The 57671-nt window shown below is 43.4% G+C and carries 56 protein-coding genes and 1 tRNA gene (2 of these 57 running past the window's edge); 29 read left to right on the top strand and 28 right to left on the bottom strand.

Translation table 11 applies throughout. The annotated features are described in order from the left end of the window. Nucleotides 1-240, bottom strand: the 5' end (the start) of a protein-coding gene (locus AC0L13_RS19985) for a DUF4179 domain-containing protein (RefSeq protein WP_473642477.1). The gene continues 867 nt to the left of window position 1, outside the view; only the first 240 of its 1107 coding nucleotides appear in the window; it begins with the start codon at nucleotides 238-240; its stop codon lies beyond the left edge, outside the window. Next, on the bottom strand, nucleotides 237-785 hold the full coding sequence (locus tag AC0L13_RS19980; RefSeq protein WP_473642476.1) for a sigma-70 family RNA polymerase sigma factor: 549 nt from the start codon (nucleotides 783-785) through the stop codon (nucleotides 237-239). Before AC0L13_RS19980 ends, AC0L13_RS19985 begins: the two co-directional genes overlap by 4 nt. A gap of 215 nt (nucleotides 786-1000) precedes the next feature. On the opposite strand from AC0L13_RS19980, the gene AC0L13_RS19975 reads away from it, so the two are divergent. Beyond that, on the top strand, nucleotides 1001-1735 hold the full coding sequence (locus AC0L13_RS19975) for a DUF5694 domain-containing protein (RefSeq protein ID WP_473642475.1): 735 nt from the start codon (nucleotides 1001-1003) through the stop codon (nucleotides 1733-1735). Nucleotides 1736-1755: 20 nt separating this feature from the next. Here the strand turns inward: AC0L13_RS19975 and AC0L13_RS19970 are convergent, their stop codons facing one another. Continuing rightward, complete coding sequence (locus AC0L13_RS19970) at nucleotides 1756-2457, bottom strand: YjjG family noncanonical pyrimidine nucleotidase (protein WP_473642474.1); 702 nt, start codon at nucleotides 2455-2457, stop codon at nucleotides 1756-1758. Nucleotides 2458-2802: 345 nt separating this feature from the next. Between AC0L13_RS19970 and AC0L13_RS19965 the strand changes: the two genes are divergently transcribed. After that, the gene (locus AC0L13_RS19965) at nucleotides 2803-3570 is read left to right on the top strand and encodes an ABC transporter ATP-binding protein (RefSeq protein WP_473642473.1); all 768 of its coding nucleotides are present in this window, start codon (nucleotides 2803-2805) and stop codon (nucleotides 3568-3570) included. Further along, complete coding sequence (locus AC0L13_RS19960; RefSeq protein WP_473642472.1) at nucleotides 3557-5518, top strand: ABC transporter permease; 1962 nt, start codon at nucleotides 3557-3559, stop codon at nucleotides 5516-5518. The genes AC0L13_RS19965 and AC0L13_RS19960 overlap by 14 nt, the downstream gene beginning before the upstream one ends. A 25-nt stretch (nucleotides 5519-5543) precedes the next feature. Here AC0L13_RS19960 and AC0L13_RS19955 read toward each other — a convergent pair whose 3' ends face one another. Next, on the bottom strand, nucleotides 5544-6569 hold the full coding sequence (locus AC0L13_RS19955; RefSeq protein WP_473642471.1) for a sensor histidine kinase: 1026 nt from the start codon (nucleotides 6567-6569) through the stop codon (nucleotides 5544-5546). Then, the gene (locus AC0L13_RS19950; protein ID WP_473642470.1) at nucleotides 6566-7240 is read right to left on the bottom strand and encodes a response regulator transcription factor; all 675 of its coding nucleotides are present in this window, start codon (nucleotides 7238-7240) and stop codon (nucleotides 6566-6568) included. Before AC0L13_RS19950 ends, AC0L13_RS19955 begins: the two co-directional genes overlap by 4 nt. 482 nt (nucleotides 7241-7722) lie before the next feature. On the opposite strand from AC0L13_RS19950, the gene AC0L13_RS19945 reads away from it, so the two are divergent. Then, nucleotides 7723-9369 (top strand): malate:quinone oxidoreductase, encoded by a 1647-nt coding sequence (locus AC0L13_RS19945; protein ID WP_473642469.1) that lies wholly within the window; start codon nucleotides 7723-7725, stop codon nucleotides 9367-9369. A 50-nt stretch (nucleotides 9370-9419) separates the two neighbouring features. On the opposite strand, the gene AC0L13_RS19940 is transcribed toward AC0L13_RS19945, so the two are convergent. Beyond that, complete coding sequence (locus AC0L13_RS19940; RefSeq protein ID WP_473642468.1) at nucleotides 9420-9863, bottom strand: GNAT family N-acetyltransferase; 444 nt, start codon at nucleotides 9861-9863, stop codon at nucleotides 9420-9422. Nucleotides 9864-10068: 205 nt separating this feature from the next. Here AC0L13_RS19940 and AC0L13_RS19935 point away from each other — a divergent pair, with 205 nt between their 5' ends. The 3 genes from AC0L13_RS19935 to AC0L13_RS19925 are packed head-to-tail and all read left to right on the top strand — an operon-like array spanning nucleotide 10069 to nucleotide 12315. After that, nucleotides 10069-10818 (top strand): methionine ABC transporter ATP-binding protein, encoded by a 750-nt coding sequence (locus AC0L13_RS19935; RefSeq protein WP_473642467.1) that lies wholly within the window; start codon nucleotides 10069-10071, stop codon nucleotides 10816-10818. Continuing rightward, nucleotides 10811-11473, top strand: a complete 663-nt coding sequence (locus AC0L13_RS19930) for a methionine ABC transporter permease (RefSeq protein WP_473642466.1) — start codon at nucleotides 10811-10813, stop codon at nucleotides 11471-11473. Before AC0L13_RS19935 ends, AC0L13_RS19930 begins: the two co-directional genes overlap by 8 nt. Before the next feature lie 14 nt (nucleotides 11474-11487). After that, nucleotides 11488-12315: a MetQ/NlpA family ABC transporter substrate-binding protein gene (locus tag AC0L13_RS19925; RefSeq protein ID WP_473642465.1), complete on the top strand. Its 828-nt coding sequence runs from the start codon at nucleotides 11488-11490 to the stop codon at nucleotides 12313-12315. Between the two features lie 100 nt (nucleotides 12316-12415). Here the strand turns inward: AC0L13_RS19925 and AC0L13_RS19920 are convergent, their stop codons facing one another. Next, entirely contained in the window at nucleotides 12416-13816 is a 1401-nt protein-coding gene (locus AC0L13_RS19920) for a purine-cytosine permease family protein (RefSeq protein WP_473647172.1), read from the bottom strand. A 217-nt stretch (nucleotides 13817-14033) separates the two neighbouring features. Further along, on the bottom strand, nucleotides 14034-14522 hold the full coding sequence (locus AC0L13_RS19915) for a DUF1648 domain-containing protein (RefSeq protein WP_473642464.1): 489 nt from the start codon (nucleotides 14520-14522) through the stop codon (nucleotides 14034-14036). A 153-nt stretch (nucleotides 14523-14675) separates the two neighbouring features. Between AC0L13_RS19915 and AC0L13_RS19910 the strand changes: the two genes are divergently transcribed. Then, nucleotides 14676-14987: a DUF378 domain-containing protein gene (locus tag AC0L13_RS19910; RefSeq protein WP_473642463.1), complete on the top strand. Its 312-nt coding sequence runs from the start codon at nucleotides 14676-14678 to the stop codon at nucleotides 14985-14987. Between the two features lie 36 nt (nucleotides 14988-15023). On the opposite strand, the gene AC0L13_RS19905 is transcribed toward AC0L13_RS19910, so the two are convergent. Continuing rightward, a complete protein-coding gene (locus AC0L13_RS19905; protein ID WP_473642462.1) occupies nucleotides 15024-15602 on the bottom strand; it encodes a hypothetical protein in 579 nt (192 codons plus the stop codon). Between the two features lie 176 nt (nucleotides 15603-15778). Here AC0L13_RS19905 and AC0L13_RS19900 point away from each other — a divergent pair, with 176 nt between their 5' ends. From AC0L13_RS19900 to AC0L13_RS19880, 5 genes are all read left to right on the top strand, one after another. Further along, nucleotides 15779-16108, top strand: a complete 330-nt coding sequence (locus AC0L13_RS19900; protein ID WP_473642461.1) for a sigma factor — start codon at nucleotides 15779-15781, stop codon at nucleotides 16106-16108. Further along, the gene (locus tag AC0L13_RS19895; protein ID WP_473642460.1) at nucleotides 16090-16185 is read left to right on the top strand and encodes a hypothetical protein; all 96 of its coding nucleotides are present in this window, start codon (nucleotides 16090-16092) and stop codon (nucleotides 16183-16185) included. The genes AC0L13_RS19900 and AC0L13_RS19895 overlap by 19 nt, the downstream gene beginning before the upstream one ends. Further along, the gene (locus AC0L13_RS19890) at nucleotides 16178-17338 is read left to right on the top strand and encodes a hypothetical protein (protein ID WP_473642459.1); all 1161 of its coding nucleotides are present in this window, start codon (nucleotides 16178-16180) and stop codon (nucleotides 17336-17338) included. The genes AC0L13_RS19895 and AC0L13_RS19890 overlap by 8 nt, the downstream gene beginning before the upstream one ends. A 123-nt stretch (nucleotides 17339-17461) precedes the next feature. After that, nucleotides 17462-18172 carry a GNAT family N-acetyltransferase gene (locus AC0L13_RS19885; protein WP_473642458.1) on the top strand — a complete coding sequence of 237 codons (711 nt, stop codon included), beginning with the start codon at nucleotides 17462-17464 and terminating at the stop codon, nucleotides 18170-18172. A gap of 121 nt (nucleotides 18173-18293) precedes the next feature. Continuing rightward, on the top strand, nucleotides 18294-19241 hold the full coding sequence (locus tag AC0L13_RS19880; RefSeq protein WP_473642457.1) for a Gfo/Idh/MocA family protein: 948 nt from the start codon (nucleotides 18294-18296) through the stop codon (nucleotides 19239-19241). Between the two features lie 124 nt (nucleotides 19242-19365). Here AC0L13_RS19880 and AC0L13_RS19875 read toward each other — a convergent pair whose 3' ends face one another. The 4 genes from AC0L13_RS19875 to AC0L13_RS19860 all read right to left on the bottom strand — a co-directional run bounded on the left by AC0L13_RS19875 (nucleotide 19366) and on the right by AC0L13_RS19860 (nucleotide 24016). Then, a complete protein-coding gene (locus tag AC0L13_RS19875; RefSeq protein WP_473642456.1) occupies nucleotides 19366-20808 on the bottom strand; it encodes an S-layer homology domain-containing protein in 1443 nt (480 codons plus the stop codon). Between the two features lie 197 nt (nucleotides 20809-21005). Beyond that, nucleotides 21006-22028 (bottom strand): DUF4179 domain-containing protein, encoded by a 1023-nt coding sequence (locus tag AC0L13_RS19870; RefSeq protein ID WP_473642455.1) that lies wholly within the window; start codon nucleotides 22026-22028, stop codon nucleotides 21006-21008. Beyond that, nucleotides 22003-22548, bottom strand: a complete 546-nt coding sequence (locus AC0L13_RS19865) for a sigma-70 family RNA polymerase sigma factor (RefSeq protein ID WP_473642454.1) — start codon at nucleotides 22546-22548, stop codon at nucleotides 22003-22005. The genes AC0L13_RS19870 and AC0L13_RS19865 overlap by 26 nt, the downstream gene beginning before the upstream one ends. Before the next feature lie 274 nt (nucleotides 22549-22822). After that, nucleotides 22823-24016 (bottom strand): coenzyme F420-0:L-glutamate ligase, encoded by a 1194-nt coding sequence (locus tag AC0L13_RS19860; protein WP_473642453.1) that lies wholly within the window; start codon nucleotides 24014-24016, stop codon nucleotides 22823-22825. 112 nt (nucleotides 24017-24128) lie between these two features. Between AC0L13_RS19860 and AC0L13_RS19855 the strand changes: the two genes are divergently transcribed. Continuing rightward, nucleotides 24129-25028 carry a LysR family transcriptional regulator gene (locus tag AC0L13_RS19855; protein WP_473642452.1) on the top strand — a complete coding sequence of 300 codons (900 nt, stop codon included), beginning with the start codon at nucleotides 24129-24131 and terminating at the stop codon, nucleotides 25026-25028. A 22-nt stretch (nucleotides 25029-25050) separates the two neighbouring features. Here the strand turns inward: AC0L13_RS19855 and AC0L13_RS19850 are convergent, their stop codons facing one another. Next, nucleotides 25051-26319, bottom strand: a complete 1269-nt coding sequence (locus AC0L13_RS19850; protein ID WP_473642451.1) for an OFA family MFS transporter — start codon at nucleotides 26317-26319, stop codon at nucleotides 25051-25053. Between the two features lie 262 nt (nucleotides 26320-26581). Between AC0L13_RS19850 and AC0L13_RS19845 the strand changes: the two genes are divergently transcribed. After that, nucleotides 26582-27115 carry a GNAT family N-acetyltransferase gene (locus tag AC0L13_RS19845; RefSeq protein ID WP_473642450.1) on the top strand — a complete coding sequence of 178 codons (534 nt, stop codon included), beginning with the start codon at nucleotides 26582-26584 and terminating at the stop codon, nucleotides 27113-27115. A gap of 36 nt (nucleotides 27116-27151) precedes the next feature. Here AC0L13_RS19845 and AC0L13_RS19840 read toward each other — a convergent pair whose 3' ends face one another. The 4 genes from AC0L13_RS19840 to AC0L13_RS19825 form a co-directional block, all read right to left on the bottom strand. Then, a complete protein-coding gene (locus AC0L13_RS19840; protein ID WP_473647170.1) occupies nucleotides 27152-28759 on the bottom strand; it encodes a ribonuclease J in 1608 nt (535 codons plus the stop codon). A 124-nt stretch (nucleotides 28760-28883) separates the two neighbouring features. After that, a tRNA-Asn gene (locus AC0L13_RS19835) sits at nucleotides 28884-28955 on the bottom strand. A gap of 258 nt (nucleotides 28956-29213) precedes the next feature. Continuing rightward, nucleotides 29214-29585 (bottom strand): cytochrome-c oxidase, encoded by a 372-nt coding sequence (locus tag AC0L13_RS19830; protein ID WP_473642449.1) that lies wholly within the window; start codon nucleotides 29583-29585, stop codon nucleotides 29214-29216. Nucleotides 29586-29679: 94 nt separating this feature from the next. Continuing rightward, nucleotides 29680-31350, bottom strand: coding sequence for an ABC1 kinase family protein (locus AC0L13_RS19825; RefSeq protein ID WP_473642448.1), 1671 nt, complete (start codon nucleotides 31348-31350; stop codon nucleotides 29680-29682). A gap of 133 nt (nucleotides 31351-31483) precedes the next feature. Between AC0L13_RS19825 and AC0L13_RS19820 the strand changes: the two genes are divergently transcribed. Next, nucleotides 31484-32194 carry a sulfite exporter TauE/SafE family protein gene (locus AC0L13_RS19820; protein ID WP_473642447.1) on the top strand — a complete coding sequence of 237 codons (711 nt, stop codon included), beginning with the start codon at nucleotides 31484-31486 and terminating at the stop codon, nucleotides 32192-32194. A gap of 68 nt (nucleotides 32195-32262) precedes the next feature. Here AC0L13_RS19820 and guaC read toward each other — a convergent pair whose 3' ends face one another. After that, nucleotides 32263-33246, bottom strand: a complete 984-nt coding sequence (guaC, locus tag AC0L13_RS19815) for a GMP reductase (RefSeq protein ID WP_473642446.1) — start codon at nucleotides 33244-33246, stop codon at nucleotides 32263-32265. Nucleotides 33247-33436: 190 nt separating this feature from the next. Between guaC and AC0L13_RS19810 the strand changes: the two genes are divergently transcribed. From AC0L13_RS19810 to AC0L13_RS19785, 6 genes are all read left to right on the top strand, one after another. Next, the gene (locus AC0L13_RS19810) at nucleotides 33437-34993 is read left to right on the top strand and encodes a sensor domain-containing diguanylate cyclase (protein WP_473642445.1); all 1557 of its coding nucleotides are present in this window, start codon (nucleotides 33437-33439) and stop codon (nucleotides 34991-34993) included. 12 nt (nucleotides 34994-35005) lie between these two features. Next, complete coding sequence (locus AC0L13_RS19805; RefSeq protein ID WP_473642444.1) at nucleotides 35006-35182, top strand: hypothetical protein; 177 nt, start codon at nucleotides 35006-35008, stop codon at nucleotides 35180-35182. Nucleotides 35183-35256: 74 nt separating this feature from the next. Further along, nucleotides 35257-36099: a class I SAM-dependent methyltransferase gene (locus AC0L13_RS19800; protein ID WP_473642443.1), complete on the top strand. Its 843-nt coding sequence runs from the start codon at nucleotides 35257-35259 to the stop codon at nucleotides 36097-36099. 217 nt (nucleotides 36100-36316) lie between these two features. After that, nucleotides 36317-36502, top strand: a complete 186-nt coding sequence (locus tag AC0L13_RS19795; RefSeq protein ID WP_473642442.1) for a hypothetical protein — start codon at nucleotides 36317-36319, stop codon at nucleotides 36500-36502. 141 nt (nucleotides 36503-36643) lie between these two features. Then, entirely contained in the window at nucleotides 36644-39796 is a 3153-nt protein-coding gene (locus AC0L13_RS19790; protein WP_473642441.1) for a DEAD/DEAH box helicase, read from the top strand. A gap of 51 nt (nucleotides 39797-39847) precedes the next feature. Beyond that, nucleotides 39848-40273: a hypothetical protein gene (locus AC0L13_RS19785; protein ID WP_473642440.1), complete on the top strand. Its 426-nt coding sequence runs from the start codon at nucleotides 39848-39850 to the stop codon at nucleotides 40271-40273. Nucleotides 40274-40437: 164 nt separating this feature from the next. Here the strand turns inward: AC0L13_RS19785 and AC0L13_RS19780 are convergent, their stop codons facing one another. Beyond that, nucleotides 40438-41427 carry a nuclease-related domain-containing protein gene (locus tag AC0L13_RS19780; protein WP_473647167.1) on the bottom strand — a complete coding sequence of 330 codons (990 nt, stop codon included), beginning with the start codon at nucleotides 41425-41427 and terminating at the stop codon, nucleotides 40438-40440. Between the two features lie 395 nt (nucleotides 41428-41822). Between AC0L13_RS19780 and AC0L13_RS19775 the strand changes: the two genes are divergently transcribed. Then, the gene (locus AC0L13_RS19775) at nucleotides 41823-43061 is read left to right on the top strand and encodes a stalk domain-containing protein (protein ID WP_473642439.1); all 1239 of its coding nucleotides are present in this window, start codon (nucleotides 41823-41825) and stop codon (nucleotides 43059-43061) included. A gap of 57 nt (nucleotides 43062-43118) precedes the next feature. On the opposite strand, the gene AC0L13_RS19770 is transcribed toward AC0L13_RS19775, so the two are convergent. Both AC0L13_RS19770 and AC0L13_RS19765 read right to left on the bottom strand, forming a co-directional pair. Further along, on the bottom strand, nucleotides 43119-43772 hold the full coding sequence (locus tag AC0L13_RS19770) for a hypothetical protein (RefSeq protein WP_473642438.1): 654 nt from the start codon (nucleotides 43770-43772) through the stop codon (nucleotides 43119-43121). A 401-nt stretch (nucleotides 43773-44173) separates the two neighbouring features. Then, the gene (locus AC0L13_RS19765) at nucleotides 44174-44434 is read right to left on the bottom strand and encodes a DUF2188 domain-containing protein (protein ID WP_473642437.1); all 261 of its coding nucleotides are present in this window, start codon (nucleotides 44432-44434) and stop codon (nucleotides 44174-44176) included. 142 nt (nucleotides 44435-44576) lie between these two features. Between AC0L13_RS19765 and AC0L13_RS19760 the strand changes: the two genes are divergently transcribed. From AC0L13_RS19760 to AC0L13_RS19745, 4 genes are all read left to right on the top strand, one after another. Continuing rightward, on the top strand, nucleotides 44577-45374 hold the full coding sequence (locus AC0L13_RS19760; protein WP_473642436.1) for an ABC transporter ATP-binding protein: 798 nt from the start codon (nucleotides 44577-44579) through the stop codon (nucleotides 45372-45374). After that, entirely contained in the window at nucleotides 45367-47007 is a 1641-nt protein-coding gene (locus AC0L13_RS19755) for a hypothetical protein (protein WP_473642435.1), read from the top strand. The genes AC0L13_RS19760 and AC0L13_RS19755 overlap by 8 nt, the downstream gene beginning before the upstream one ends. A 231-nt stretch (nucleotides 47008-47238) precedes the next feature. After that, on the top strand, nucleotides 47239-47607 hold the full coding sequence (locus tag AC0L13_RS19750; RefSeq protein WP_473642434.1) for a MarR family winged helix-turn-helix transcriptional regulator: 369 nt from the start codon (nucleotides 47239-47241) through the stop codon (nucleotides 47605-47607). 12 nt (nucleotides 47608-47619) lie between these two features. Then, nucleotides 47620-48804, top strand: coding sequence for an MFS transporter (locus AC0L13_RS19745; protein WP_473642433.1), 1185 nt, complete (start codon nucleotides 47620-47622; stop codon nucleotides 48802-48804). 42 nt (nucleotides 48805-48846) lie between these two features. Here the strand turns inward: AC0L13_RS19745 and AC0L13_RS19740 are convergent, their stop codons facing one another. From AC0L13_RS19740 to AC0L13_RS19715, 6 genes are all read right to left on the bottom strand, one after another. Further along, entirely contained in the window at nucleotides 48847-49221 is a 375-nt protein-coding gene (locus AC0L13_RS19740) for a VOC family protein (RefSeq protein ID WP_473642432.1), read from the bottom strand. Nucleotides 49222-49266: 45 nt separating this feature from the next. Continuing rightward, the gene (locus AC0L13_RS19735; RefSeq protein WP_473642431.1) at nucleotides 49267-50127 is read right to left on the bottom strand and encodes a helix-turn-helix domain-containing protein; all 861 of its coding nucleotides are present in this window, start codon (nucleotides 50125-50127) and stop codon (nucleotides 49267-49269) included. Nucleotides 50128-50267: 140 nt separating this feature from the next. Further along, nucleotides 50268-51143 (bottom strand): metal ABC transporter permease, encoded by an 876-nt coding sequence (locus tag AC0L13_RS19730; RefSeq protein ID WP_473642430.1) that lies wholly within the window; start codon nucleotides 51141-51143, stop codon nucleotides 50268-50270. 1 nt (nucleotide 51144) lies between these two features. Beyond that, a complete protein-coding gene (locus AC0L13_RS19725; RefSeq protein ID WP_473647165.1) occupies nucleotides 51145-52071 on the bottom strand; it encodes a metal ABC transporter permease in 927 nt (308 codons plus the stop codon). A gap of 2 nt (nucleotides 52072-52073) precedes the next feature. Further along, on the bottom strand, nucleotides 52074-52805 hold the full coding sequence (locus AC0L13_RS19720; protein WP_473642429.1) for a metal ABC transporter ATP-binding protein: 732 nt from the start codon (nucleotides 52803-52805) through the stop codon (nucleotides 52074-52076). Next, on the bottom strand, nucleotides 52806-53741 hold the full coding sequence (locus tag AC0L13_RS19715) for a metal ABC transporter solute-binding protein, Zn/Mn family (RefSeq protein ID WP_473647162.1): 936 nt from the start codon (nucleotides 53739-53741) through the stop codon (nucleotides 52806-52808). Nucleotides 53742-54097: 356 nt separating this feature from the next. Between AC0L13_RS19715 and AC0L13_RS19710 the strand changes: the two genes are divergently transcribed. Beyond that, complete coding sequence (locus tag AC0L13_RS19710; protein ID WP_473642428.1) at nucleotides 54098-57160, top strand: efflux RND transporter permease subunit; 3063 nt, start codon at nucleotides 54098-54100, stop codon at nucleotides 57158-57160. A 269-nt stretch (nucleotides 57161-57429) separates the two neighbouring features. After that, nucleotides 57430-57671 carry the beginning of a class I SAM-dependent methyltransferase gene (locus tag AC0L13_RS19705; protein WP_473642427.1) on the top strand. The gene runs 367 nt beyond the window's last position, so only the first 242 of its 609 coding nucleotides appear in the window; its start codon is at nucleotides 57430-57432; its stop codon lies off the right edge, out of view.

Below are 57671 nucleotides of genomic sequence, written 5' to 3'. Positions count from 1 at the left end.
ATTCCCGACAATCGGCAGTTTCGCAGCAAGAGCCGGAAAAGCAGCGCTGAACGTTATCCCTGAAGCGATGAAAAAGGCGGCCGCGACTGATAGATTCCTTGGTATATGATTTTTCTTCTTTCTACCTCTCATGACCGCCCGTTTAATGCGCGCCTTTTCAAGGTCAGTGACGTCCATGGGCTGAACGTCCGTATCGAAACTCACTTTATGCCTGTTAAATTGTCTATAAAGTCTTTTCAAGTCAAAGCCCCTCCTAATTCTTGCAATCTTTTTTTTCCGCGATACAGTCGATTGTCAACTGATGCTTTAGTTAGGCCGAGGTTGTCGGCGATTTCTTTGTTTCCCATGTTTAAAAAGTACTTCATTGTAAAAATATCCCGGTCGACTTGTCGCAATTTTGCCATCATGCGCAGCAGTTCCTCGGTCGATGCTCGTAGGAGAAATTCTTCTTCAGCGGACTGCACGATCATTATATCTGCCTCGAATTCCGCGGCAATTGGTTGATTACCTAACTTCCGTTGCGCATCAATCGCCTTGAATTTTGCAATGGTGCAAATCCATTTCCTAAAGTCCTCCTGCTCCCCTGAAAATTGTTTGGCATTTTCAAAGGCACCCAGGAATGTATCACTGATGCACTCTTCAATGACTTGGGAATCGTTGTAGGATTGCAATGAATTATAGATGATGGCTTTTACAATCCCGCTATATTCATCGATGACAAACTCCAAAGCAGCTTCTTTTCCCTTTTTGAAATGCTTTATAAAGTTTCCAGGTGTAATCTTCATACCAACAACTCCTTCGTGTCCCGTAAAGGCCTTTACACTAAATACATCGTATCAAACTGAGAATGTTCTCATATTATTAATTTACCTCTGTGGAAGTTGATTAATTGGAGGCAAGACAGTAATGGTCATGTGGAAATTTTAAAATTATTGGACAAGTAAAAATGCAAAGGGCACAATTAGAAGAGATACTAAGCATACAAAAGGGGGAAATACCGATGCAAAGCAAGCCGAAAATCATGATCCTAGGAACATTTCACATGGGCACCACTTTGGACATGATTGAAATAGAAAAGGACAGTATGCTTTCGAGACAAAGACAGAAAGAGATTGAAGAGGTAGTGGATCGACTAAAAGATTTCGAGCCTACAAAAATCGCTTTGGAAGTTGAGAAGAAGAAAAATGGTCCCATCAATGAGGAATTCACTGGCTTTTTAAAGGGAGAATATCAGTTGCAAGAGAACGAAATCGATCAGATCGGATACAGACTGGCAAAAGAGATGGGACATCAGGAAGTTTACGCGGTGGATTGGATGGAGCAAGGTGCTTGTCAGAGAGAAATCAATGAAGTTGCTGAATGGGCGAAAGAGCATCAGCCTGAATTATATGAAGAAATTTTTTGTCCATTTTACCAACTTGAGCTTACCATGGCCGGCAAAAGTGTCAAAGATCTACTCCTTTATCACAATCAGCCGGAAGTAGTCGATCAAACTCATCACAGCTATGTAAATATGGCGCGCATCAAAGACACTGAGCAATATGTCGGTATGGACTGGCTGATCTGGTGGTATCAACGAAATCTTATCCTCTTTTCAAACCTATCGGATTTGGCCACGTCCCCTGACGACCGAATTCTTTTCCTTGTCGGCGGCTCACATGTCAGGATTGTCGAGAACTTCGTGAAGGAGAGCGGATTTTTCGAAACCGTGCCCGTACAGTCTTATTTACAGTAATCAAAAAACAATCGCATCCGTCAATTGGATGCGATTGTTTGTGTTCCAATCATGTGAAACTCTTTCCAATCATGAATTTCATATGTAGGCTTAGCCAAGCCGTAATTCTCTTTTCGTTTCGGATTGTACCAGCACGTATCGATGCCAAAGTTGTTGCCGCCGCGAATGTCCGACGAAAGCGAGTCTCCGACCATCAGGACACGTGACTTGTCTTTGATTTTCAGCTGATTAAATACATGCTCAAAAATCTCGGGTTGAGGTTTCTGGAAACCAATCTCCTCGGATGTAAAAATCGCTTCGAATGTATCAGATAAACTGGAAGCAGCAATACGAGCCAATTGAACTTCTTTAAAGCCGTTCGTCAATACCGCAATCCTTGCGCCTTTCAGGGAATGAAGCATTGATGATACTCCGTCGATCAAGTGGACTTCCTTCCCTAAGTTATCAAGATACAATTGGCCGAATTGCTCTGCATCCATTTCAAGGCCATGTTCAAGGAATAACCGTCTGAAACGCTCAGTTTTCAACTCCGCAAGCGTTATTCGGCCTTGCTCCAAATCCTCCCAAAGTACCGTGCTAACTGCTCGGTACGTATCCCTAAAATCTGCTAATGCATTCGGTAATCCGTGTGTAGTGAACACATTCGTAAACGCATGTTTTTCTGTCTCCCCAAAATCCATTAACGTATCATCCAAATCGAATAAAAACACATCGTATTTCATTCTCACATCTCCTGACTTACATAAAGCTATGTCTCCAGTATAACACCTTGTTTTGGTGCCTGTGCAGCAAGCAATTCAGATTATGCACTATAATTGCATAAGAAAACTACAATACCCAATATCTAATGAGTTGGAAGGCTCCCTTTTAGTAAATTTATTCGCGGATTCAAATTTTCATAAATGCACTTTACACAGGCACCTAATCCAAGCCGGAGTGACAATTCCTCCAATCCGAACAAAATTGTAAGATTGGGCGACGTTTTTGTTCGTTACATCGATGGAGGGCAACCATGTTGCACGGTATGATGAAGACAAATGAAAACAGCTATATGGGGGAGGTATATGATGGATATCGTAGTCCAGGCAACAGGTATTCAAAAAATATATGGGACAAAGAAGAATTTGGTTTCTGTGCTTGAAGGGGTCGATGTGAGCATTCATGAAGGAGAGTTTGTCGGCATAATGGGGCCTTCTGGAGCGGGTAAAACGACGTTGCTTAATATTTTGGCTACAATCGATAAACCGACTTCGGGAAGTGTGCGCATTAACGATACAGAAATCACTACATTGCGCGATGAACCATTGTCTGAGTTTAGGCGTACTAACTTAGGTTTTGTTTTCCAAGATTATAATTTGCTTGATTCGTTGACGATTCGGGAAAATATTATGCTGCCATTAACGTTTTCGAACAAAATGGATTTGACGACAGATTTGAAAGTAGAAGAGATTGCAGGAAAATTAGGCATCCAATCAATTCTAAATCGTTATCCGTATGAAACGTCCGGCGGTCAAAAGCAACGGACTGCCGCGGCACGGGCGATCGTCCATAATCCGAAACTTGTATTGGCGGATGAACCGACCGGGGCTTTAGATTCAAAGTCATCAATGGATTTGTTGTCAGCATTTCAATTGATGAATCAAGAATATGAGACGACTATTTTATTGGTGACGCATGATGCTTTTGCAGCAAGTTATTGCGATCGCGTCCTCTTCATGAAAGACGGTAGGTTGTTTACCGAGATAGTGAAGGGAGATAAGGACCGAAAATGGTTTTTTGATCAACTGGTAACAACGTTGTCATCTTTAGGGGGCGGTCGTTATGACATTATATGATGTCGTCCTTAAGAATTTAAAATACAATATTCGCAAATACTTTCTTTATATTGCGTCTTTAATATTTAGTGTCCTCATTTATTTCACTTTCGTTTCATTGCAATACAATGAGCAAATTGGCGAAGCGTTTGGACGGGAAGATAAGATGGGTCCTCTATTGACAGGGGTATCCGTCATATTATCTTTGTTTATCATGATATTTGTATGGTATTCTAATACGTTTTTCATAACGAACCGGAAGCAAGAAATTGGGCTTTATTCATTAGTTGGCGGTACAAAAAAGGAAATCGGCCGAATGCTGTTCTATGAGAATATGTCATTAAGCCTTTTGGCGTTAGGGATAGGAATTGGGCTTGGGCAATTGTTCTCGACATTATTCAGTATGGTCTTGCTCAAAATAATGGGAATTTCCTTAATTGTCCAATTTTCAATGAATCCGGTCGCCATTGTCCAGACCGTAATCGTTTTTTTATTTATTATGATGATTGCTTCTCTTCAAGGATATTTTCTTGCATATCGCTTTGAACTAATCGAACTCTTTCAAGCAAAACATAAGATGCAAAAACAGTGGAAACCGTCTTATTTGCTTGCGTTGCTTGCAATTGCGCTTATCGGGTTTGGTGATTGGAGCCTTTTACATGCATACAAATCAACGAGCTGGTCAGAGCATTTTGGTAGAAACTTTACTACAGTTCTCATAGTTTTAGTAATAGGATCTTATTTATTATTCCATTCAGGCACTAGCTTCTTTGTCCACCTTTGGCAAAAAAGAAAAAAAGTCTACTACCATTGGAAGAACTTATTAACTTTGACCCAATTGAAAAGCCGTCTTCGTAGCAATGGGTTGCTGTTGACTGTTATCTCGATCTTGAATGGCATGACGCTCGTTGCGTTTGGATTTGCTTATACAATTTACTTTAATACATTGCAAACGTTGGAAGATCATGTGCCTTATAGTTACCAGTTTGACGTGCAGTCAAGCTCTGTCGATGAAGAAATGACAAAGATTTTATCTATAGACGAGAAGCATCCGGTCATTTTTGATGAGACATTTGAATATGCGATGGTTCCAGGAACGGCAGGCGGACTGGAATCAGTGCCAGGCGGCTATTTGTATTACGATGACTCCTTTGCAGTGCTGCCAGTCTCAACATACAATTTGCTTGCCGAAAAGCTTGGACGTCTACCGATTGCTTCTATCGAAGATGGCGAGGCAGTGATGGCAGGCCGGAATTTTATCGGTTCGCAACAGAAAGATGAAAATGTCGGCAGTACGTTGACACTTATGAGCGTAGAAGGTGAGATGCCAATTCGTGTAGTTGGTAATAAGGTGGAGTCTTTATTTTCGTATGATGTACAGCCTTCCGTATTAATCGTGAGCGATGGGGTGTATGAGCAGTTATATAGAGGGGCGCCAGTACATGGAACACGGGTTATAAAAATTGATGATCACAAGGAATCTGCCAGTTTGACTAAAGATTTGAAAGTCGTATATGAGCGGGAAGAGGAGCAAACAACAGGATTCGAGCCAAACAAAGGCTTTTACAGTTTCTCGGAAAGCTTTGAAGCTGCACAATCCATATATGGCCTGCTTATTTTTGTGTTCGGATTTATGGGACTCGTCTTTTTAGTAGCGACTGGCAGTGTCATCTATTTTAAAACATTAACAGAAGCGGCAGAGGATCGAAGACGGTATGAGATTTTACGTAAAATTGGGTTGAGCCGGAGGAAGGTGAAGAAGTTAATTGCAAGACAGACATTTCTTTTATTCCTTCTGCCTCTCATCGTCGGTATCGCACATAGTAGTATGATACTGACTGCATTATCAAACGTAATGGATATCAATTTCTTATATCCTGTTTCAATTAGTGTCGCTATATATACATGTTTGTACGGCCTTTATTATAAGTTGACAGTAGAGACTGCAAATAAACTTGTGAATTCGTAAACGGGAAAGGCTTGCCTTTCCCGTTTTACATGACAGTTGAATAATAACCATCGCTTTTACGGAAATGAATTGTTACAGCTGTATTTACACCTTCTGTAGAAGTAATTGTTACGTTATGGCCTATTTTGTCCATAATTTTTTTGGCAATATATAAACCGACTCCGGTTGATTTCCGGTTAACTCGTCCGTTTGTCCCCGTAAATCCTAATTGAAAGACTCGACTAATATCATGTTGCGGGATGCCGATGCCCTCGTCAAGGATTACTAATCTTATTTCTTCTATGTCTTCATCTGAATAGATTGTGATCTTGCCACCGTCATTGGAGTATTTCAATGCGTTTGAAATGAACTCCGAAAGACTGTATGCAAGCCATTTGGAATCCGTTTCCACAACTAATGGCTCCACACGAATGGAAATTTTTATCTTTCTTCGGATAAACTCCTTTGCGAATTGTTTCACGACAGAACGGATGACAGCATCGAGCCCCGTTTTGCTAATGACATAATCCCGTGCGAAATGATCAGTCCTTGTAAAATAAAGTGCCTGGTCGACACTTCGCTCAATGCGCGAAATTTCCTCCGAAATGCTTTCATTGTCCGGATTTTCCTTTGCTTGCTCTAAAATTAACTTACTGATCGCAATTGGTGTTTTAATGTCATGAAACCAAGTCGTCATGAATTCCATTGATTCCTTCTTATCACGGACGATTGAAGTCAATTGCTGCTGATGTGCATCATTTACAGATTGGAATAGTTCCCAATACAAGTGCTGCTCATATGTTTTTGGATCGTCAATGCCATCCCGTATGAATATTCCATTGCTCCAACGAGAAGAAAAAGCTTTATATTGCTTTGATATGAAATAAAAATCAATTAATAAAAATGAAATGAAGAAAAAAAGCGCGATTGCATGAATGTAAACAAGGTTGGAAAAATGGACAGACATTGTCGGCTCGATGTAGAGCATAATCGTTATGAATGACATAACTGCTATATACAACACTATTAATCGCTTTTGGAAGCCGATATATTGGCGAAAAGATGCGCTCATGAGAGTACGTATCCTTGGCCTTTTTTCGTTTGGATATATCCATCCATTCCATGCTCACTCAACTTTCGGCGCAGCCGATTAATATTGACGGTTAATGTGTTGTCATCGATGAAATTTTCATCTTCCCATAAGGCTACCATGAGCTCATCTCGCTGGACGATTTCGTTTTTACGTTCAAGAAGAATGCATAGAATCCGAAACTCGTTTTTCGTCAGTTCAATTTCGCCGTCTGGACTGGAGAGAACGGCCCTTTTTACATGCAATGTCAAATCGCGGTGTGAAAGTATATCCATATCTATTTGTTGGTATGTATAGGAACGCCTTAATAGTGCATGGATTTTCGTCAACAGCATTTCCATGGAGAAAGGCTTTTGGATAAAGTCATCCCCGCCCATATTAAGCGCCATCATCATGTCCATCGTTTCTGTGCGCGACGAAAGAAACACAATCGGAATATTTGAATGCCGGCGAATCCTTTCGCACCAATAAAACCCATTCATATAGGGCAGATTAATGTCGAGAAGGATTAGATGTGGTTGCACCGTCAAGTACAATTCTTCCACATTTCGGAAATCCTCTGCAACATGCACGTCATACCCCCAGTTTCGCAATTCAGTAGCGATTATTGAACAGATTTTCATTTCATCCTCTACAATCAGAACAGTAAACATATCCAATCCCCCTATGTTTGAAATGAGAGAGAGAAGAGGATGCACGAGCAGAGCAAACCTCCGTTATCCTGATTGTATCACACGAAATAGCAGGAAAAGTATGGTGACGAAAATGTAAGTTTACCTTGGAGGCAATCGCTACCAACAGGTGCCTGTGCGGCAAACAATTCAGATTATGCACTACAATTGCATAAGGAAAAAGCAAAACCCACTCATTCTGGAGTTTTTTTAAAAAAGTTAATATTAATTCATGCAATTGAATAGTCATAATTGCACCTTACACAGGCACCCTAAAAGGCACTCCAAACAGGTAGTAAACAATTTTGCATATAGGGGCATTCTGACAAAAGATTGTGATATAATATATGAGGTTATTATTGAACAGAAAAGGTGTGTTCCTAGATCGCGTCTTGTCTTGTTGTGACGCCTTAGAAGGAGCGTCTACATCCTTTCTGCAAATTCAGGGTATAAGGATGATAAAAATGAGCAACGGAGAAACAAAAACAGACGTCATCTTAATTGGCGCCGGAATCATGAGTGCAACTTTGGGGACAATGTTGAAGGAATTGGCACCGGACTGGAAAATTACAGTGTTTGAGAAGCTTCCGGGCGCAGGAGAAGAAAGTTCCAATGAATGGAACAATGCGGGGACAGGACATGCCGCACTGTGCGAGCTCAACTACACGAATGAAAAACCAGACGGAACTTTAGATATTAGCAAGGCGATTAAGGTCAATGAACAATTCCAGCTTTCTATGCAGTTTTGGTCCTATCTAGTGAACAATCAATTGATTAGCAACCCAGAAGACTTTATTATGCCACTTCCTCATATGAGCTACGTGTATGGCGAAGATAACGTGAAGTTTTTGAAAAAACGATTTGAAGCGCTTTCCAATAATCCACTGTTCGAAGGAATGGAGTTTTCCGATAATCCGGAGAAACTGAAAGAATGGCTGCCTCTCATGATGAAAGGCCGGACTGTGAATGAACCGCTTGCAGCGACAAAGATTGATACAGGAACAGACGTCAACTTTGGCGCGCTGACTCGCATGTTATTCGATCATTTGAAGAATAAGAATGTAGATATAAACTATAATCATAGCGTAAACCAATTGAACCGCACGGCCGATGGGTCGTGGGAAGTGAAAGTGAAAAATCTCGATAGTGGAGCGGTTGAACGCCATACTGCGAAGTTTGTCTTTATTGGTGCCGGCGGTGGAAGCTTGCATCTACTGCAAAAGTCAGGTATCCCTGAAGGAAAACATATCGGAGGATTCCCAGTGAGCGGGCTCTTTTTAGTGTGCAAAAATCCGGAGATTGTCGAGCAGCATCATGCGAAAGTATACGGCAAGGCTTCAGTAGGTGCACCTCCTATGTCAGTTCCGCATCTAGATACGAGATATATTGATAATCAAAAATCATTGCTGTTTGGACCGTTCGCTGGATTTTCACCGAAGTTCCTGAAAACAGGCTCCAATATGGATTTAATTACTTCTGTGAAACCGAGCAACGTCTTTACGATGCTGGCGGCCGGCGCGAAAGAAATGTCTTTGACAAAATACTTGATCCAGCAACTGATGTTATCGAAGGAACAGCGGATAGAAGAATTGCGCAGCTTCATCCCGACCGCTAAGAGTGGGGATTGGGATATTATTGTAGCCGGCCAACGCGTTCAAGTCATTAAAGACACGGAAGCGGGCGGCAAAGGGACGCTTCAGTTCGGTACCGAAGTCGTCAATGCATCTGATGGCTCGATCGCCGCATTGCTCGGCGCTTCACCGGGAGCTTCCACAGCAGTTCACGTCATGCTTGAAATAATTAATAGATGTTTCCCGCAACATGCAAAAGAGTGGGAGCCGAAAATTAAAGAAATGATTCCATCTTATGGCGTGTCGCTCGTCAATAACCCAGACCTTCTGAAGGAGGTCCATGCATCAACCGCGCAGGCGCTCGGACTGGTTGCAGACGTACCAGAATCGTCGAACGAAGAAACAGAGCCGTTGGAAGAGGAATCTGTCGTTGTGGAAACTGGGGAGACGGAGCAAGATACAGCCTTAGGAGTAGACCGCGAAGTACCGAACGTAGATGATACATTGATCGTAGAAGAGGATCCAAATAAAAAAGAGTAACATAAAAAAGCTGACTCAGCGTAATCATGCCGCAGTCAGCTTTTTGCATATTAAAATGTATAGCGGGCCACTTGTTCACCGCTAATAATGAATCCATCTACTTCTTGAAACCCCATTTTTTCGTATATGCGTTTTGCATGTTCATTCATCGGTTCATAAGAAAGCGTGATCGTTTGATGCCGCTCTTCTTTAATCGCTTTAACATCATCAATTACTAGTTGGATTGCTGCTTTCCCGTACCCTTTTCCTTGATGTTTTTGATCGATCATCATACGGTACATCCAATATTCATAATCGTCTTCATCAATTCCGTAAAGCGCAAAACCGATCATTTCCTCGCCAAGATAGATTCCTTTGGCGTGGAAGTTTTCAAGAAAATTTAACTGTGCGAGCGACACCGCGTTTGACGCGACAAAATTCACTTGGTCTTCCCGTACGCGCAACGATATAGCTTTCAACCAATTGTCTTTCGTGATCGTTTCTAAATGCAGCATGAGAATCTCCCCTTTTCCTAAATTATAGTCGAAGATCTAGTAGTCTTAAAAGCTAATTATTTAAAAAAAGGCACTATTTTCATTTGAATTCACAGGTATTAATTTTGGAAATCATAACACTTTTATATAATCCGATAAAATGACATGCTAGGTAGATTAGGCTATAATAGTAAGCGTCGCAATCACCCTGAAAGGGGATTTTTTTATGATTACATTACATAATGTGAGTAAAAGTTTCTTGCATTTTCAGGCTATTCAATCAATCTCCTTATCGATAGGAAAAGGGGAGATCCATGGAGTCATCGGGACAAGTGGCGCAGGTAAATCAACGCTCCTGCGACTGATGAATTTATTGGAAATTCCGGACGAAGGGGAAGTGGAGGTCAATGGTCAAACGTTGACTAAATTGAACGGCAAACAACTCCGGCATGCAAGAAAATCTATTGGTATGATTTTTCAACACTTCAATTTGGTCGCGAATAAAACAGTGTATAAAAACGTTGCAGCATCGTTGGAACTGGCCAAATTTCCGAGAAAAGGGCGCCGTGCCCGTGTGGAGGAATGTCTTCAGTTTGTCGGCCTTGCGAGTTACATAGATAAATACCCCGCCCAATTGAGTGGGGGTCAGAAGCAACGTGTGGCGATAGCCAGGGCATTGGCGAACAATCCGCAAGTATTATTGTGTGACGAACCGACATCATCACTTGATCCGAACACAACCGCGGAAATATTAAGCGTGTTGGAAAACATCAATCGGAGCTTCGGAGTGACGATCGTCATTGTCAGCCATGAGATGGAAGTGATCAAAAGCATTTGCAACCGTGTCACTGTCATGGATCATGGCAAGGTCTACGATACCGTATCCATCAAGCCAAAAGGGATCGGGATGGCAGAAAACAGCCCTAGTTTCTTTGTGGAGCGGCTTACAAAGGACGGTGAAACGGGTCATGCCTGACATTCTACTTCAATATGAAGCCGAAATTTGGCAGTCGATCGGAGAGACCTTCTTCATGGTTGGCGTTTCGATTGCCGCAGCCGTTTTAGTCGGGCTTCCAGTTGGCACATTGCTCTTTCTATGCAGGAAAGGGCAGATTTATGAGAACCGGGTTATCTTTTCAGTACTGAATTTAGTAGTAAATATCATTCGATCTTTTCCGTTTCTATTATTAGTCGTATTCCTTATCCCATTCACAAGGATGCTTATCGGGACAGCTATTGGGACGACAGCCGCCACTGTGCCATTATCAATCATCGCTATTGCGCATTATTCCCGACTCGTTGAACAATCGTTGCTCGACGTGCCAAAAGGCGTAATAGAGGCTGCAATTGCTATGGGTGCTTCTGTTAGGCAAGTTATCTTTAAATTTCTATTCGTCGAAGCTCGCTCCGGACTCGTGTTAGGATTAACGACGTCGATCATCAGTTTCATTTCGTATTCGACGATCATGGGAGTTGTTGGTGGCGGCGGTATCGGAGACTTTGCGATCCGGTATGGTTATCAGCAATTCAAAACAGATTTAATGATGTACATGATTATCATAATGGTCATACTGGTGCAGTTCATCCAATTTACCGGAACGACTGTATCAAGAATGATAGATAAACGATAACAGGAGGAAACAACATGAGAAAGCTATTAATGCTAACAACAATGCTAATCGTTTTATTAGCAGGGTGCAGCAAGGATAAAGAAGAGGTAGACAATGCGAAGGTGCAGGAGACCGATGAAGAAGTGACGTTGAAAGTCGCTTCATTGATTCCGCCAATGACGGAAATCCTTGAGCTCGTGAAACCGAAGCTTGCTGAGGAAGGAATCGATTTGGAAGTTGTTGTACTAGGTGATAATGTCCAACCAAACAGTGCGCTTGCAGCGAAAGAAGTGGATGCGAACTTCTTCCAACATGTGCCGTACATGGAGGAATTCAACCGAAATAATGATGCGAACCTCGTTCCGATTACGCCAATCTATTTTGCAAATTATGGTGTATATTCGAAGGACTTTGCTTCAATTGATGAACTGCCTGAAAGCTCCGTCATTGCAATGGCGAATGATGTTTCCAACATTGACCGTTCGTTGTCATTGCTTGCTCAACATGAGGTCATTACATTAGGCGAAAAAACAGACACGTATTATACGCAAGCGGATATTACCGACAATCCGAAAAACTATAAGTTCGAGGAAGTCGATTTGCTAATGCTTGCGCGTATGTACGATGATGCTGATGCAGTCGTTATGACACCGGCATATGCTGCGCCACTTGGATTAACGCCGAAGAGCGATGCATTGCTTACAGAAGGAGTCGAAAATGACTTTGCAATCACGTTAGTAGCACGCGAAGACAACAAAGATTGGGAGCCGATTCAAAAGCTGGCTGACGCAATGACAAGCCCAGAAGTTCGCAAGTTTTTAGAAGAGAACTACGACGAAACTGCGATCCCTGCGTTTAAATAAAATAGGAGAAGAGCCATTCTAATGTGTTTATAACGTAGAATGGCTCTTTTTTTGCATAAAAAAGCCATGCCCGATGGAGTGCGGGCATGGCTTTTGTCGATCATCGTTTCATTTTGTCCTCTTCAACAATATGAGCTGGTTCGCTTTGCAAATAATACGCGCCTTTTGTCAGTATCGCGATGATGACTGTCAAAATAGCAGCGAGTACTGCGGCGAAAAACGCAGCTGTCGATTGGAGGAACAATCCCATATAGCCAAGTGCAGCGATTGTACCGATTACACTTGAAACGAGGAGAGAAACAACTCCGACAGGATTCCATTTATACAAGTATTCTTGTGTCGCAACATAATAATTTGGTCCGATTTTCAACCATTTTTTTACGACTAGCGCATCCGTTACCAAGATGGAAGTCCATGCAAACAGGAAGACACCTTGGAATGTCATGACCGTAGCAAGATGGTCTACAATGCCGCCAAGCATTAACACAATTGCTGTCAGTGCGGAGACAACAACCCAAAAGCGTCGGCCAGGGGTGAAACGGAAGATATTTTCAAAGAAGTTTGATAAGGAGAGTGAACTACTATAAATATTTGTGACATTAATACGCAATTGCGTCAACATAGTAAATAAAGCGCCGCCGATTCCGAGCAGCAACACAATATAAACGCCTGGATCCGATTCCAAATAACGGACACCGAACCAGATACCTAATCCTCCCATAACGCCATAACAAAAAATTTGAGGAATGAACCCGATTGCTAAAGATCCAACTTTAATATCTTTAGGGCGTAAAAAACGGGCATAATCAGAAGCGAGAAGAGCGGTCAAGCCCATAATCCCATTATGCATACCGATACAGAACAGCAGCGCGGTTCCGCCAAGCTGTACTCCTTCGGGCATATAAGAGAAAACTGGACCCGTATAGATAGCGGGTTTGATGAATGAAACAACAATGGCAGCGAGCAAAAAGAGGATGAAAATCGGTAATGACCATTTCTGCAGCTTGTCCAGTTGTTTTATTCCAAACCAATTTAGAGGAATAACAATGAGTCCAAATACGAGGATTAAAACCCATTTAGGAAGGGAAGGTAGAAAATGATGTACAGCTGATATGAGAATCAGGCCTTCAAAAGCACAATACATAATAAAATTCGATGCGTAAATGAGTGAGGTCAAAGATGCTCCAATATAACCGAAGCCGCCGCCCCTCGACAACAGGTTTACATTCATGCCCGACTTCGCGGACAAATACACAATGACTGTACCGAGTATGCCTGCTACGATGATTGCGTAGCCAGCGGAAATAAGGGCATTAGGAGCCCCGAATTGGAGTGCCATCACACTTCCCATTTGAAAGTAGAAAATAGCTGTTGCTATCCCAAACGTAATGTTCGTAATGCTAAGCCAGCCAGCCTTTCGTTCCTCGCGAGGTACACGGTCCAAGGAATAATCCCGGACAACCTCTTCCTTAATATCGTCTTGCACAGTGGTTTGTTCTATTGACAATACATTTCAGCTCCTTATGTGTAAAGCACCTACTCCTTCTGCCTATAGGCATAATATTTTTCAAACTTCTTTTATTAATGCGCACCACTCCATTTTATCAAAAAGTAATAAAAAATACAAGTATTTCGCCTGGCGTAATTTTAAAATAAACACATTATTTTCAATTGAAACTAGAAATGGTCTTTGCTAAAACACTATAGAATGTCGAAAATTATTTTAATGAACGGATGATAAAGAACGCCATCGATCCAAATAAGACAATGAGAAAAATAGGCAAGAAGGCGATGCCGAGAGAATCTGCGTTACCTAAAGCGACTTGCTCCGTTTTGAACGTTAGAAATACGAAAAGCAGAACACATTCATTTTTCATCACATTCAACAATAGTCGTGAATTCTTATATTGGAACTCAATATTGTTTTCATTCAGCTTTATATAATTATGCCATTCGGGATGCTTCTCTAAAAACGACATGAAAAAAGCTAAGAGGGCAGCAATGACAGGCAGTAAAATAAGCTCCCATTTTGATCCCCACCGATCAATTTCTCCTGCGCCGTTATAGTGGGCAGGAACTTGATCGGGAAGTTGACTCCAAATGACAATTGTGTAGACGATGCCAGCCAAATAAACAATCAAAGTTATAATGTCCGAAATTTTTTCAAACAATGTTTTAGGGATGTTTAATACAGGCTTATTGTTCATGCTTCACACTCCTTTTATGCCTTCATTTACGAAAGGTTTGTCAGAAAGTTTCACCGCATTAGCCCTTGGTGATTTTTGGAGTTAATCAGTACGTATGAAAACCCTCCTATAGCAAATAATAAACTTAATTATTTACATGAGGAGGAGTATGAAATGGGAGCAGTTCGACGGATTGCATTGGCGCTGGTCATCATAGGAGCATTGAATTGGGGACTAATCGCGTTCTTCCAATTTGACTTGGTTGCATCTTTATTTGGCGGTCAGGATACATTTTTAGCGAGAGCAGTGTATGCTATTGTGGCACTTAGCGGATTGATTTGTTTAGGGATATTATTCAGACCGGATGAAGACAGGGAAGTCGCAACGACCCAGCGTCGCATATCCAACCCGGCTTTGAATACCGAGTTTGGGGAAGAGCCGGACTTCACGAAGGAACGGGAGATATCCGACAAAGAAGAACGATAAAATTGAGTGACAGTCGACCTACGAATGTGGGGGCTGTCACTCTTTTTTTTCTTCCTCTATGATTTCTTCGATTTTTTCCATTTGCTCCTGAACTTCCTCTTCCACGTCAGTCGTGGCGGGAATGAAAGGCTCCTCATTATAATCGATACGTTTCCCATAGCGCAGCATTTCATATAGGATCATACCGTTGTTCGGTTTGCCATTCACCGTGAACATCGGGACAATGTCTAACAGTACAAAGTAAAACACGTAAAAAATGAAGCGTTCAAAAAAGGTTCTGTAATCTTCCAAGAATCCATTTGCCAGCAACATGTTTATCGCAAGCGCCAATACAAGATTAATGAAAATGGGACCAGCGTAAATGCATATATACGCAAACTTGCCATCCCACTTCAGAGAATCAAAAGAAAACCAACTATACATATGATAATATTTCCGAATATCGACGATGCCAATTTTTTTAAAACGAGGACCCGAACCAACCGTCAATCTCGGATTTTTGACGCCAAAAATGGCACTCACAATCAAATAGCCGGATTCCCTAAGGAACGATACGACAGGCAGAATGATAAAAGCGGAAATGACCAGTGAAACTAAATCAGAAAGTCCAAACATGAAGTACACCTGCCTTAAATGACGAAATAGATCATCGATCATCCTTTTACTCATACCCGGGTGTATGGTGCGCAAACAATCATGGTACAGTTAAAATTATCCAAGGTAAACGATCAGGAAAGTGAAACCGTTTCATCATTTGCTTTGTCTAACAAGTAGGGAAGGAGGGCGGAGGGATGGAGAGGCAAAAACGGGATCAATTACTTTTAACTGCCATGAATTCCTATGGGGATTACTTGATGCGGCTTACATACGCGATCGTCAAAGATGAAAAGAAGGCGGAGGACATCGTGCAGGAAGTGTTCATCCGCTATTACTTAAACCTTGAGAAATTCGAAGGCCGCTCGTCCGTTAAAACGTATTTATACCGGATTGCCGTCAATGAGTGCCATAACTATTTCAAAAGCTGGGCATTTAGGAAAATGGAAATCTCAAACCTATTTGGCTTCATTATTATTCAGAGTTGTCCGTTTCGGAAATTGCACATGTGTTGGACTGTCCTGTAAACACTGTTAAAACACGGCTTGCGAGAGGAAGAAAACTGGCCCGCATAGCCTTAGAGGAGGGGAATGATTATGCATGAGCACTTACAAAAAAGCTTGGACCAATCAATTCCTGAACAGGTGAAGTTAAAGGATGAGCAAAAGCGGGCAATTGTGGAGGAAGCGCAACGCCGGCTAGAAAACAAATCGCCTTCCAGGGAGCCTGCATGGAAGCCGCTTATTACCGCGGTCGCGGTTGTCGGAATTGCCGGGTTCTTAGGGGTGCCGTACATTCAGCACGAGATGAGTGAACAAGCAATTGAAGAATCGATTCCTTCGGGCGCTCTTCAAAAAGTTTCCATACCTGGTGAAAATCTTTCGACTTTGATCACCGCGATTTACGTGGATGAAACGAAGGAAATGATTTACTCGGACGGGAAGAGAATTATCGCGTTTGACACCGAATCGAATGCAAAAGAGATTCTCGTAGATGGGGATGCGAATATATCAGGATATGAAGTCGCGGCAAATGAGAGATGGATCGTTTGGAAGCAGGACGACGTTGAGGGTTATTCCATTTTAAATCGGTTGAACGGGGAAATTCGAGACATTTCGGATGAATTACATGGCATGCAGATTGATGGGGATCAGCTGATCTATACGTCCGTGAATTACGGCAATGTCTGGCTCACTCGACTTGATTTAAAGACGCTTGAACAGACCCCACTACATGACAAGTTGCAAAAACGGCATGGCCATGAAGCGGTGAGTGAAGGAAAAATTGCCCTTGGGGATCCATATACAAAGTTTGACCCCAAACAAGTACCGTTTTCCGTATATGACCTGCAAACGAATCAAAAAATCGGTTCCTATGTCTTCCCATATGAAAATGCAAATAACCTTTCTATTTCCGGAAACAGGGTATTTGCTGAACTTTATAATAAAGAGGACATGGCCAGAGTTTTGGGTTATGTAGATTTAAAGGATGGACAGTTCCACACTGTGGAAACGCCGGAGTTTGTTTCGTACGCTGTTTATGGTGATGTACTTGCGCTTAGCACTCCAAAAAAAGGCTCCAATACTGTCGAGCTTTATAAAATCAAGAATAATAAAGCGTATGCTCTGCCGACGCTGGATCATATACAGGAACGCCTTGTAAGACCGCGATTCACGCCTGAAGGAGCATTAGTTGTTAACGTGGAAGGCGCAGATTTTTATTCGTTGTATGTTGTGGATGCAACTAAGTTGGATTGATTATGGGACGGAAGCTCGCAGGCTGTTGTCCTTCATTACAAGAAGGGATTGCTCTTTTTTTGTTGAATTAAGTATATGGATTTTATTCAACAATACCGTTGGCACTATGAAAGGGTTGGTACTGTGGATTTATTTAATACAATTAAGAAGGACAGGGAGTATTGGCTGGTTGATCAAGTGAAAGTAAAGGGAGTATCCGAGCTGGAATATAGAGATGCTTTTAGAAGTTTGCTTGATGATTGGCGGGAAGAGCAAATTGGTTATTTGTCTCTATTAATGGATGCCAAGCACGAGGAATGGCTGTTGGAGCAGGGCTTTCGTAGAATTTCAACAATCGTTGAATATACCCGGGCGTTGGATGCAAGTTTTACGGAAGCGCCTGAAATTACTAGAGAAGCGCTAGCTGATGGCGAAATGGCAGATTCGGATTTTGCGGAGCTATACGAGCGTTGCCGTAGTGGAACTGCAAATAAAAATAAGCTGTTCACAATCGAGCAGGTGATGGAATCTCTCGAAAATGAACTTGGTCCTGGCTGGAGAGCATCTTGTTTCATCTTTCGAAAATTAGGCGAGCCGATCGGATTGAGTATCCCGATTATCGAGGAAGGAACGGTCGATGAGGGGCGCCTGTTTTATTTCGGTGTTGTTCCTGAGTGGAGAGGGAAAGGGTATGGAACCGTGTTTCACCGGATTTCGCTCAATTTGCTTCAGAAAATCGGTGCCACAACTTATGTCGGGAGCACGGACGAAGCGAATCGGCATATGATTCGTATTTTTGAACAGAATGGCTGTCGGTTGCGGGATCGGAAAGGGATTTATCGGATTGATAGGTGAGGGAGATAGGGTCAAGGGCTTAATTAATTGTATAAGGGCTCCATTATTCCTCAAAGACCATTCAATGAATAAATGACGGCCCACCTCACCTATTGTACGATAAGAAAAAGGGGGAATTTTCATGATACATATTGGGATCATCGGGTTAGGCGCAATCGGTCAACGGTTGATCAAGCAATTTACGGAGCATGACAAAGTCACGATTATTGCAGTTTGCGACCGGAATGAATCACTTGCAAAGGAAACATCTGAACAACTAGGCAATGTACAAGCCTATACGGATTATAAACAGCTGCTTGCCAACACAGAGGTGGATCTTGTATACGTGGCGGTGCCGCCAAAATTCCACCATGCTATCGTGATGGATGCCATTCAGGCGAAAAAGCATATCCTTTGTGAAAAACCATTGGCGAACTCGTTGGAAGAGGCAAGGGAGATGGTGGATGCGGCGAAAGAAGCGGGCATCGTGCACGCCATGAACTTCCCACTTAACTATGGCCAAGCGGCAACAAAATTCGCAGAGTTAATGAACGAAAACTACATAGGAAAGCTGCGACGTTTACAACTTTCCATGCATTTTCCAGAATGGCCGCGTGCTTGGCAGAAAAATGAATGGGTCGGCGGGAGAGAGCAAGGTGGTTTTGTCCTCGAAGTCGGCGTCCATTTCATCCAGCAAACGCTAAAATTATTCGGCGAACTCCACAATATCCAAACACGTTTGGAATTTCCTGAAGACCCGACGCTATGCGAGACGGGCATCATCGCTACTGCAGAACTTGCAGACGGCACGCCTGTTTTGATTGAAGGAATAAGCGGACAAGCTGGGAAGGAGCATATTGGGTTTATTGCATATGGAACAGAGGGCGTCCTAACGCTGGAAAATTGGGGCGAGCTTCGGGGAGGGAAAACGGGTGACAATATGGAACCAATCTCTCTTGAAGTTGCTGTTCACCCGCGTTTAATTGACGAGTTAGTAAAGGTAGTGTATGGGCAAGAAGCAGATTTATATGATTTCGAAGTTGGCTATCAAGCGCAGAAGGTATTAGAGGAATTAAGAAAAGAAAAGTAGAGGGGGCTGATCCCTCTACTTTTCTATCTCATATTATAACGAAAAGAGAACAGCAGAATTCGCAAAAGAATTTGATAAACGTTCAAAACCCCTTAACTGCTTTGCATAGGTTAAGGGGTCCACATTAATGGTACTTGTCCGACGGGGTAGCCATCACTTGAATAATGGACCCGATTTTACGGACATTTATAGACAGTTCTTCAATAGCGCCTTTGCTGTCGGGGAATTTTATGTTGACTATGCCTTCTGAAACGCCTTTAATCGTAAACTTGTTGGAATTCTTTTCTCGTGTCACGCTGGCAATCTTTCCGCTGCCTTCAGGAAGGACGTGTTTGCCTATCTCACTTGACGTGCCGCCGAGGTCGATTGTTACTTCCGGTTGTTCTTTTGCCGTTTGGATGAATAAATTGAAAGAGGATTCATGAACCGCAGCCGAAACACCAAAGCGGACGACCTTTCCGTTTTCATAATGTACGGTCGCAATGTATTCTCCAGGATCATCAATGGAGAAACAGGAGGACACAGCTTGGGTGACCGCGTAGTTACATGACGTAAGCTTCACTTCCTCTTGTAGCATCGCACCTTCCATCGTGGCGAGTGAAACCTTTTTCACCTTATCTGTTCCTGTATTCAGGCTGACCTCAGTTGTATTAATGTCATCCGATTGCTCGAGTATCGCTTTCCATTCCCCGTCTTCTTGCTTCACATGAACGTAAAATTTCTGGTACTCCTCATGCGACTCCTCTCCCGTAACAGGATCTTTTGTTTGCCCAATTAATGAAAGAGTGGCTGTCCCTTCGCGCAATGGAATGATTTGAATTTCCCTCCATACGGAACGCTCACTTGGAATTGAATGGATGACATCACCTATCTGATCGTAGCTTGAATACGAATAGAAGGAATCCCATCCATAATCCGCCGCTTTCAACGTAATCGTCGACTCTTTCACTTTCTCTGTCTTGATGATAAGTACTGCAGCCTGTGCCCTGGAAATCGGGGCATTCGGGCTGAAAGTTGTCGGAGATGTGCCCGATGTGATGCCCATCTTGTATAGAATATTAATCGTCGTTTGGTGGCTCGCGAGTCTTTGTGTATCAATGAATGGATTTTCACTATTACTGAAGGAATATGGCGGTAGTCCGAAAGCTTTCACGAGAATGGAAGCCATTTGCGCCCGTGTAATTGAGTCATTTGGCCCGAATCTTCCATCCCCATACCCATTGATGATACCTGCATTGGCAAGCGCGGCAATTGCCCCATAATTCCACTGCGATTGTGACACGTCCTTGAATTCAGGGTCTTTCACATTTTTTGTATCGAGGTTTCGCAGCTTCGCAATTATGGCAGCTGCCTGTCCGCGTGTGATGGAAGCAGCCGGCTTGAATGTCCTATCCTCATAACCGCCAATGACATTCCGTTCAGCAAGCTCATAAACCGCATCTGCGTATGGCTTCGACGTCGGGACGTCTGTGAAGCTGGCTACACTCGCGGCGCTTGCTTGAGAAACTAGTAAACTGCCCGCAATCACAAGTGCTCCAACAGTTAGCTTTAGTTTTTGAATGAACATTTAATTACCTCCCTGATAATTGAATGTTTTGATAGTATCTTAACATATAAAATAATTTGAGAGACTATTTTGAACGGCATCGCTGCTAAAACTAAAGAAACGAAGTAGGTGGTAAGTCCTGAAATGACAATATAGCTTAGGAAATGATCGATAAAAAACTGTCGGTCATATTTCACGACCGACAGTAGGGCTACTGTTTATAATTCTACTTCAATGTCTTCAAAATAGATCTTTTTTGCTCCTTCAAGCGTGCTCACCGTCGCAAACGGGTGAAATATAAGTTTAGTTGCCTGTGGATCAATGTTATGGATGGTTGCGCTCCATTGCAGATCCTCCCGAGTTATAGCGCCGCCCTCAGTATATCCACCGTTATAAGGAACTTCGTATTCATTCCCCAGATCATCCGTCGCTCTCAGCTCCGCTTCGACTGCCGACCAATCATCCAGCAATGCAGGATCGACTAATTGCTGATAGTAGATATTGAAGGTTAACGGTGTCTTTCTCACTTCCTTGAATAGGATTGCAACACCATCTTTTTCAACTTGCTTATTCAAGGTCTGAACTTCGGCTTCGATTCGCGGTAAGGAGAAATTAAGCTTCCAGTCGCCATTCACTTCTTTTTTATCGCCACGCAGCATTTTTGGCTCCCAAACGACGTTCACCTCATCGGGTGTATCCGAAAACCGGGGGGTGACAGTCATAATGCCTACATAGCCTAATCCCTTCACCTTCTCAAAGGAGGCACCGGCATTTCCGGCGGGTATGCCATCAACGGATGGCCAGCCGTCGAAAATTAAGGACGAGCCATAATTTTTATTTGTTTGTAGCGTCACTGCTAAAGTGATGGTCGTCCCATCGAACACCCCTTGGTCGATATTGATTAAAACACCTTTATCTTCAGCAGTACGGCCGACATCGGTCGCAAGCTGTCCAAACTCTTTATAGGCCGGTTTACTCGTTGAACCGAAATAGTCGAATACATTCCCGATGACCGGTAGTTGGCTAATCATATTTGCCATCGCTGGATTCAACATTACCGTCCCGCCCAAAATACTAATTGCCAATGTGGCGGCAAGTATATATCCAGCGCGTTTTTTACCAGCCCTTTTTCGGGATGGAGCATTCCCTTTGAATGAATTCTCTATGATTGAATCCAGCTTCTCACTTGGTACAGCGATTGATTCCATTGTGTCTTCAATAACTTTCGTTTCGTCTTTCATCTATATATACTCCCTTCATTTTTGTTTTCAACAGGGCGAGACCCCTATGTAAGTTCGTTTTGACAGTACCTTCAGGGCATTCCAGTATATCTGCAATCTGACTGACTGTGTAATCATAATAAAAACGCAATACGAGAACGGATTTATACTTTTCATCTAGCTCATAAAGGACATTGGTCAAATCCAGTTTTTCTTCAATGGAGCCTCCAATCTCTATAATGTCAGGAATTGAATGGCTTTCCATTGTAACAATTTTTTTGTTTTTGCGGATTTCCTTCAATGAAACATTAATGCAAACCCGGGTAATCCACGTACTGAAATAATCGGGATTCCTAAGTTGATGTATGGATTCAATAACTTCCAATATAGTTTGCTGAAGTACTTCCAGTGCATCATGTTCATTTTTCATGTAAATGAATGCCATTTTATACAGCTTGTCTTTCTCATCTCTCAGAAGCAGTTGCAATGCATTCTGATCCCCTTTGATCGCTTGCTTTATAAGCCTTTCCTTTTTCGGCATGGAATCACCACCTTCTATAGATTAGGTGAACGGGTTGGATAAAACGTTTCAACTTTTTAAAAACAGCTACGGAATTATAACAATAAATTAAGTGGTTCCTAAGTCCCGAAATGACAATAACTATTGGGAAATGATCGATAACTTCGGGGAAATAAACGATAACTCTCTGCAATTGATTCATATCTGCTGGGAAATGACCGATAACCTTTGGGAAATGATCGATAAAGCACAGCAATACAAAAAAGCCCTTAGTCAAAAGACTAAGGGCACCATCTTACTTCGTATAGTTATCAAAATATCCTTGAATGAAGATAATCGGAGTTCCTTTATCGCCGCTGCCTGATGTCAAATCGGATAAAGAGCCGATGAGGTCAGTCAGTTTACGAGGAGTTGTCCCTTGGGATTCCATCGAGCCGACGAGGTCTTCCTCTTTATTCTCAATGAATTCATTGATCGCTTTTTTCAGCTCTTCACCACGTAAATCAGCGAAGTTATTGTCTGCAAGGTATTTCAATTTGATTTCATTCGGTGTACCGTCAAGGCCTGCTGTGTAGGCAGGTGACACGACTGGATCTGCGAGTTCCCAGATTTTTCCGACTGGGTCTTTGAACGCGCCATCGCCGTACACCATGACTTCAACCGTTTTTCCGGTCTTTTCCTTCAATTGAGATTGGATCGTATCAACGATTGGCTGGCAATTGCGTGGGAAAAGCTTCACGCTGTCTTCTGTTGCCTTATTGGAGCCGAGCAGTCCGTATGCTTCGTTAAAACCGCTGCCATCGACAGATTCAGCAAGGATGTTATCGAGGCTGTAAATCTTCTCGCCGCCGTTCGCTTTCAAGATGCGTTTCGTTCTTTGGCGCGTATGGATATCACAAGTGAGCACGTCTTTCGTGTAATCAAGAATCGTCTTCGCATTGTTCGAGAAGATGACTTCGCATTCCACACCGTATTCTTCAATGATTGATTTATAATAGTCGATGTAATCGACTCCAGTGAATGTATGTTTATTGTAGCCAAAGTGACTGCGGAATTCTTCTTCATTCAATACGTCTGTCCAAGGGTTTACGCCCTTTTCGTCGAGTGTGTCGATATCAACAAGGTGATTGCCGACTTCATCGGATGGATAGCTGAGCATCAATACGATTTTCTTTGCAGCACCTTTCGCGATTCCGCGGAGACAGATGGCAAATCGGTTACGGCTTAAAATCGGAAAAATAACGCCGATTGTGCTATCGCCGAATTTCGATTGTACGTCTTTTGCAATATGATCGATTGTCGCGTAATTGCCTTGCGCGCGAGCTACGATGGATTCCGTGACTGTGACGATATCTCTATCATTGATAGTAATTCCTTCGACTTCCGCCGCTTTCAACACGCTATCCACGACGATTTCTTCAATATTGTCCCCTTTATTGATAATTGGGCAACGAAGACCTCTGACAACCGTTCCTACTACTCTTTCCAATGTTATCGCTCCTTATCGGTATAACTTAACTGACGATCTACTTGTACTATACTACCGTTTGATGGTATAAGTAAAATTAATATCTCTAATAATGGGTATAAGAGGTGATTATATGGTTAGTAAATTAGATTTGTACCGCATTTTTTGTGTCGTCGGCAAAAAAGAAAGCTTTTCAGGGGCAGCGAAGGAACTTTTCATGACCCAGCCTGCCATCAGCCAATCGATTATGCAACTGGAACGAGAGCTTGATACGCGACTCTTCAACCGGACGCCTAAAGGAGTTACATTAACGAATGAAGGAAGCCTTCTTTTGGAGTATGTTAATTCAGCCATCAATTTAATCGAAATCGGCGAAGAAAAGATTGCCGAGTTCAAAAATCTGACGACTGGTGAACTGCGGATTGGCGTCGGAGATACAATTTCGAAGTACTTTCTCCTGCCCCAATTAGAAGCCTTCCGCACTCGATACCCGAATATCAAATTAAAAATCGAAAATGGCACGACGGATGAACTTATTTCTTTTCTCAAGTCGGGAGAAGTCGATATCGTCGTCTGCAATTTGCCTGTCAGCGACACTTCGTTGAATGTAACATCTTGCATGGACATCCATGATACGTTCGTCTATGGCGATAAATACAGGAAACTGCTTGCAAGACCGGTCGGATTCCGGGAACTCGCCAAGCTGCCGCTCATTTTCCTTGAACCGAGTTCGAATTCGAGAAAATATGTCGAGGAGCATTTCTTATCCGAAGGCGTGAAAATATCGCCTGAATTCGAATTGGGCTCCCATGATCTTGTCGTTGAGTTTGCAAGGATGAACATGGGAATTGCCTGTGTTACAAGGGAATTTACGAAAGATTATTTGGATAGTGGGGCACTTCATGAAGTTCAGTTGACCGAGCAGATTCCGCATAGGAGCATCGGCGTCTGTTCATTGAAAAGTGTTCCGCTCTCACCGGCTTCGACGAGGTTTTGGGAGCTGTTGGTAGGGGATAAAAAGGATACCTTTTAAATTAAGGCATCCTTTTTTACATTCAATTTGCTACCATTTTTTTCTTCCAACTTGGATCTTCACTTTCCAAAGACACTTTTTCAGGTTTCACAACGAGAATACTAATGAGCGTCGCTACGGTGAAGAGGGCCATAATGACATATAACACCGCATCGTATGATTGTGTCTTTTCTAGAATGAAAGCACTCAATTGATTTCCCGACAACCCGGCCAGTGCCCAAGCGGACAAAGCCAAGCCGTGCACAGTTGAAATCGTATCCAAACTAAAGCGATCAGATAACAGTGGTGGCAAAGATGAAAACCCTCCACCATAACCTGCATTTACGATACAGAGCAAGGCGATAATGAGAATTGCCATGGAATTCCCCATACCATCAAGCAAAATGGTAAGTAGTATAACTGTTATCGAGGAAATAAAAATAATTTTATAGATTGAGTTCCGATCTTTTAATCGGTCACCCCACGAAGAGAAGACAATTCGTCCACCTGCATTGAAAATAGCTGTTAAAGAACTGACTAACCCAATCGCTCCAAATCCAATGAACGCCAAAATGCCTTTTTCCTGTGAAATCAACGCTAATCCACATGTAATATTAATATAGAACATAAGCCAAATACCGATGAATGTTTTACTCGTTAACACTTTTCGATAGCTAAAGCTTTTGGCTTGCAAACTTTCTTCCTCATATCCAACCGGTTTTTTTAGAAGCAAGTGCCCAATCACCATCATGACTAAATAAATGCCTGCTAAAATATAAAACATTGTATATATATTTGCAGCACTAACCAAGGTACCCTCACTGTTTCGATCTCCAAGCAACTTTTCCATTAAAGGACTAGCAATCACTTTAGCTAAGCCAAAACCTGCAACAGCAAGGCCTGTTGCTAAACCTTTTTGCTTCTGGAACCAAAGCATTAATGTTTTTACCGGTGTTAAATAACCGATGCCAAGCCCAATTCCCATTACAATCCCATAAGAAATATAAATGCCTATTAATGACTTTTGATAAATGAAGAATCCTGTTCCTGCCATTCCTGCAACAAAAAATAAGGCTGACAGTAGGGACGACTTATGTATATCTTTCTCGACCAATTTTCCGCCAAAAGCTGCCGACATGCCAAGGACAAAAATCGCTAAACTAAATGCCCATTCCACTTGCCCGACAGGCTTCTCGATGTAATTGGCGATGTCGTTTTTGAACAATGACCAACAATAAACCGTACCAATACTACAGTGGATTAATAAAGCGGGAAGTACAGCACGCATCCACTTATTCTCAAATCTCTTCAAAGTATAACTCCCTTTCTTTACAACTAATTAAAAACACGAACGATTCAATAGAAGTAAATATATTAGTTCGATTTTCAGTTAAATATATTAGTATTTTAGGTGCGTTATAAGATAAATGCAATCTATTTACGAAAATTAATTAAGTGATTATGTTTTCTGTATGAAAATAGCGGGCGGAAATTTTATTGGGATAATTACCATATCCAAGAAAACTCCGTTACAATTAAAGATGGAGTGATTATGAAAAGGGGGAACCAGTAGTATGTTTGCTTATAAAATTGATGAGAATACAGAATTGCGTTTATTGGAAGTAAGACATGCCGAACAGCTATTTCAAGTGACAGACCAATCAAGAGAGAGTCTCCGTGAATGGCTGCCGTGGCTCGATTTTACAAGGACGGTTGCAGATTCGAAGAATTTCATCAGTAGTACATTGCAGCAGTTCAGCAGAAATGACGGCTTCCAGGCGGGCATCTGGTATAAAGGGGAGCTTGCCGGGGTGATCGGCTTGCATGGCGTTAATTGGTCAAACAAATCGACATCGATCGGCTATTGGCTAGGAACTAGCTTCGAAGGCAAGGGGTTGATGACGAAAGCTTGCAAGGCGGTTGTCGACTATTGTTTCAATGAATTAGAACTGAATCGGATTGAAATCCGTACGGCGACTGAAAATGTAAAAAGCGCAGCCATTCCACAACGGCTCGGCTTCAAACAGGAAGGCCGTTTGCAACAAGCGGAGTGGCTGTATAATAAGTTTGTCGATCATTATGTGTTTGGGTTGGTGAAAGAGGACTAAAAAGCGGAGGACAAGCGATGTCCTCCGCTTCATTTCTTATATTTCAATAATAAAAGGAAGAATCATCGGTCTTCTTTTCGTTCGGGTATAAAGCAGCTTTTCAACCGCTTTCCGGATAGCATGTTTCAAGTCGTTCCTTCGATAGCGGGTCGATGGTTTTGCTTCCTTAATCGTTGAAATGACTAGCTCATTCACTTCCTTATAAAGCTCATTCGCATCGCGTTCGTAGACGAAGCCGCGTGAGATTGTATCCGGATCTGAAATCATCCGACCGTCCCTTTTGCTCATCGAAACGACGATGATGAGCATTCCTTCCTCGGAAAGCAGTTTACGGTCCCGCAGGACGACCTTTCCGACATCCCCTATGCTGAGTCCGTCCACAAAGACATTCCCTGCTTCCACATGCCTCGTTTGACGTGCGACTCCGTTTTCAATATCAACGACATCGCCGTTATTCAAAATGAAAATATTATCCCTTTCCAAACCGACCGATTCAGCCATTTCGCGATGCAGCTGCAACATGCGATATTCACCGTGGATCGGTATGAAATAGGTCGGTTTCATTAACGTAAGCATGAGCTTTAACTCTTCGCGATACGCATGTCCGGAAACATGCATGCCGGTTGCACCGCCTGTCCCATAAATGACGTTCGCTCCGAGACGATACAGATTATCGATAATGCGCGACACGCTTTTTTCATTCCCTGGTATCGGGCTGGAAGCAAAAATGACTGTATCTCCAGGCAGGACAGAAACTTGGCGGAAATTATTGCTCGAAAGGCGCGATAATGCTGCCATTGGCTCGCCTTGGCTGCCTGTGCAAATGATGACGACGTTTTCAGGATCCATCTGATCGACTTCCTGCTGTTCGATCAGCATTCCTTCAGGCATCTTCAAATACCCAAGCTCATCGGCGACTGCAACGACGTTCACCATACTTCTGCCAAGCAAGGCGATTTTCCGGTTCGTCATTTGCGCAGCTTCAATGATTTGCTGAATACGATGGACATTCGAGGCGAACGTCGAGATGAATATTTTGCCTTCCGCTTTCCGGAAGGCATCCATAATATGCCCGCCGACAACCCGTTCGGACTGCGAAAAGCCGTGACGCTCCGCATTCGTGCTTTCAGATAATAAAAGCAAAACACCTTTTTTCCCGAGTTCAGCCATCTTATGAACATCCGCATACTCGTTGTTCACAGGCGTTAAGTCAAACTTGAAATCGCCCGTGTGCACTACCATTCCTTCTGGCGTTTCAAATGCGATGCCAAGACAATCAGGAATACTGTGATTCGTTTTGAAGAAAGTGGCGGACATTGCTCCGAGATCAATCGTCGAATCTCCGTTGATTAATGTAAGCTTCGTTTCTCGAAGCAGCCCGTGCTCTTTTAATCTTAACTCGATCATTCCCAGTGTCAGCCTTGTCGCGTAGACAGGAACGTTTAATTGTTTGAGGAAATACGGAATGCCGCCGATATGGTCCTCATGACCATGAGTTACGATAAGTGCACGAACGTTTTCCCGGTGTTCGCGCAAATAGGAAATGTCTTGGATGATGAGGTCGACGCCCAGTAAATTCTCATCCGGAAATTTAGAACCGCAATCGATGACGACGATATCGTTTTCATATTGAATGACGTACATATTTTTCCCGATTTCATTAATGCCGCCTAACGCAAAAACCGCTAATTTTGTGTCCACAACGATGTCCTCCCACACTAATAATGAAAAAAGGGCTGTCCCGTCATATCGACAGAGACAGCCTTTACTCCGAAAGTAGGATTCGAACCTACGGCCTATCGGTTAACAGCCGATTGCTCCACCGCTGAGCTATTTCGGAAAGATAGTAGCACACCTATCATGTGCAAAATTCGGAGGATTATTCATGTTAATTTCAATAAAATTTCGGACAGCAGAAAGTTATCTATTGAATAGGCGAAGTTATCCATCGAATAAAGGGATTTATCTATTGAATAGCTGCAGTTATCTATCGAATAAAAGAAATTATCTATTGAATACCGAAAGTTATCACCGAATCAAGACTAAAGCACCAGAAAAGCACCTCCAATCCCGAATCGGAGGTGCTCATAAGGCAAGATTAATGTTTATCTAATCGAAAGAGGACATTAAAGCCGAAGAAAAGGACACCCAACACAGTCATCACACCGCCCAACGTTGCAAACAAGAAGAAAATTTCCGGTCCACCGAGAATTGCTGTTGCAATGCTGATCATCATAATTGGCAAACCGATATTATGAAGCCAAAAGTGAGCCTTTGCCAAGCCAGACTCTTCCAACCTCGGGTAAAGATGATAGAATACTCCTGCTAATGCCAAGGAAACCCATCCGACCAAATTCAAATGGACGTGCACAGACGTTAAGGTAAACACATGCGTAAATGACATGTATAAACCAAAAGAAATGCCGATCATGAAATAAACGACTGAAATCTTCATTAACATTTTTCCCATTTCCTCACACCTCCTTCCAACATAGAAATCTTTCTATAATATTCTATGTTGGACTTTCGTTTTGAAATGAGGCTGTATGGGAGGAAATTTCACTTCACATCCGTCCGGATCGGATGATTGTGTAAATGAGAAAAAGGAACATGAGAGATGCAATGATGGAACCGGCTTCGATGATCGGGAACTGCCAAAGCATGTTCGCTTGGCCGGCGATTGCCGAGCCGATAATCAAACCGACCATTAAAATGCTGAAGGAAAGCAGAATGATGCTGAAAGAAAGACGATTGCTGATCCGGTCGAGCCTGCGCAGAAAGACTTGCACTTGCTGGACGTTGATGTCGAGCTGAAGCTTCCCTTTTCGGATCGTCGTCGCAATCGCTTTCAAATCTTTTGGTAGATTGGTAAGGATTTCAATGTTTTCAACAAAGTCTTTCCATGAATTCTCCAGTAGATTTTTCGGATTATAACGCTCCCACATCAGTTTCTTTCCGAAAGGCTCGACCGCTTCCATGATGCTCAACTCGGGATCCAGCTTCGCAATGAGCCCTTCAAGTGTAAGAATCGCCTTGCCTAAAATTGAAATTTCCGAGGGAATGATAATATGATGTCGATAGGCGACTTGAAACAGTTCGACGAAGATTGCGCCAAGACTCACTTCATCAAACGAAACATCATAATAGCTCGTTTGGAGATCGTTCACGTCCCTCGTAAACGCCCGCATATCCGTATCCTTTGAAAGTATGCCCATCGCGGAAAAGGTGTCGATCATGTCCTCCGTACTACCCTCACGCAAATGGATGAGTAGTGTCGCGAAGTGGTATTTCAAGTCATTATCGAGCCTGCCTACCATACCGAAATCCAAATATGCGATGACATTGTCGGGGAGAATGTAAATATTCCCCGGGTGCGGGTCACCGTGGAAGAAACCTACGTCTAGGATTTGATGGAACATCGAATCAACGATGCGTCGAGCAATCAACTTTCGATCATACCCGCCGGCGTCCAGCTTTTTTAAATCGCTCACTTTCACGCCGTGGACCATCTCCATTGTCAACACCTTGTCCGTCGAAAAATCCCAATGGACTTTCGGAATATGAACATAAGGATTCTCCTCGAATTGTTTCGCGATGCGCTCGCCGTTGCGCCCTTCTACACGGTAATCCAGTTCATCTTTCAATGACCTCGAAAATTCGATGATCATATCGCGGAGATGATACGTTTTTGCCCAATCGGTATTATCTTCGAGAAAGCGCGCCAAATCGCTTAATATGGCAAGGTCGGTCTCTACATTGGGCCGGATGTCAGGTCGCTGTACTTTGACAGCCACTTTTTCACCGTTTGGCAAGTGGGCGGTATGCACTTGGCCAATCGAGGCGGTAGCTAACGGCTCTTCATCAAAATGGCTGAATAAGCTTTCAAGAGGCTCCTCCAATTCAGCTTCAACAATTTCGCGGATCTTACTGAACGGAACAGAAGCAACGTGATCCTGTAATTTTTCAAGCTCAAAAGCGATTTCCGGCGGAACAAGATCTCGCCGAGAGCTCGCAATCTGTCCGAGCTTAATGAAGGTCGGTCCCAAATCCTGCAACGCATGCCGAAGTTTGACCCCGGCATCTTGCATATTCATCTCGTTTCCATTGTCCGTTGACGAGCCCTGATTAGTTAGACCGAGCCGGAAAAGAAAATGGCTGAATCCATTCCGTAGAAACACATTAATAATTTCTTGAAACCGTTTCGTATGTCGGATGCGTATCTTTAACAAATCCATTCCTCCAAATCTATGCCAGCCTTTTGCCTATCCATATACCCTTTTCGGATTAATAGTAGCCATGTATACTTCCATCTTGTATGTGGATAAATGGTACACTAGATAGACTTAATATATAAAAGTAGGGATTCAATTGGACATTTTATTATTCATCGCAATCATACTTCTGGCTTCCATCCTGCAGACAGGGACGGGATTCGGCTTCTCTATCGTCGCGACGCCGTTTCTTCTGTTATTATTCGATGCGCGGGACGCAATCCAAATCAATCTGCTCTTATCATTAGTCATCTCGTTAGCAATGTATCGCAAGGTAAGAGGGGATATCGACAGGGGCGTCATGAAGCGTTTTATAGGTGGAAGCGTCATTGGCTTGCCGCTCGGAATAATCGTATTCCTGCTCGTCGATATTCCGAAATTAAAGCTTGGCATTGGCATCGTCATTCTTCTATTGACTGTCCTTTTACTTCTCAAGCTACGAATTAAGCAAAAGCCGAACAGGGACGTCGCTATCGGTGGACTTTCCGGATCATTGACAACGAGCATCGGCATGCCAGGACCGCCATTGCTGCTCTATTTCTCAGGCACGGACACATCGAAGGAAACGTTGCGCGGCACGACGCTCGTCTATTATTTATTCATCTATTCCATCAGTTTGCTCATTCAGATTATTTTCGCTGGTACGAGTACGACAGTATGGAAATCCAGCCTTTTTGCGCTGCCGCTCGTTTGGCTCGGACTCTACGCGGGCCAGTATTTATTCCTAAAGGTTAATCAAACTGGTTTCCGCATCTTCATGTACATCATCTTAATATTTACAGGAACTTATTTGCTTGTAAGCAGCTAAAAGAATCCGATGCCGAACGCTAAGAAACCAATAAGAAAAGGGCTGGCCCGTGGCCAGCCCTTCATTTATCAATAAACCTTATCTCCATTGAAGATGGAATTCTTTACGACGACATAGTCGACTGTACGGATTGCATCCAATTTCGTTCCACCTGCATACGAGATGGATGATTGAAGATCCTGTTGCATTTCAGTCAATGTGTCTTGCAGTTTACCTTTGTATTCCACATGCATTTTCTTGCCTTCGACGTTTTTCTTTTCACCTTTTTGGAATTCTGAAGCGGAGCCAAAATACTCTTTGTACAACTTGCCATCCACTTCAATCGTCTTGCCTGGCGATTCTTCATGTCCAGCGAAAAGAGAACCGATCATGACCATGGAAGCACCAAAGCGAACCGATTTCGCAATGTCGCCATGTGTACGAATACCACCGTCAGCAATGATTGGTTTTGAAGCAGCTTTTGCGCACCAGCGGAGTGCCGCCAACTGCCAGCCGCCAGTTCCGAAACCTGTTTTAATCTTCGTAATGCACACTTTACCTGGTCCAATTCCTACTTTAGTAGCGTCAGCACCAGCATTCTCAAGCTCACGAACTGCTTCCGGCGTACCGACATTACCGGCAATGACAAACGTTTCCGGAAGATGCTTTTTCAAGTGTTTAATCATATTGATGACTGCATTGGAATGACCGTGTGCGATGTCGATTGTCACGTAGTCAGGGATAAGCTGTTCTGCTGCCAACTGCTCAACGAATCCGTATTCTTCCTCTTTCACACCGACACTGATTGAAGCAATCAAACCACGGGTATGCATATCTTTAACGAAGTCAGCACGAGTTTCAGGATTGAAACGGTGCATGATGTAGAAATAACCGCCTTCCGCCAATTGGATGGCGATCTTTTCATCGATGATCGTTTGCATGTTCGCAGGGACGACAGGCAATGCAAATTTATGTTTACCTAACGTAACAGAAGTGTCACATTCTGAGCGACTATTTACAATACATTTAGCGGGAATCAATTGAATATCTTCATAATCAAATACTGTATCCATACATTACACTCCTAAAGGCGAATGATATTTTTTATTTCAAAGTAATTGTTCGTACTTTTGTAATTTACATCATTTTTGTCTTTTCGTCAACTCAAAAAGTAAAATATATTCCATTATAAGGGTGTTCACCGGGTGTATAGATGATATGATGGGTGAAGGTTTTAAAATTTGCAGAAGGAGATCGGTCGTATTGAGGCTGTCTTTAAAGTATTTAATAGGGCTGGTTGCATTCTTATCAGTAGTATTGACATTGGCAGCTAGCATTATTTCAGGTTATCGCGTGGAACAGCAATCATTGGTCACGAGTACATTGGAAACAAATCGTGCATATGCGGTGAAAATGGCACAATCAACGGAGTCATATTTGGAGATGACACTGCAATCGATGGAAGCAAGTGCTCATCAGATTGCGCCTTATATAGGTCAAGAAAACGTTGAGCAGATCCTACTTGATGAAGCAAATCGGATGAAAACACAGACGAACACATTCAATTCGGTTTCAATTGTCGATAAAGATGGTGAAATATTAGCTGCTTCTCCGGAGACATTAAACTTAAAGGGGAAAGAATTGAACTCGGAAGGCGGTCTTGAAGCGCTGAAGAGACAAGAACCTTACATCTCACAGCCTTATATAGGATTAACGGGACGCTTAATCATTTTCCTTTCCTATCCGATTTTTGGCAGCGATGGCGATTATCTAGGCCTTGTCGCGGGAACCGTTTATTTGAAGGAGGAGAACATTCTCCAACAAGTATTAGGCGAACATTTTTACGAGGACGGCTCGTATGTCTATGTTGTCGATAAAAGCGGGCGTATCATCTATCATCAGGATCCTAGCCGAGTTAATGATATTGTGCTGGAAAATGCCGTTGTTCAGCAATTAATAGCAGGCAAGAGTGGTGCAATGGAAGTGGTGAATACGGAAGGGGTCGATATGTTGGCAGGCTATGCGACGATTCCGATGGCCGATTGGGGCGTTGTCTCACAGCGTTCAAGGGAAGTCGCCTTAGCACCGTCCATTACGATGATAAAGGAAATGATTTTGAAAACAGCCCCATTCGTGCTTATCTCACTCCTGGTCATTTTTTTGATATCCAAACACATTGCACAGCCTTTGACAAGACTTGCGGCGTTTGCAGAGTCTAGCACTGCAAACAACCAAGGGGAAAAGATTAATGACGTGCACGCTTGGTATTACGAAGCGATCCAATTGAAAAAGGCATTGAATAACAGCTTGAATTTCTTTATTCATCAATCAACGGTCGATCCATTGACAAAGCTGATGAACCGTCGGGTTATGGATGCTCATTTGGAAAAATGGACAGAGCAGGAGCGTCCTTTTGGATTGCTTATTTTTGATATCGATAAATTCAAGCGTGTCAATGATACATATGGACATGCTATGGGTGATGAAGTGCTGAAATACTTGGCGGCCTCAATGCTTGAAGTTGCTCGGAAAGAAGATGTATGCTGCCGTCTCGGAGGAGAGGAATTTGTCATGCTGTTGCCGGATACAAATCGGCATGAGACTTACCAAATGGCAGAACAACTACGAAAGAAGCTGGAAAGTACAGTCAGTCCTTGCAAGGAAGTAGTGACGATTTCTATCGGGAGCGCAATATTCCCTGAAGATCGAGCGCGACCAGCGGAACTGTTGGAGTTGGCGGACCAATGCCTGTACGAAGCAAAACGGACAGGGCGCAACCGTACGATTGACTGTGCATCACTAACTATAGGAAAGCATTAGGAGGGCACAATCATGCAATATTCGAAATCGAAAATGGAACAGCTCGTGAAAAACAATGCAGAATTGACACAACGGCTGAAACAGATCATGAAGGAACACGAATTGGAAAAAAGCTTTGCTTTGAAAGCACTGTATCACGCTGAGGTGAAAGAAAGCGGCAGGTTCATGAAGGACTATCAGGAGCTTTAATTGAAAGAGCGAAAGAACGGCAGCGTCCAGAGAGCGTTGCCGTTTTCTTGTAAGTTTAATGGGGAGTGGATGTAATGAAAGATGAGAGAATCGAACGTATTGTAGGTTGCATGGCAACCATCGGTGGAGACAATGAAATACAGCGCATCCAGACGAAGCATCGGCTTGCACTAGTGGATGCATGGGGAATCCAAGAAGGAAGCCGAGTACTTGAAATCGGCTGTGGTCAAGGGGATACGACCGCTGCCCTGGCGTATGCAGTAGGGGAAAAGGGGTTCGTTCATGGAATCGATATTGCACCGGCAAGTTATGGCGGGCCGATTACACTTGGGGAAGCACGCAGCCATTTGTTGAATTCTCCTATGGGCGATAGATTGAAAATCGATTTTGAAGTAGATGTCCTTTCGAATGAAGTTGATTTTTCGCCAATGTCATTTGACTATATCGTCTTCTCGCATTGCGCGTTTTATTTACAATCGGCGGAAGAGCTTGAGGCTATTTTAAAGAAGGCCCGCAAATGGGGAAAGCGGTTATGTTTTGTAGAATGGGATACGCGCATTCAAACGATAGAACATTATCCTCACCTTTTAGCTGTCCTTATCCAAGTGCATTATGAATGCTTTAAAGAAAGCAGCCATTCGAATGTAAGGACTTTATTTACGCATGCCGATAGTTTGCGGATTGCAAAGGAAGCCGGCTGGAAAATAGCACTGGACCAAATTATTCAATCCCCTGAATTGCAAGATGGTCAATGGGAAGTTGAGATGACACTGGAGGAATATGCAGGGGAGATCAATGATTTAGAAGTGCCGAATAAATTGAAAGCGCTTCTTCATTCAGAATTGACGCTACTAAAAGAGGTATATGATAAGAAAACCATTCAACCGTTATTTGTATTCACATTTGTTGCGGAATGAATGTTAAGTTCTTGAATAGGCAGCAGTGACACAAAATTGATGTGTCACTGTTTTTTTTGTCTGTACAAACAAAACCGATAGAAGTATTAAGAATTAAAAATCTATTGTGTTGATTAATGAGAACGTTTGTTTTATATTGATGGAAGGAGGTGGAAAGTTCGGCGTAAACTATTTAGATGGAAGAAGATACATCAAATAGAAGAAGGGAGGGAGTCAATTGCAAAACTGGAAAGAGAAATTGGAGGAAGTGCGCTTAATAGGATTGAATCAAGGCATCCGACAAGAGAAGGTTTCCACAGTGCTGACAATGCATGGCTTGGCTTTCTCCATAGAAACAATCGCCAAGTCGACGAGGCTTACTACGGAAGAGATTGAAGCCATTATTTTGGAAAACTGGCGTTAGGTATATAACTTATAAAAGGCCATTAAAAACAGTTGATTTTAGTGGCCTTGAATGCCTGACGCTTCTACATATATGATAAAACGTCTCCTTCAGTGATAAAATAGAAAATGCAAAACTTGTTCCTGAAAGGAGACAAGCAGATTGAGTATCCAATTAACACAAAATAAGATCATGGATCTGTGCGGCTCCGTTTCATTCAGACGGGGTGAGATGTTTAACCGTGCAGGAAAAGTGAACTTCACCCAATATAGAGATAACTATTGTGAAGCGACTGTGGCGGGGAAGGATGACTTCCATGTCACCATCGACCTTTCAAATGAGAAGCTTCAAACGGAGTGCGATTGTCCTGTCTTGCCGTTTTATAAATATAAATGCCAGCATGTCGCAGCTGTTTTAATTGCGATGAGGGAACGCGAAGGGACTGGGAGGCCGGAAATTGAGCCGGATTTGGCGGAAGGGCTGCTATCTCTTTTTAACGGTCAACCTCGTACGAGCGGGCATCAGCTTCATTTCGAAAATAGGGAAGTGCTGGAGCTGCTGTTTACGTTAAAACCCGTTGCCGCGGGAAAACAGCATATGCTCGGCATCGAGCTTGCAGTTGCAGAGATTCATGTGGAGGATATCCGACAGTTTTTGAAAGATGTTAATGAAGGGCAGGCAAGCCGTCTAACATCTGCATTCACTTTCGATTCCCAGCTCCATTGCTTCGTTATTGAAGCGGATGCCGTTCTACAGCAACTTATCGGCCTTAATAATGAAGAGAGGGCGTTTCGGCACCATTCTGTCAGCCCCGCGACATTGCTCATTCCGCCTTCCTTATGGAATAGACTTCTGCCACTTTTGAATGAAGCATCGGGTGTTGCATTGGAATGTGACGGTACAATAAGGGACTTTCACATAGCTAAAGATACTTTGCCTGTCAGGTTTCATTTCGAAAAAAAGCCTGAAAAGGGACATACATTGTCAATCGACGGGTTGGAACGTGTCCATGTTTTACAGTCTTATGAACTTGTTCTTTGCAACGGGCAATTATTTCAGTTGAGCGGTGAAGACTGCAAACGGTTAGCAGATCTCCAACAAATGATTGCAACGTCAGGCACTCGTCAGCTGCCGATTTCGAATGAGCAAATCGGCTTTTTCATCGAAAAGGTCGTCCCGGGTTTACGGAGGATTGGCGAGGTCCATCTCGATGAAACGGTACTGGATCAGCTTGTAAAATCACCGTTGAAGGCGAAATTATATATCGATCGAGTGAATAACCGATTGCTCGCAAGTCTCGAATTCCAATATGAACATATCGTCATGAACCCTGTAACAGAAAGGGATTTGCCGGCAGGCTCCTTGCTAGTTCGCGACTTGGAAAAGGAAGAGGCAATTCTTCAGTTAATGGAAGAAAGTTCATTTGCTACGACTGATGAAGGTTATATAATACACAACGAAGATTTGGAATATGAATTTCTCCACCATATCCTCCCGAAGCTCCAAAAACTTGTCCAAGTGTATGCAACGACAGCGATTAGGAACCGGGTTTTCAGAGGAAGTGCGCGTCCGCGAATCCGGGTGAAGGCATATGAGGATCGAACGAATTGGCTTGAATTTAAATTCGATATGGATGGCATTCCGGATAAGCAAATACGAGAAATCCTTGAAGCGCTAGAGGAAAAAAGGAAGTATTACCGTTTGCAGAATGGAGCTCTTCTTTCATTGGAAACAAAGGAATTTGAGGAAATTCAACGGTTTTTGAATGAAATTCCCGATGGTCTCGATGCCTTGGAAAAAGGGTTGAACATTCCGATGGTGCGCGGAATCCGTTTCTTGGATGCAGTCGGCGACGATGAAATGTTTTCCGTCGAGGACTCGGCCCGCCAGTTTTTTGACCGTCTACTAAATCCCGGAAATTGCGCGGAAGTTCCAGAGGCGTTGGAAACGGTATTGCGCGATTATCAAAAAATAGGTTTTCAATGGATGAAAACGATCGCTGGCTTCGGCGTGGGGGGCGTGCTTGCGGATGATATGGGACTCGGCAAGACATTGCAGAGCATTGCGTTCATCCAGTCAGTGCTTCCCGAAATTCGTGAGAAAAAACGGCAAGTCTTAATCGTCTGTCCCTCTTCCTTAACGTATAACTGGCTCAGTGAATTTCGGAAATTCACGCCTGACATTAACGCGGTCGTCATGGACGGGTCGAAAAAGGAGAGGGCAGAGAGGCAGAACGACGTGGAGAATAAGGATGTGTTGATAACGTCCTATCCGTTGATTCGCAGAGATATCCAATGGTTTGAGAAGCAAGATTTCCTGACTATCTTTTTTGACGAAGCGCAGGCGTTCAAAAATCCGTTTACGCAAACGGCGCGAGCGGTGAAAAGATTGCAGGCGGATACACGTTTTGCACTAACCGGAACGCCGATCGAAAATTCAGAGGAAGAACTTTGGTCCATCTTTCACGTCATATTTCCTGAGCTATTCATGGGGATGCAGGAGTTTAGTGAACTTACGCGGAAAGCGATATCCCGCCGCGTCCGCCCATTTTTGCTGCGGCGGATGAAAGAGGATGTGCTCGCAGAATTGCCGAAAAAAGTTGAAACGATGGAATCTGCGGAACTGCTTCCCGAACAGAAAAAGCTTTATGCCGCCTATTTGGCAAAGCTGCGTCACGATACGTTAAGACATTTGGATAAGGACACAATCCGACGGAATAAAATTAGAATTCTTGCAGGACTAACCCGGCTGCGACAAATCTGTTGCCACCCGGCATTGTTCGTAGATAACTACAAAGGCAGTTCAGCGAAGTTCGAGCAATTGAAGCAGCTGATTCAAGAATCGAAGCTGGCAGGAAGAAGAGTACTGATCTTTTCGCAGTTTACAAAGATGCTCGGAATCATCGGCAAGGAGCTGGCAATGAACGGAACTCCATTCTTTTATTTGGACGGCCAAACGCCTTCCGAGGAACGATTGGAATTATGCAATCAATTCAATGCAGGAGAGCGCGACGTGTTTCTCATTTCGTTGAAAGCGGGAGGAGCCGGCCTCAATTTGACAGGGGCTGATACGGTCATTCTCTATGATCTTTGGTGGAATCCCGCGGTGGAAGAGCAAGCGGCAGACCGTGCCCACCGCATCGGTCAACAGCAAACTGTTCAAGTGATCAAGCTCGTTGCGCGTGGCACGATTGAAGAAAAAATGAATCAATTGCAGGAGAAAAAGAGGAGTCTAATCGAGGAAATCATCGATTCGAAGGATGCTGCGAGCACAACATTAACTGAGGACGATATACGCGAACTATTGGAAATATAGAAGTATAGTGGTGGTAAAGGCAACGGATACTGAAAAAAAGGAGAGGATCAATTGAAAGCGATAAAGATTTTATTAGGCACAATCATCGTAATTGCCATCATCGGCTTCGGTGTGTACCATTTCGGAACGAAATACATTGCCGACGAAGTAATGGGCCAAGTGGCGGCGGAACTGGAATCGAGCGGTGATTTGGAAGCAATTAAACAAGAAGTCCAAAACGATCCCGAGTTACGCGCATTCATTGAAGAAGGAAAGAACGTGGACAGCTCAAAGCTCCCTTTCCAAACGAAAGAAGAAGCGACTCGAGTTTTGATGAAAAAGTTCGATCTTAACGAACTCAACGAACTGCAAATCCAAGCGCGCCAAGGCATGACTGCAGAAGAACAGCAAGCCCTTTTCAATAAAATCCAAAGCAGACTGACAGAAGAAGAGATGCTGGCATTAAAGGCTTTGGCTTATAAAGAGTTATTTAAGTGAAAAACCGCTTCAGTCAAGGGTGACTGGAGCGGTTTTTGTGTCTGCTTGGGAGCTTATCGATCATTTCCCGGCGGATATCGATCATTTCCTATGCGTTATCGATCAATTCGGCGGAATTATCGTTTATTTCCCGGAAGTTATCGATCATTTCCCAAAAGTTATTGTCATTTTAGGACCTTTGACTCGATCAAATTGTGAAGCTCTCTAATCACTTTATGATCTGCCACATAAAATCTTCCCCTTCTTTCTCCCTCAAAAGGAATTTCGAACTGTCCTAAAATCCGTTTTACTTTCTGCACATTATCTAGATGCAAAAAACGTCTACTGTCTTTATTTGAAATGCGATAATCCACCAACATAAAATAATCCAGCAATGCCTGGACATGTGCATGAGCATCTACATTGCTACATTGAGGGCAACCCCAACCATTGTAGATCGACTGCATGCCAAATCGGCCGCATTGATTGCAACGAACTCCGGTCAACAATTCAGCCGGATGTATCCTATATATCTCTGTAACTGGAAAAGGGATGTACTCGCGATGGGCATCAGAAATCCGCTTAGCGATGTCCGTGAGCTTAGGTACATCAATAGATGGGTGAAATGAACTGAGTCTACGAAGAAAAACAGGGATTTCAAGGGGGAATAGGAGAGTTAGATCTTTACGTATGTTTTCAAATTGCTGCTGCGGTCTGGGGAAAACCGCTGCTTGATGAATGGGAATAGAAATCTGTTGTGCATGAAACCAGTCTTCCAATAGCATCTTATTTCGCTCCAGTTGAACGGAAGGACATTCAAACGCATCAACTTGTCCATTTTCAAGTGTTCGAGTAAGTTGATTTTGCGTTTCGGGGAAACTGATTCGGCCGGCAATATTTTTCATTTCCAAAATGACCGCTCCTTGTTGGAAAAGAAAAAGTGTATCCATTTGGAATTTGCCGGTGGATTGAAGATGTAAGTCATGGAAGATGTAATGCTCGAAAGGGAACTGATATTGTCGAAAAACATTAGCCAGTATTTGTTCTCCATTTTCACCGGCCTTGGTCTTCCGTAGCTCGTTTTCAATGTCCGCATAGCGGGGATGATGCTCCGGCAACCTTCGTAGCAACGCCTCCAATCCGATTGCCTTTAAAGAAATGGACTTTTCTTTCATAATCAATGAAATATCGCCTCCATATCGAATATAATTACTTTCACTCTACCATAAAAGTCTGATAATTCGCTAGGGTTAAAGTCATGGAAAAGAAATCGATCATTTCCCGGCAGATATCGTTCATTTCCTATGCGTTATCAATCAATTCAACGGAGTTATCGTTTATTTCCCGGAAGTTATCGATCATTTCCCAAGAGTTATTGTCATTTTAGGACTTTCAACTCAACAGACTTATTCTAAAAAATTCTCTAAGAGGGCAATACTCTCGAATAAAATTGAAATATATGAAACTAAAACCATGGTTTGGCAATTGGTGCTTCCTACATATTTCGAAATAGTAGAATTTCATTTACTCTTAAATGTAAATTACCCAATTATGGAAGGAGTTTTTTAATATGAAAGGCATTCAACGGATATTTTGTATTACTGCAGCCTTTATAATCCTTTTCGGAATGGCGGGCAATGCGTCTGCAGCAAGCAAGAAGATTTTTGACCAAGTGAGAAATGAATATGCGTCCTATGAAAAGAAAACGACGAACGCTTATGAGACATACCGTGAGAAGACAAAAAAGGCATATGAAGTCTACCGTGACAAGGAGCAGGCTTCTTTTGAAACATTCGGCAAACAGACGGATGCTGATTTGACGAAATTGACGAAGTTGTTAAGTGAGGATTTCAGCCAGCTCCAATCCCAATACGGCGGGAACAAAGATTTTGCTGAAAAGCTCCGAAAATATAACAGCCAAATCAGTCCAACGTCACTTGGCAGCCCGATGCAAAGATACGCGCAAAGCGTCAACCCGAATTATTTAGGGAGCCTTATGATGCACTATAAAAATGCCGTCAACGAACATTACTTGGGTGGCCCGATGACAGCTTATAAAAACGCGGTAAATGAAAACTATCTTGGTGGCCCGATGACTGCCTATAAAAACACTGTGAACGAAAATTACTTAGGCGGTCCAATGACTAAGCTCAAAAATAATAGTCGTGACAGTTATTTAGGTGGAATCATGCAACAGCATAAACGAGGTAAACTATCTCAAAAAGAAGCGCTGAAGCAATGGAATGCAATGTTTCAAAAGGAACGTAACCAAATCCAATCAGAAATTTCGAAGTCGAATAATGATATCAGCCGGGTGATTGATTCCACGACTGATAAAATCCTTTCACAAAAATCCAAAACAGTGAATGGCATTCTCGAGCAACGCGAGAAATCACTCAAAGCCATTTCTGACATGCGGGAAGAGTATTTCGGGGAAGGCATTACCTATGAAAAACTCATTCCTGACTTGGGCGAGAACCAGGTGATTGTGGCCGGGAATTGGATTGCACTTCATCAACCGCCAGTCCTGCAAAATGGTGAAGTCTTCGTTCCGTTGCGAGCAATCTTCGAGGCAATTAATCCTGAAGTGAAACTGCAGAAAAAAGGCGATGTCATTACAACAGCGAAGCCATCCGTGAAAATGACCATTGGTTCAAAGAAAGCGACAGTGAATGGAAAAGATATAACGCTTTCAACGGCTCCAACCATAGTGAACGGTCAAACGATGATTCCACTCCAGTTGGTGGATGCTTCATTTAGTAATTCGGTACAATGGAATCCCAAGGTGAAGACAGTATTTATTGATTGATATCAAGAAACAGCAAAGCACCCAGAGTTCGTCTCTGGGTGCTTTCAATGTGGAAAGTTATTTGATAGATCCGAAGAAAATTTGCCCGCCTTTTGTGTCGATTACTTTCAGCATGTTCGTGCGTTTCATGAAGATGGATTTATACTGGACGCGTCCGTTTTTATCCTTCAACGTGATGATGCGTTTGCTTGCATTGTCTTCGACGACTTGCAGGTTTAAATTGCCCACATTAACAATGGAAGAAAGCTTCGCATATTCAGCAAGTGTGCTGCTTTGATCTGCATCCGGCTTGCTCTCGGGCTTCGTTGCTTCTGGTGCTGTTTCAGCTGGTTGTACAGCGCCGAAGAAAATTTCACCACCGCGGAAGTCGATGAGTTTCAAGTTGTTTGTGTCTTTGACAAAGATGGATTTGTATTTGCCTTGTCCGCGTGCGTCGCTGAACACGATAATGCGTTTGTAGTTATTGTCTTCCGCCACCTTTGCGGATAGTCCGTTTACATCGATTTTGGAAGCGACTGTTTCGTATTCAGGAAGTTGCTTCAGTGCATCTGTTGTAATGTTTAATTGGTATCCTGCTTCATGATTTGAATAGGAAGTTTCATATTTTGATACTGCTGCCTCAGCTTTATCTGAGTTAAGAATGTTTGCTGCTCCGAAACCGCCTGTAGTTAGTAGTGCTGCGCTCAATGTAGTTGCGAAAAGTTTTTTCATGTTTGGTCTCTCCTTTGTTTTGGTATGACTTTATCTTACCTTTGCATTTTTAAAGGACTCTGAGAAATATATGAGAAATTGGTGAGAATTTCCCGCTATATACTCTGGGAACTTGGAAGTTGGGAAACGTTCAAAAACGTTATGACGGAAGCTCTAGCGGCTCGTTCACTACAGGTTTACAAAGTTGGCACTCATGCGGACTAAGCATTGATTGAACATGAAAATACCGATTCGCAAAAGTTCTTTGAAAAACAAGGGATCATGAAGGAAGGGGTATTTCGGAAGAACTGAAAGGTTAATGGGGAATATGTCGATTTACGTTGAAGACGATAGATATTCCGCTAGAAGATAAGTGGACACCATATTAAAATCACCCAGAGATTGGCATCTCTGGGCGTTTCCTATTCTCCGTATTCTAACTGCTTCTCAATTTTCCCATCATCTCCATGAATATAAACCATCGTTCCGGCTTCCTTGGCCATCCGTTTAGCTTCATCGATTGCATCATTTCGAGAACCTGCTGTATAGGCTGGTTCATCGTTGCCTTCCATTTTCACAGCCCAACCATTTTCATCATGAGGGACGACATGGAATCTTGCATCATCCGTACCTGCGCGATCCTCAAAATATTCATCCTGGTCACGTTTCGTCTCATTTGCCATGCAATAACCTCCTTCACTGAAATCTCTCAGTCTTGTACCTTTCCATTACCCTGTTGGGTGGAATCAAAACAGCAGCAAATCATAGAATAGTATGCCTTCTCTGGGTACTAAATGGTAAACTTATAGAAATGGGGGTGTCGATATGGATTCATCCAATAAGGTGTTATCTTTACGGAATGTCACGATGACATACGGGAATCATCGCGTGTTAAATGGCGTTAACTTGGAAGTGGAACGAGGACAGATTATCGGATATATCGGTCCGAATGGTGCCGGAAAAAGTACGACCGTGAAGATCATGCTTGGCATGATTCAAGATTACGAGGGGCAAGTAGTCATCTTCGGCGAGGATATTGCTTCGGGAGATCCATCTTATAAAAAGAGAATCGGCTACGTGCCGGAGCAAGCGGAACTGTACGATAACTTGACGGCAATGGAATATTTAGCGTTCACGGGAGAATTGTACGGACTTGACCGTGCATTTGCGGAGGAAAAAGCGCAGAAACTGATGATGGAATTTGAACTGGGTGACGTGATGCACTCGCGGCTTTCTTCCTTCTCCAAAGGGATGCGGCAAAAGGTGCTTATTATTTCAAGTTTGCTGCATAATCCCGATCTGTTGTTTTTCGATGAACCGTTAAGCGGATTGGATGCGAACAGCATGATGGTCATCCGTGAAATGCTCTCGCAACTAGCGGCGCAAGGAAAAACGATTTTTTACTCCTCGCATATTATGGATGTTGTCGAGAAGATCAGCAACCGGATTGTACTGCTTGTCAAAGGAACCGTTGTTGCGGATGGCAGCTTTGAGGAATTGCAGGAAATGAGTGAAGAGGGGTCTCTTTCCGGCATCTTCAATCAGCTGACTGGGTTTACGGATCATGCAAGTCGGGCGGAGCGTTTCATCTCGATTGTTGAGGATGGAACTGCCGATGCATGAATTCCGGATGCTGGCGATCCTCTCTAGATTTAAACGGATTTTCATAAAGGCAGGAATTGATTATGGTGCAATGGAAACCATTTTGCGCATGAAATTAACGATGGATGGCAGGCGAACGCCGACCATTTTCAATGCGCAGAAGAAGAAGGACGGCAATCAGTTCCTGAAGTCTTTATGGATCTATGGATTGTATGGACTCATGGTTATACCGTTCTATTTTTTTGGGGGTGACCACTATATTTTTCAAATGAGCCTCGTTTTCGGCATCACAATGTTCATTTTGGCAACGACGATGGTGTCAGACTTTTCGTCAGTCTTATTGGATGTAAGGGATAAGACGATTTTGCAGACGAAACCGGTAAGCAGCAAGACGATTAATTCTGCAAAAATCATCCATATATTGATCTATATGTTTTTCATAACTGGAGCCTTCATTGCCATACCGCTCATTGTTGGGTTGTTCACGAAAGGAATATTGTTTACCCTTCTATTTCTTGCTGCACTATTGTTCACAATGCTTTTCATTGTTGTCATTACGTCGCTCGTCTATTTTGCGGTCCTGCGTTTCTTTGATGGCGAAAAGCTAAAAGATATTATCAACTATGTACAAATCCTTCTGTCCATAGGCGTCATTGTCGGCTATCAGATTGTCATCCGCGCCTTCGATTTTGTCGACTTGGATTTGACATATTCATTCAGCTGGTGGCATCTGCTTTTGCCGCCGATGTGGTTTGGTGCATCGTTTGAGCTGTTATTGAATCGAGATTTTTCAAATGTGCTGATCTTGTTATCAGCACTCGCCTTGATAGTACCAATTATCTCCATGTATATCTACGTGCGGCTCATGCCTTCGTTTGAACGCAATATGGATAAGTTGATGAGCGAGTCGAAAAATAGGAAGAAGAAATCGAGCTGGTGGGTAGATGTTTGGGCGAAGCTTTGCTGCCGAAACAGGGAAGAGAAGACGTTTTTCCGTTTTGGCGCTTTAATGATGCAGCAGGAACGGGAATTCAAGCTGAAAGTTTATCCGTCACTTGGCTTTTCTCTCGTCTTTCCGTTTATCTTCATTTTTACGGAACTGCAAATGAGGACGTTGGCGGATATCTCCATGGGAAAAATGTTCTTGCTCATCTATTTCGGCAATATGATGATTCCGACCATCGTCCATACGATGCAGTTTTCTGTGAACCATAAAGCAAGCTGGCTGTTCAAGGCAACTCCGCTTCAGCATCCTGCTGCAGCCTATAGCGGAACGTTAAAAGCATTTTTAGTGAAGCTGTATATGCCAATTTTCATCTTGCTGTCGATTGCGTTTATCGCAATTTTTTCATGGCGCATTGTGCCTGATCTGTTCGCTGTATTGTTAGGGGCGATCCTTCAGACATTGCTTACGTATAAATGGCTAAATTCAGGTTCTTTCCCTTTCACTCAATCGTTCGAGTTTGCCCAATCGGAAGGCTCGGCAAAACTAATGCTGGTCACGTTGTTGGCCGGAATTTTTGTTATCGGTCATCTAATAGCGATTGCTGTAACGGGTGGTATTTACGTTTACATCGCAATTCTGCTCGTAGCGATATTCATCGGCTGGCGTAAGGTGTTTCCAATGAAGAGTGATGTGCTGGTACGAAGATAAAAGTTTTGATAGAAATAAAAGGTACTCCTTCTTGTCCCAATACGACAGAAGGAGTATTTCGTTTCGGGGCTAAAAGCGCACTGAAACCACCCAACCACTTTACAGATTCCCATTTATATGCCATAATTATATAGTTAATTAACCTAACTAACTATTATTTGCGAGGGGGCGGGAACCATCGAAATTACACAACAAGACTTCTTCGGGCATTACTACAAACTTTATCGCCCATTGCTCAATCAAATCAATTCAAAACTGGCCCAATATGGGTTGTTTAGTTCCCAATGGCAGATCATGAAGCTGCTTTTGCAAGAAGGCGCGATGACGCCGGCGGAAATTGCGCACCAGCAGCAAGTGGAAAAGCCGAGCATTACGAAGATCCTCCAACGTCTTGGGGAAATGAAGTATGTGGAATCGACGCCAGGACAAGATAAGAGGGAAAAATGGATTCGGCTGACAAGTTCAGGAGAAGCTATTTGCCATGACATCATGGAGCAGCTTGCATCTCTATACGAGGACCTTCTAAAAGGTTCTTCGAAAGAAGAAGTGGAAATGGCCATAAGCGTATTGGCGCGCGCCCACCAAAATCTATCATCATGAAAGAGTGAAAATATGCAAGAACAAAAACTATGGACAAAGGACTTCATAACAATATCAATCATCAATTTTATTCTCATGTTGGCAATGTATTTATTATTAGTAACTATCGCACCGTTCGCGGTTGAGCAATATGGGGCTTCGACGAGCATGGCAGGGCTTGTTTCGGGAATATTCATCATCGGAACATTGATCGCACGGATTTTTTCAGGAGGCTTGATTGGAAAAGTCGGCGGCAAGAGGATGCTGTTCATCGGTCTTCTCGTGTCCACGATTGCAACCGCCTTTTATTTCGGATCAGCGAATATGCCGTTGCTCCTTGCAAACCGGCTATTTCACGGAATCGGACTTGGCATTGCGTCAACTGCTACCGGCACGATGATTGCACAAGCGATCCCAGCGTCGAGGAGAGGGGAAGGGATTGGCTATTTCAGCATGAGCACCGTAATGGCGACAGCAATTGGGCCGTTTTTCGGCATCTTCATGAGCCAGCATTATCCGTTCCGTATGCTGTTTGTCCTCTGCCTCTCATTAAGCATTGTAACGCTGGTCATGTTCTTCTTTGTCAATGAAACCGTGAAGCCGTCTGCTTTGAACAAGCCGGAAGTAGCGAAAAAATGGATTGACTTATCCAATTTCATTGAAAAGAAAGCAATGCCGATTTCCATCATTACGTTATTCGTAGCACTAGCCTATTCGGGAGTGCTGTCATTCATTTCGTTTTACGCGAAGGAGATTAACCTCGTTCAAACTGCAAGTTTCTTTTTCCTCGTCTATGCCATCGTCGTATTGCTGTCCCGTCCATTCTCTGGGAAGCTATTGGACGTAAAAGGAGCGAAGTTTGTCGTCATCCCTTCGCTCGTACTCTTCGCATTTGGTATGATTGTGTTGAGCCAGACGCATAGCGGAATCATGCTGCTTGCTGCAGGTGCCATTTTCGGGCTTGGCTACGGAAACTTCCAATCCGTTGCTCAAGCGATTGCGCTGAAAGGGATATCCGTTGAACGGCTCGGCATTGCCACCTCTACGTTCTATATCTTCCTCGACTCCGGGCTCGGATTTGGGCCTTACTTTTTAGGCGTTGTCGTTCCAAGCCTCGGCTATCGGGGTATGTATGAAGTATTGACGATTGTTATTTTGCTATCCCTTGTGGCTTTCGTTTACTTGTTCCGTAAAAGAAAAACATTGGATAATGCATAAATAGAAAGGCTTTGGATGCCGTAACGGAATCCAAAGCCTTTTTTATCCCACAACAACTTCACTCATCAACGCATGCATATTATCTTCCGTATCTTTGAAAAATGCCATCCACGTTTCCGTTTGTCCCATCTTTGCGACCATATGCGGTTCATCGATGAAAACGATGTCTTTTTCCTTGTACTCTTCATAGGCCTGTTGAATATCTTCCACGTGAAAATAAAGGACGGAGCTTGAATGGGCGAATTCCTCTTTTTCAGGAAGGCTTATGAAGAGGCGTACGCCGTTGCAATCAAAAAACGCCATTGTTTCCGTTGTGAATAAAAGCTGCAAACCTAAACGGTCTTTGTAAAATGCGGTAGCCCGCTCAATATCAGTTGCAGGCAAAGCGACTTGCCCGATTTTCGTAATTGTCCCCATGTAACATCTCTCCCTTTTGTCTGTTTCTTTCATCATACATAACTGTTAATCGAATTTCTTATCCAAAATCACCTTTTTCCGATAATGGAGAGGTGACATGCCTATATGCTGCTTGAACATTTTGCTGAATGAAACAGGGTTTGAATATCCAATTTCAAATGCGACATCCGTCATATTGAGTTCGAAATTTGCCAACAGCTTTTTTGCTTTTTCAATCCGGAACTCCGAAATATGCTGGTGAGGAGTCCTTCCGAACACTTGCGCATAAGTGCGCAATAAATGATTTGGTGACAAACAGGCAGCTTTTGCAATATCCGCTAATTGTAGGGGCTCTGCAAAAAATGCGCGTATATATTCGTGGGCTGTTGTTACGCGTTGGAACAGTTCTTGACGCGTCGATTTGCGCAAAGCCTGTAGCGCTTCAACTTCACGAAAAGTCGTTACCTGTTCCATTATCAAGGATTCCATAATTCGATGGAATTGCTCGTCTTGCCAACAAGCATCCGATTGTTTGTGATGTTTTTTAAACGTATTGATTTGCGCAGCTAAAGAAGAGCTAATTTCATATGTTCTTTCAAAAAAGTAGAGGGGGTCCGCCTTTTCAAAGGGATCAGTCAGAAGTTCATTCGTTGAGGCATCCATTGTCCGATAGATGTCTTCTGCGAATCCATCACCGAAAAACATGCAAAATGATTCCACATCCTGTTTCTCTTCAATTCCGATGGTATACGGTCCTTCATTCAGAAGAAGATATCGGTTTTCTTCAACCGCAAAGAAACCCCTATCCGTCTTGTAAAGGGCTCTGCCATTCGAGAATGTCTTTATGGAAAGCTGTCCGATGCCTTCCCAGTAGAATTCGTTGCTTTTTGCATGCAAAATAAAATTGGATGAATCTTTTACTTCCATTCCCTCACCTCTGTATTGTCTGACTAATCAAAAGTATACCACTTTCATACTTTGTCTAATAGCTTGATTGAGGCAAGAGGAAGGAAAGGGGCTATCGCAGAAAAAATCTACTTTTGCGATAGCCCAAAAATATTTCTGTCTCAATCTTGAATTGTCACTGGCCGAATATATCGTACAAGGTAGCCGTGTTTTGGAGATCCGATAAAGCTGATTAGAAATACTACACCGGTCGCAAATGCCATGGATCCCGATATGGATGTGTCGATCCAAACGGCAATATAGTAACCGCCGATTGCAGATATGACACCGAATAGGGCGCTCAGGCACATCATGACGGACAGTCGATCGGTCCAAAGATAAGCTGCTGCGGCAGGAGTGATGAGCATGGCAACAACCATGATGGCGCCGACTGCGTCAAATGATGCGACCGTTGTAATCGACACAAGTGTCATGAATACATAATGCATGAGGATGACTGGAATGCCGAGGCTTGCTGCTAGCGCGGCATCGAACGTCGTAATTTTCCACTCTTTATAGAAAGCGACTACCATGACGAGAACAATCGCCAATACAATGAGCAATATGAATGTAGCTTGCGGCATTTCGCCAATCAATGGGACTTCCATCGTATTCCACGGAACGAATGTGATTTCTCCCATTAATGCATGCTGCACGTCTAAGTGGACATTTCCGGTCTTTGTTGCAATTAAAATAACGCCAATAGCAAACAACGTCGTAAATACAACCCCAATGGAAGCATCTTGCTGTACGCCAAGCGAATGTAGCAACTGTACCAAAACAGCTGTCAGCAAGCCTGCGATAATCGCGCCGATCAACATATGCACGCCGCTTAACTCACGCGTGATCAAATATGCCATGACAATGCCTAATAGGACTGTGTGACTGATGGCATCGGCCATCATCGCCATCTTTCTGAGGATGAGGAAGACGCCAATAATTCCACAGGACAACCCGACTAATGAAGCGGTAAGTAAAATCCAACCTTCATAACTCAATTTATTTACCCTCCTTCACAGTTTGGCGAGCCATAGAGTGATTTCCTACTTCATGGTATTTCCGTTGCATCCTCAGTTGGATTGCGCGGATCAATAATCCCCGTTGCGCTCCAAAAATGAGCGAAATGGTAAATATGGCAGCGGATGCGATGACGATGAACGGACCAGTTGGCCATCCTTTTCCCATTGTGCTTAGCAACGTCCCGATCATGCCCGAACCACCGCCAAAAATAGCTGAAAGAATGAGCATCTGCTTGAATGAATGTGTCCAGTAATGTGCGCTCACTACCGGAATGATAAGCAATGCCGCCATTAGAATGACTCCTACCGCTTGAATACCGATGACAATGACTAGCACGAGCATCGAAAGATAAGCACCGTTCATAAGCCGTGTTGAAAGACCGAGTCCCTTTGCGAAGTTTGCATCGAACAGGAACAGCTTCCATTCCTTGAATCCGACAATGATGACCGCGATAATGATTAAAGCAACAACCAACATCGTATAGACGTCTGTTCGAACCATGGAAGCCGCTTGCCCGAAAATGAAATTATCGAGACCGGCTTGGTTGCCGCCGCCTTTCCGACTGACAACCGTCAGAAGCATGACGCCCAAACCGAAGAAAACGGATAGGATGATTCCCATCGCTGCATCTTCCTTCACACGGCTGGACGAGCGGATCCAGTGGATGAGCCATGCACCGATGAAAGAACTGATGGCTGCGCCTACAATCATGAAAGGTAAATTTTTGTAACCCATAATGGAGAAAGCAATCACGACACCAGGCAAAGCTGCGTGTGATAATGCGTCACTCATAAGGCTTTGCCGCTTCCAATAGGCAAGGCAGCCAATCATTCCGGATGCCGTTCCCAATATCAATGTGCTGAATAAAACCCATTGCGCATTCGGAGATAAAAAGACATCAAACATCGTCATTGCACCTCCTTCAACCAGCGTAAACGTCCGCCGTATGTTCTTTGTACATTCTCCTTTGTAAAGATTTCCTCTGTTTTTCCATACTCTATAATGGTTTTATTTAAAAGCATGACGTGGTCGAAGTAATCTTCAACAGTCAATAAATCATGATGAACGACCATGACTGTCTTGCCGGCGGCTTTTAACCGCTTCAACGTAGTCATGATAGCCGTTTCCGTAGCAGCATCTACGCCGACTAGCGGCTCATCCATGAAGTAGAGATCCGCATTTTGGACAAGCGCGCGTGCCAAGAAAACGCGTTGTTGCTGCCCTCCTGATAACTGGCTGATTTGTCGATCGGCATAATCCGCCATCCCCATTTGAGCGAGTGATTCCATAGCGAGCTCCTTGTCGTGCTTGGAAGGCCATTTAAACCAACCAATCTTACCGTACAGCCCCATTAGCACGACATCCAAGGCATTTGTCGGGAAGTCCCAATCGACTGATCCTCTTTGGGGAACGTAGCCGATTCTTGATTTTGTCTTCGCAAGGGTGGAACCGAAAAATGACACATTTCCCGAAAGTGCAGGGTGTAAATTCAGCATCACTTTTAGCAAAGTCGATTTCCCGGCGCCATTCGGCCCGACAATTCCGGTCAATGAGCCAGGTTGAACGTCGAAATCCACATCATAAAGCACTTTATTTTTCCGGTACGCTGCGGAAAGGTTTTCAACCGTAAGTACAGACATTTAATTCCCCTCCCCTAAGAGTGCCTTATGGATCGTATTTACGTTATGTTTATACATTCCAATGTACGTCCCCTCTTCCGTACCTGCGTCTCCCATAGCGTCAGAATACAGCTCGCCGCCCAACTTCACATCAAGCCCTTGTTTTCCGGCTCCTTCGATTACAGCTTTGATAGAGTTCTGGTTAATGCTGCTTTCCACGAAAACAGCGGGAATTTTATAGTCCATCAGTATATTGATCGTATCGTCGATATCCGTAATCCCAATTTCATCTTCCGTACTCAATCCTTGCAAACCGACTACTTCGATATTGTACGCGCGCCCGAAATAACCGAAGGCGTCATGAGCCGTTACCAATACACGCTTACCTTCAGGAATTTGCGCGAGTTTATCTTTTGATTCTGCAAGGAGCTCATCAAGCTCTTTAAAATAGGACTCTTTGTTAGTTTCAAATTCATCAGCATATTCTGGAGCAAATTTCTTCAACTCTTCAGTTGCGGCTTCGAGAGAGGTTTTCCATAATTCGATATCAAACCAAACATGTGGATCGATGGCACCATCGTCATCTTTTAATAACTTTTCTGTTGGAATGGATTCGGAAATGCCGAGCACAGGCTTTTTGCTGCCGATTCTCGTAAATGCTTCTGTCATATTCCCTTCAAGATTGAGTCCGCTGTAGAAGACAATATCACTGCCTTCCAATTTCTTTATATCTCCTTGAGTAGCTTTGTATAAATGGGGATCGACACCAGGCCCCATTAAACTTTCCACCGCAACATGATCGCCGCCGATGAAGGATATCGGTTCAGCGATTTGTGCGATTGTCGTCACGACATCGATTTTCCCATCTGCATTGCCATCGTCTTTCTCTCCATCGGAACATGCGGCGAAAACTAGAAGGGATGATAATAGTCCTGCTAGTACGATGCCTTTTCTCATTTTCTTCAATTCAAATTCCTCCTGTACAGTTAATGTAAATGAAAAATAAAGTTTCCCTTGTGCAACATTTTGGGTAAAAAAATGAAGTACTAACTTCTCCCTGAAACTATCAAGCCACTTCCATTCAAAATGGTCTCATAGAAATAGTATTCACAAACGTCCACAAAGTTTCCCGAGGGAAACTATTTCTCTGTTAAAAGTAATTCAAAGTTCTCCGTTTGTCAATACCATTGTTCAAAATTATTATTTATCCGAAAACTACATCAAAAGTCTTAGGGAGAATCCGACTGGGGCTTGTTATAGGGATTGGGAAATCTTGTTAAGCTAATGATCAATGGAGCAGGAAGGAAAGGGGAATGGTTGTGAAAGTATTGGAGTTTATTGTAAAAAAGAAGGTATTGGTCGGTTTATTGACCGTATTAGTTGTAGCTTTGGGGAGCTTTGCGGTTGCTAAACTGGATAAGGAAATTATGCCTTCGGTTGGAATGGATGGCGCATATGTAATGATCGACGCAGGGGATATGGCAGCGATTGACGTGGAACAAACTATAACATCGCCTCTCGAACAGAGGCTGGAAGGAATCGAAGGTGTTGAGGAAATCAGGTCGACAACGGCGGTTGGAAGCAGTGCCATTGATATAACGATTGCCAGAGGACAAAGTGAAAAGGTCATGAAAGAAGTAGAGACGGCGGTGAATGAAACCAAAGCCGAGCATCCTGAAATACGGGAAGCTATGGCAAGTCAATATGGCGTCCGGCAAGGCTATGAATTTTTCATGGATCTATCAGGCGATGATCTTCAAACGATGACCGCGTTCGCTAAGGATGTGCTTGAACCGAGGCTTGAAAGCTTAAAGGAAGTTCAAGATGTCAATCTGTCTGGTGTGTCTGAGCAAGAAGTGTCCATTGCATTCAATCGGGATGAAATGAAAAAGCATGGGTTAGATATTTCACAAGTCGCGGGGTTCATTGCACAAGCGAATTCGGAAGCGACACTTGGCGAATTGCAGGATGGCGAGAACGGATCACTCCTCCGTTGGAATTCGAAACTTGCAGATGTTGAGGGAGTGAAACGTATTGAAATTCCGACAGCGGAAGGGTTTGTCCAATTGAATGACATTGCCAATGTAACGGTAGAGACCCGTGAACAGTCATCATTCGTATGGAAGAACGGGACGAACGAATTGGTGTTCATTCAAGTGGGGCGGGCAGCAAATGTCACGCAGATTGACATGGCAAAAGCCGTCCGTGAAGAGATTCAGAAAATACGCGAGGAAGGACTCGTGGAAGGCTTTACGTTAAATGAAATGGTAGCGCAAGCAGATATCGTACAAGAATCGATCGACGGTGTGGTCGTCAATATACTGATTGGTAGCGCAGTGGCGATTGCAATTCTGCTTTTATTCCTCAGAAATATCCGCGCTATGCTCATTATTGCGGTTTCCATCCCGACTTCGGTGTTGCTGACCTTTTTGACAGTATACGTGCTCGGATACAGTCTCAATATGCTGACGCTTATCGGTCTAGGTCTCGGTGTCGGAATGATGGTGGACTCATCGATTGTCATTTTAGAATCGATTTACCGGAAACGGGAGCTTGGACTTGCGAAATTTGAAGCGGTGCTTGCGGGAACGAAGGAGGTGGCGGGTGCTGTATTCGCCTCGATGCTGACGACGATCGTCGTATTCTTGCCGATCGGTTTTATTGGCGGCGGGCTTGGTGAGTTCATGATCATCCTTGCGATTGTAGTGTCGATTACATTGATCAGCTCAGTGCTCGTCGCATTTACGCTCATCCCTGCGCTTTCTGAGAATTTTCTTAGTTATCGGGGCATCCGTGACGCTAGGAAAGAGAGCCGTTTCAGCAAAGGGTACAATTTGATCGTTTCGTGGATTGTTGCGAAAAGGCGTCGGTGTCTTCTCGTCGTCGCACTCTTTTTCGGACTGTTTGGCGGTTCACTTCTCCTTGTGAATAAAATCCCGATGACCGTCATGCCGGATGTCTTTAATCGGTATAGTGAAATCGTTGTAGCATTGGAAACAGGGGTGGAGCGTTTTGAAAAAGAGCGGCTTGCACAACTGATGAATGAAAGACTGGCAGGCATTGAAGATGTTGAGTCCAGTTATGTCTTGGATAGTAGCGGGAATGAACTGTTTGTCATCGTCAATATGACAAAAGGTGATGACGTCATTCACGAGCAAAAGGAAGTAAATGAACAGATTTTACGATCGCTTCGGGAATTTCAAGATACCGAACCGATACGAACTGTGCAAGTAGCGATGTCCGAAATTAGCGGTGCGCCCGTACAAGTGATGGTCAAAGGAGAAGAATTCGGCCAAATGCAAGCAATTGCTGAAGACTTTATGAAAGAGCTTGGAAAAGTTGAAGGAATCGTTGGCGTGACAAATTCGATGGAACGCACTACCGAAGAAAGGGCGATTGTGTTAAAAGAAAAAGCAATTTCGGATGCAGGCTTAACACAATTGCAGGTAAAACAATTCATTGAACAGTCTTTCATTACTATGCCTGTAGGTCAAATGGCGCTCGATGGAGAGAATGTTCCCCTCATAGTCAGCTGGAATCAAAAAACGGATTCCACACAAGGGCTGCTCGATTTAGAAATACCGACGATGGAAGGCGATCAGAAGTTATCAATGTTCATCGACTTGGAAACTGTTCGTACGCCAAATGAAATCACGCATATTGACAAGGAACGATTCATTTCTGTTTCCTCGGATATTGAAGGTAGAGATTTAGGAGCGATCAATCGCGACGTGCAAAAAGTCATTAAGGATTTTGATACGCCGGCAGGCTATGCAATTGATGTCGCCGGTGATATCGAGCAGCAACAGCAGCTGATGATGGAAATGATTTTAGTGTTAAGCATCGCACTGTTCCTCGTCTACTTTGTGATGGCTGTGCAATTCAATCATTTAGGGCATCCGCTTATCGTCATGTCTGTCATTCCGATGGCGATTATCGGTGTCATTATCGGATTGTTCGTGACGCAAATGGAATTGAATCTATTGTCCGGGATGGGTGTCATCATGCTGATCGGCATCGTTTTGAACAACGCGATTCTCTTAATCGACCGGACAAACCAGCTTCGTAGAGAAGGGATGTCCATGGAAGATGCATTAGTTGAAGCGGGCAAAAACCGGATTCGCCCGATTTTCATGACGACATTGACGACGGTAGGCGGAATGCTGCCGCTTGCACTCGCATCAGGAGTATCCGGCAATTACCAGGCACCGCTCGCAACAGTGTTGATCTCCGGATTGCTGTTTGCGACGTTCATCACACTGCTGCTCATTCCATCGGTTTATCGTTTGTTTACTAAGACCGAGAAAGTGGCGGAAGCGGCGTCATCGAAACGCAAGAAACGCATGGCGGCACGGGTGGTTGAACCCGTGAAATAAAATAGAGGAAGACAGAAACGCATAAAATGTGCTAAACGAGCAGAAATCGAATTACTCGCGCATAAAGCGTGCCAAACACGCATAAAATGAATTATTAACGCATAATATCGCAGAACGACGCATAAACGTAATTAAAAGCTCATAAATGGCTGGAAAAACGCATAAATGTCTTACACGATCTTCGTGAACAATGGAGGTCGTGTTTTTTCGCTTGTCATCTCACAAAGAAGACAGCTACAATGAGGCGATGAAGAAAGGGAGTGAATTCATTGAATGAAAAGGAGTATGACAACCTTCTTCGGATAAAAACAGCTGGAACGCTTGAGTTGTTAAGCCAGTCAGCCCATTATAACCGCTATGAAGCAACACCTTACGAAGCGTTGGATGAGCTGTTCAAAACGCATGAGCTGCATCAGTCGGACGGCTTTGTCGATTTCGGCTGCGGCAAGGCACGCGTGTCATTTTACGTCCATCATCGCTTTGGCGCATCGGTGACAGGGATTGAGATGAA

Source organism: Sporosarcina sp. QA0331 (assembly GCF_055808055.1).
This window is presented reverse-complemented; position numbering and strand designations above follow the sequence as displayed.

What these genes read in the sequence shown, in the direction of transcription:
- AC0L13_RS19765 (WP_473642437.1), bottom strand. Translation starts at nt 44,434, where the DNA reads ATGGCAAATGAGACGAAACGTGACCAGGATGAATATTTTGAGGATCGC.
- AC0L13_RS19760 (WP_473642436.1), top strand. Translation starts at nt 44,577, where the DNA reads ATGGATTCATCCAATAAGGTGTTATCTTTACGGAATGTCACGATGACA.
- AC0L13_RS19930 (WP_473642466.1), top strand. Translation starts at nt 10,811, where the DNA reads ATGCCTGACATTCTACTTCAATATGAAGCCGAAATTTGGCAGTCGATC.
- guaC (WP_473642446.1), bottom strand. Translation starts at nt 33,246, where the DNA reads ATGGATACAGTATTTGATTATGAAGATATTCAATTGATTCCCGCTAAA.
- AC0L13_RS19805 (WP_473642444.1), top strand. Translation starts at nt 35,006, where the DNA reads ATGCAATATTCGAAATCGAAAATGGAACAGCTCGTGAAAAACAATGCA.
- AC0L13_RS19725 (WP_473647165.1), bottom strand. Translation starts at nt 52,071, where the DNA reads ATGTTTGATGTCTTTTTATCTCCGAATGCGCAATGGGTTTTATTCAGC.
- AC0L13_RS19900 (WP_473642461.1), top strand. Translation starts at nt 15,779, where the DNA reads ATGGAGAGGCAAAAACGGGATCAATTACTTTTAACTGCCATGAATTCC.
- AC0L13_RS19775 (WP_473642439.1), top strand. Translation starts at nt 41,823, where the DNA reads ATGAAAGGCATTCAACGGATATTTTGTATTACTGCAGCCTTTATAATC.
- AC0L13_RS19965 (WP_473642473.1), top strand. Translation starts at nt 2,803, where the DNA reads ATGGATATCGTAGTCCAGGCAACAGGTATTCAAAAAATATATGGGACA.
- AC0L13_RS19865 (WP_473642454.1), bottom strand. Translation starts at nt 22,548, where the DNA reads ATGCCGAAAAAGGAAAGGCTTATAAAGCAAGCGATCAAAGGGGATCAG.
- AC0L13_RS19855 (WP_473642452.1), top strand. Translation starts at nt 24,129, where the DNA reads ATGGTTAGTAAATTAGATTTGTACCGCATTTTTTGTGTCGTCGGCAAA.
- AC0L13_RS19870 (WP_473642455.1), bottom strand. Translation starts at nt 22,028, where the DNA reads ATGAAAGACGAAACGAAAGTTATTGAAGACACAATGGAATCAATCGCT.
- AC0L13_RS19880 (WP_473642457.1), top strand. Translation starts at nt 18,294, where the DNA reads ATGATACATATTGGGATCATCGGGTTAGGCGCAATCGGTCAACGGTTG.
- AC0L13_RS19925 (WP_473642465.1), top strand. Translation starts at nt 11,488, where the DNA reads ATGAGAAAGCTATTAATGCTAACAACAATGCTAATCGTTTTATTAGCA.
- AC0L13_RS19735 (WP_473642431.1), bottom strand. Translation starts at nt 50,127, where the DNA reads ATGGAAGTAAAAGATTCATCCAATTTTATTTTGCATGCAAAAAGCAAC.
- AC0L13_RS19825 (WP_473642448.1), bottom strand. Translation starts at nt 31,350, where the DNA reads ATGGATTTGTTAAAGATACGCATCCGACATACGAAACGGTTTCAAGAA.
- AC0L13_RS19770 (WP_473642438.1), bottom strand. Translation starts at nt 43,772, where the DNA reads ATGAAAAAACTTTTCGCAACTACATTGAGCGCAGCACTACTAACTACA.
- AC0L13_RS19800 (WP_473642443.1), top strand. Translation starts at nt 35,257, where the DNA reads ATGAAAGATGAGAGAATCGAACGTATTGTAGGTTGCATGGCAACCATC.
- AC0L13_RS19935 (WP_473642467.1), top strand. Translation starts at nt 10,069, where the DNA reads ATGATTACATTACATAATGTGAGTAAAAGTTTCTTGCATTTTCAGGCT.
- AC0L13_RS19755 (WP_473642435.1), top strand. Translation starts at nt 45,367, where the DNA reads ATGCATGAATTCCGGATGCTGGCGATCCTCTCTAGATTTAAACGGATT.
- AC0L13_RS19980 (WP_473642476.1), bottom strand. Translation starts at nt 785, where the DNA reads ATGAAGATTACACCTGGAAACTTTATAAAGCATTTCAAAAAGGGAAAA.
- AC0L13_RS19890 (WP_473642459.1), top strand. Translation starts at nt 16,178, where the DNA reads ATGCATGAGCACTTACAAAAAAGCTTGGACCAATCAATTCCTGAACAG.
- AC0L13_RS19960 (WP_473642472.1), top strand. Translation starts at nt 3,557, where the DNA reads ATGACATTATATGATGTCGTCCTTAAGAATTTAAAATACAATATTCGC.
- AC0L13_RS19945 (WP_473642469.1), top strand. Translation starts at nt 7,723, where the DNA reads ATGAGCAACGGAGAAACAAAAACAGACGTCATCTTAATTGGCGCCGGA.
- AC0L13_RS19720 (WP_473642429.1), bottom strand. Translation starts at nt 52,805, where the DNA reads ATGTCTGTACTTACGGTTGAAAACCTTTCCGCAGCGTACCGGAAAAAT.
- AC0L13_RS19910 (WP_473642463.1), top strand. Translation starts at nt 14,676, where the DNA reads ATGGGAGCAGTTCGACGGATTGCATTGGCGCTGGTCATCATAGGAGCA.
- AC0L13_RS19975 (WP_473642475.1), top strand. Translation starts at nt 1,001, where the DNA reads ATGCAAAGCAAGCCGAAAATCATGATCCTAGGAACATTTCACATGGGC.
- AC0L13_RS19940 (WP_473642468.1), bottom strand. Translation starts at nt 9,863, where the DNA reads ATGCTGCATTTAGAAACGATCACGAAAGACAATTGGTTGAAAGCTATA.
- AC0L13_RS19710 (WP_473642428.1), top strand. Translation starts at nt 54,098, where the DNA reads ATGGTTGTGAAAGTATTGGAGTTTATTGTAAAAAAGAAGGTATTGGTC.
- AC0L13_RS19955 (WP_473642471.1), bottom strand. Translation starts at nt 6,569, where the DNA reads ATGAGCGCATCTTTTCGCCAATATATCGGCTTCCAAAAGCGATTAATA.
- AC0L13_RS19905 (WP_473642462.1), bottom strand. Translation starts at nt 15,602, where the DNA reads ATGTTTGGACTTTCTGATTTAGTTTCACTGGTCATTTCCGCTTTTATC.
- AC0L13_RS19845 (WP_473642450.1), top strand. Translation starts at nt 26,582, where the DNA reads ATGTTTGCTTATAAAATTGATGAGAATACAGAATTGCGTTTATTGGAA.
- AC0L13_RS19745 (WP_473642433.1), top strand. Translation starts at nt 47,620, where the DNA reads ATGCAAGAACAAAAACTATGGACAAAGGACTTCATAACAATATCAATC.
- AC0L13_RS19740 (WP_473642432.1), bottom strand. Translation starts at nt 49,221, where the DNA reads ATGGGGACAATTACGAAAATCGGGCAAGTCGCTTTGCCTGCAACTGAT.
- AC0L13_RS19780 (WP_473647167.1), bottom strand. Translation starts at nt 41,427, where the DNA reads ATGAAAGAAAAGTCCATTTCTTTAAAGGCAATCGGATTGGAGGCGTTG.
- AC0L13_RS19840 (WP_473647170.1), bottom strand. Translation starts at nt 28,759, where the DNA reads ATGTACGTCATTCAATATGAAAACGATATCGTCGTCATCGATTGCGGT.
- AC0L13_RS19970 (WP_473642474.1), bottom strand. Translation starts at nt 2,457, where the DNA reads ATGAAATACGATGTGTTTTTATTCGATTTGGATGATACGTTAATGGAT.
- AC0L13_RS19915 (WP_473642464.1), bottom strand. Translation starts at nt 14,522, where the DNA reads ATGAACAATAAGCCTGTATTAAACATCCCTAAAACATTGTTTGAAAAA.
- AC0L13_RS19875 (WP_473642456.1), bottom strand. Translation starts at nt 20,808, where the DNA reads ATGTTCATTCAAAAACTAAAGCTAACTGTTGGAGCACTTGTGATTGCG.
- AC0L13_RS19950 (WP_473642470.1), bottom strand. Translation starts at nt 7,240, where the DNA reads ATGTTTACTGTTCTGATTGTAGAGGATGAAATGAAAATCTGTTCAATA.
- AC0L13_RS19715 (WP_473647162.1), bottom strand. Translation starts at nt 53,741, where the DNA reads ATGAGAAAAGGCATCGTACTAGCAGGACTATTATCATCCCTTCTAGTT.
- AC0L13_RS19830 (WP_473642449.1), bottom strand. Translation starts at nt 29,585, where the DNA reads ATGGGAAAAATGTTAATGAAGATTTCAGTCGTTTATTTCATGATCGGC.